Consider the following 56,920-nt stretch of genomic DNA (forward strand, 5'->3'; position numbering starts at 1 on the left):
GCCTGTTCGAAGCCGCGCGTCAGATCGTCGAAGACGGCCCTGACGCTGCGTTCGCTGTTCATCCGGCCGACGATCTGGCCGACCGGGGTGCCGAGCAGCTCCTGCACCTCGTACTTCTGGATGCGCGAGACGGCCTCGGCGACCAGCAGCCCCTGCAGCGGCATCGGCAGCGGCCCCGGGCCCTGCGGATCGTCCCAGGCGTCGGTCCAGCGCGTACGCAGCTGGCGGGCGGGTTTGCCGGTCAGGGCGCGGGAGCGGACCGTGTCGCCGGAACCGGCGGCGAGCAGTTTGCGGGTGAGGGCGGCCGAGTGGAGGTCGGCCTCCGTCGTGGTGAGCCACAGGGAGCCGAGCCAGACGCCCTGCGCGCCGAGTGCGAGCGCCGCCGCGATCTGCTGTCCGCTGCCGATGCCACCGGCGGCGAGCACCGGCAGCGGCGCCACCGCGTCGACGGCCTCGGGGGTGAGCACCATGGAGGCGATCTCGCCGGTGTGGCCGCCCGCCTCGTACCCCTGGGCCACGACGATGTCGATGCCTGCTTCCGCGTGCTTGCGCGCGTGCCGGGCGCTGCCCGCGAGGGCGGCCACGAGGATGTCGTGGTCGTGGGCGCGCCGGATGACGTCGGCCGGCGGTGAACCGAGTGCGTTGGCGAGGAGTTTGATGGGGTAGTCGAAGGCGACGTCGAGCTGGTTGCGGGCGACCTGCTCCATCCAGCCGGTGATGCGCCAGCCGGACGCCTCGCCCTCCGAGAGCTCGGGTACGCCGTGCTTGGCGAGGGTGTCCCTGACGAACTGCCGGTGCCCCTCCGGGATCATCGCCTCGACGTCGGCCTCCGTGAGCGCGTGCCCGTCCTCGGCCTCGGCCTTCTTCGCGGGCATGACGACATCGAGCCCGTAGGGCTTGCCGTCCACGTGCTCCTGCATCCAGTCGAGGTCTCTGGCCAGTTCGTCGGGCTCGGTGTAGCGGACCGCACCGAGCACCCCGAATCCGCCCGCCCTGCTGATGGCGGCGGCCACCGCGGGGAAGGGCGTGAAGCCGAAAATGGCGTGCTCGACTCCCAGTCTCCTGCTCAACTCCGTCTGCATGGGCGCAGGATGCCGCAGCACACTGCCCGAGGGAAGACCTTTTCTGATGCAGCGTCAGATTTTCGCGCCGCTCCCTTCGCCCTCTCGTCCGAAGGCCCGAAGACCCGCTATACGCCCATGGCGGCCATGGCGGCGTTGTGCCCGGGAATGCCGCTGACACCGCCGCCGCGCACCGCGCCCGCGCCGCACAGCAGGACGTTGGCGTGCCGGGTCTCCACTCCCCACCGCCCGGTGCCCTCCTGCTCGTAGGGGAAGGCGAGGTCGCGGTGGAAGATGTTGCCGCCAGGCAGGCGCAGGTCCCGTTCCAGGTCGAGAGGGGTCTTCGCCTCGATGCAGGGGCGCCCTTCGGCGTCCAGGGCCAGGCAGTCGGCGATCGGCTCGGCGAGGTGCGCATCCAGCTGCGCGAGGGTGGCTTGAAGGAGTTCGGCGCGTACGGCGTCGTTGTCGTGGGCGAACAGCCGCGCCGGTGTGTGCAGCCCGAAGAGGGTGAGCGTGTGGTGGCCGCTCTCGGCGAGCTCGGGCGAGAGGATCGTCGGGTCGGTGAGCGAGTGGCAGTAGATCTCGGAGGGCGGCGCGGCGGGCAGCGCACCGGCGGCGGCCTGGGTGTACGCGGCCGCCAGCGCCTCGTACCCCTCGGCGATGTGGAAGGTCCCGGCGAACGCCTCGCGCGGGTCGACGGACAGGTCGCGCAGCCGCGGCAGCCGCGTGAGCAGCATGTTGACCTTGAGCTGGGCGCCTTCGGCGGGCGGCGGCGGCTCGTCGCCGAGGAGCCCGGCGAGGGCCTGCGGTGATGCGTTGACCAGGACGTGGCGGGCGGCGGCGGTGTGCCGGCCGTCCTCCGTCGCGTACGTGACCTCGGCGCGCCGTCCGTCGGTGGCGATCCCCGTCACCTTGCACCCCGTCCTGAGCACGGCACCCGACATGCGGGCCGAGTCGGCGATGGCGGAGGTGAGGGCTCCCATGCCGCCGACGGGCACGTTCCAGTCACCGGTGCCGCCGCCGATGACGTGGTACAGGAAGCAGCGGTTCTGCCGCAGGGACGGGTCGTGGGCGTCGGCGAACGTGCCGATCAGGGCGTCGGTGAGGACGACACCGCGCACCAAGTCGTCGTCGAAGCGCTCCTCGATCGCCGTGCCGATCGGCTCCTCGAAGAGGGTGCGCCAGGCGGTCTCGTCGTCGACGCGGGCCCGCAGTTCCGCGCGGCCGGGCAGCGGCTCGGTGAGGGTGGGGAAGACCCGGCGGGCGACCTCCCCGGTCATGGCGTAGAAGCCGCGCCAGGCCTGGTACTCGCGGTGGCCGCCGGTGAGCCGGGCGAACGCCTGCCGGGTGCGGGCCTCTCCGCCGCCGACGAGCAGGCCGGTGGGGCGCCCTGCCCGCTCCGCCGGGGTGTAGGAGGAGACGGTGCGGGTGCGCACTCTGAAGTCCAGGTCGAGATCGCGGACGATCTTCTTGGGCAACAGGCTGACCAGGTACGAGTAGCGCGAGAGCCGCGCGTCGACCCCGGCGAAGGGCCTGCTGGAGACGGCGGCTCCGCCGGTCGTGGAGAGCCGCTCGAGGAGCAGCACGGACCGCCCGGCGCGGGCGAGGTAGGCGGCGGCGACGAGGCCGTTGTGGCCGCCGCCGACGATGACTGCGTCGTACACGTCACGATCAGGCATGGCTCTTCCTAGCACGCGCCGGGAGTTGGCGGGGCGTGCCCGTCCCGGCAGGCGTGGCGGTCGCACCAGGCATGGCGGTCACGCCGGGCCTCGGCGCGCAGGCGGGGGTGCAAAGACAGGCTCTCAGTACCCTCCGGTGGCCCACCGCTGGCGCAGCGCCGCCACCCTGCGGTAGAGCTCGGCGGCCTCCGCGCCGCGGCCCAGTTGCTCCAGGCAGTGCGCCTCGTCGTTGCGGCTGGCCAGGGCGTCGGGGTGGTCGGCGCCGAGGACCTGCTCGCGGGCCGCGGCGACCCTGCGGTACTCGGTGAGCGCGTCGGCCCAGCGGCCGAGCCAGCCCAGCCCGACGGCGACCTCGCGGCGGCTCACCAGCGTGTCGGGGTGGTCGGGGCCGAGGACCCGCTCCCGGATGGCGCAGACGTCCCTGGCTTCCGCGAGCGCTTCCTCCCAGCGGTCCTGGCGCCCCAGGTTGACGCCGAGGCCGTGCCGGGCCCGCAGCGTCTCGGGGTCGGCGGGGCCGTTGACGCGCGTGCGGTCGTCGATCAGGTCGCGGTAGAGCTCGAGCGCCTCCCCGCTGCGGCCGAGTCTGCCGAGGCTGATGCCGACCTCGTAGCGGGCGGCGAGCGTGTCGGGGTGGTCGGCGCCGAGGGCCCGCACCCGGGCGTCGGCGACCTCGCGGTAGGTCTCCAGGGCCTCGGGCCAGCGTCCCAACTGGCCAAGGGCGTACGCCACTTCGTACCGTGTGACGAGTGTGTCGGGATGGGCGGGGCCGAGCACCCGGGCGCGGGCCGCCGCGACCGCCTCGGCCAGCCGGTAGGAGTCCTCCAGGCGGCCGAGGCGGCTCAGGTTGTACGCGAGGTTGTGGCGGCAGCGCAGCGTGTCCGGGTGGTCCGGGCCTGCCGTGCGCTCGCGGGCTGCGAGCACCGAGGTGTACGTCTGGTGGGCCTCGAAGTGCCGGCCCAGCTGGCCCAGTACGTACGCCATCTCCTGGCGGGCGGCGAGCGTCTCCGGGTGGTCGGGACCGAGCGTGTGCTCCCTGCCCTGCGCGACGCGGCCGTACTCGCGCAGCGCGTCGGCGGCGCGGCCGGTGCGGGAGAGCGTGAAGCCGACCTCGTACCGGCTGGCGAGCGTGTCGGGGTGGTCCGGGCCCAGCGCGTGCTCGCGCTCGGCGGCGACGGCGCGGTGCACCTCGCCCGCCTCGGCCCAGCGCCCCAGACGCCCCAGGCTGAGGCCCGCGTTGTGCCGGCTGGTGAGGGCGGCGACCACTTCCGGCGGGGGCGCGGGCCGTTCGGGGCTGTGCGGGGCCGCGGCCCGCCGCGCGTCGATGCGCGGGATCCACTCGCCGGTCAGGCCCGCCGCCGCGTCGGGCGGGGTGGTGCGCAGGACGGAAGCGCCGCTCGCCTTGTGCCCGGTGGTCATGCCGCGGGTCCAGGAGGGCAGCCGGGGCCCGTGGGACGGCAGCTGCCCGGAGCGGCGGCCGGGGGGTGTGGCGGCGGCCGGGACGTACGGGAGCGAGGTGCGGCCCGCGGCGATGCGGCGGCCGAGCTCGCGCGCGTCGTCGGGCCGGTCCTCGGGCTCCTTGGCGAGCAGGTCGAGGACGATCCGGTCGAAGTACTCGGGCAGTTCGTCGCGGTGGGTGCGCAGCGGTTCGGGCGCGGTGTCGCGGTGCCCGACCAGGATGGCCCAGGCGTCCTCCAGGTCGAACGGCGGGGCGCCGGTGGCGATCTCGTACAGCACGCACCCGAAGGAGTAGAGGTCGCTGCGGTGGTCGACGGCGTCGCCGCCGATCTGCTCGGGCGACATGTAGTGCGGTGTGCCCATCGCGATGCCGGTGCCGGTCAGGCGCGAGGTGTAGCCGATGTCGGCGCCGAGGCGGGCGATACCGAAGTCGCAGATCTTCACGGTGCCGTCGGCGAGCCGCATGATGTTCGCGGGCTTCAGGTCGCGGTGCACGATGCCCTGTTCATGGGTGTACGCGAGGGCCGCGGCGACCTGGTCGGCTATCTCCACCACCTCGGGGACCGGCAGCGGGTGCTGCTTGTTGTCCTCCAGGAGCTGACTGAGATTGTGGCCTTCGAGGAGCTCCATGACCAGATACAGCACGCCGTCGTACTCGCCGAAGTCGTGAACGACGGTGACGCCGCGGTGCTGCAGCGCCGCCGCGACGCGTGCCTCGCGCCGGAAGCGCTCGCGCAGCACGCGCGTGAAGGACTCCTCGTGCTGGGGTCCCATCGGCTTGAGGCATTTGACGGCGACGTGGCGGCCGAGCGACTCGTCGCGCGCCCGCCACACCTCGCCCATGCCGCCGCGGCCGATGAGATCCAGAAGCCGGTATCGGCCCTGGATCAGCCTGGTGTCCGCCATCTCCTGCTGTCGCCCCCGTTGCCTCGCTGCGCCCTCCCCGGCCCGTCCAGTATGGCGTTGCGTCTGTGGAGTTTGTACGGGGCCGGGCGGCTGCCGGGTCCGAGCCTCGCCACGGCGCGCAGGATGTGCTTCGGCGGAAGTTGCCAGCGCAGACGCGTGGGGATGCGGCGCAGGACGGTGCCGGTGAGGACGAGGCGGCGGGTGACGGTGGTGGGCGGTGGGGCGACCCTGCCGTACAGCTCGTGGGCGTACGGCGGCAGGGAGGCGTACGCCAGAGCGGCCACACGCCGCCACAGCAGGGCGCGCGCCGGGACGAGCAGGGGGTGGGTCGGCGGGCGCCGCAGGAAGTCGTCGACGGCGCGGGCGTCGGCCCCGGCGGCGAGTTCGGGCCGCACCTCCTCGAAGTACGCGGCGAGTTCGGCGCTCGACGCGGGTACGTCGGCGGGGTCGAGGCCCACGAGCCGGGCGCTCTGCCGGTGCTCGTCGACGTACCGGTCGGCCAGCTCGTCGGTGAGGGGGAACCCGGACCGGCGTACGACATGCAGATAGGAGTCGATCTCCGCGCAGTGCACCCAGAGCAGCAGCTCGGGCTCGTCCACGCCGTACCGCTCCCCCGTCGCCGGGTCGGTCGCCCGCAGCATCGTATGGATCTTCCGGACCCGGGCCCCCGCCTTCTCCGCCACCTCGGTGGTGCCGTAGGTGGTGGTGCCCACGAAGTTGGCGGTACGCATGAGGCGTCCCCAGGCGTCCTTCCGGAAGTCGGAGTTCTCCATGACACCGCGGACCGCGCGGGGGTGCAGCGCCTGGAGGTAGAGGGCGCGGATCCCGGCGATCCACATCATCGGGTCGGAGTGGGCCTGCCAGGTCACCGAGGACGGCCCGAAGAGCCCGGGGTCGGGTTCGGGCCCGGGCCTGGGCCCGGCTATGTGCTCGGGCATGGTGCGACCATCTCCTGACGACTGCTCGAAGGACCGGCTGGTGCTCCAAGGACCGGCTGACGCTCGAAGAACCGACTGACGGCTTCCGCCTCTCGGGCATCCAGTGTGACCAGGATGCCTGCCCGGGACCAGCAGCCGCCAAGACCGGAAGGGCAGTCTTGGGGGAAGGATCTAGTCCTCCCTCAGCCGGACGGACGCGCGCCCGGACGACGGGTCGTGCTCGAACACCACATACCGGCCGAGGACGGCGAGGGCGACCAGGCAGCCGCCCATCTCCAGCCCCTCCTCCCCGATCGTTCCGAGCATGAGCACGGTGCTGTGGCCGTTCTCCAGGGCCCAGCCGTTGAACGCCTCGGCCAGCAGCGCCCCGCCCAGATACACCGCGAGCGCGCGCAGCAGCCCGTTGCGCAGGTCACGCGGGAGCCTGCGCGCCCACAGCACGGCACACAGCGTGCCCACCGCCGCGAGCAGGGCGCCGGGCAGCACCCAGGCGTGCGTGGGCAGCGAGCCCCCGGCCCACTTCTTCCACGACCGGCCGACTTCACCGAGGCGCTCGTGCAACGAGACGGTCTCGTCGATGCTGAGCAGTACGGTCGCGGTGGAGAGCCCCAGCCAGGACAGCCGCCCGGGGCGCGTACCCCGCCCGCTGAGCAGCGCGGCGATCAGTGCCAGGCCCGCCACGGCCAGCAGCAGCGTGCTGTTCCACCAGGTGGCCAGGTTGGCCTCGACGTCGACATTGACCAGCTTGCGCACGCTCGGTATGGGGTCGTAGTGGTTGTAGGCGCGCGTGGCGAGGTCGGCGGCGAGCAGGAGCACGGTGGCGCCCGCGGCGACCCATAAGACGCGGCGGGCCGGAGGTCTCGCGAGATCAGTCGCGAGCCGGTCGCGCGTTGAGGATTCGGTCATGCGTACGAAGCCTAGCGGCGCGAAGGGAGGGCTGGACATCCGGGTCCCGACGTGACGCCTCGTCAGCAACGGAGCTGAGCCCGCTCGTTAGTCGGCACGGCCGAGCTTCGGCATCGAAGGTTCCTCGTCCGGCTGTCCGGGCGCGGCCGGCCGATCTTGCGGTGACCTCCCGGACAGTAGCGCCCGACGCGGACCGCTACCGACGCACCCTCGGCATCCCGAGGCCGATCCACGCGATGATCTCGCGCTGGATCTCGTTGTTCCCGCCGCCGAAGGTGAAGATCACGGCGGAGCGGTAGCCGCGTTCCAGGTCGCCGTGGAGGGCCGCGCCCGCCGAGCCCTCCTTCAGGGCGCCGGCCGCGCCGACGATCTCCATGAGCCAGGCGTACGCGTCCCGGCGGACCTCGGAGCCGTAGACCTTGACGGCGGAGGCGTCCTGCGGGGTGAGGGTGCCTTCGTGGACGGCGTTCACCATCTGCCAGTTGAGGAGCTTCATCGCGTCGAGCTTCGTGTGGGCCTGTGCCAGGCGCTTGCGGACCCAGCCGAGGTCGATGACGCGGCGGCCGTCGGTGAGCTTGGTGTCCATGGCCCAGCGCTGGACGTCGTGGAAGGCGCGAATCGCCATGGTGCCGTGCGCGGCGAGCGTCACGCGCTCGTGGTTGAGCTGGTTGGTGATCAGGCGCCAGCCCTTGTTCTCCTCGCCGACGCGGCGGGAGACGGGGACGCGGACGTTCTCGTAGTAGCTGGCGGTGGTGTCGTGCGAGGCGAGGGTGTTGATGACGGTGCAGGAGTAGCCGGGGTCACTCGTCGGGACCAGGAGCATCGTGATGCCCTTGTGCGGCGGGACGCCCTCCTCGACGGCGGTGGTGCGGACGGCGAGCCAGACCCAGTCGGCGGTGTCTCCGTTGGTCGTCCAGATCTTCTGGCCGTCGACCGTGTAGTGCCCGGTCTCCTCGTCGCCTTCCCTGACGGCCTTCGTCCTGAGGGAGGCGAGGTCCGTGCCCGCGTCGGGCTCGCTGTAGCCGATGGCGAAGTCGAGCTCGCCGGAGAGGATACGGGGCAGGAAGTAGGCCTTCTGCTCGTCCGTCCCGAACTGCATGATCGTCGGGCCGACGGTGTTGAGGGCCATCAGCGGCAGGGGGACGCCCGCCTGGGCCGCCTCGTCGAAGAAGATGAACTGCTCCATGGGCGTAAGGCCGCGCCCGCCGTACTCCTTGGGCCAGCCGACCCCGAGCCACCCGTCCGCCCCCAGGCGCCGGACGGTCTCGCGGTAGAACCGCTTCTGTGCGGGCGGTTCGGCGAATCGCGCGTGGGCGTCGTCCGGCACGAGCTCGGCGAAGTACGCGCGCAGCTCGGTGCGCAACTGCTGCTGCTCAGGCGTGTATTCGAGGTGCACGGCCCCTCCAGGCGCTACTGGCTCGGTGCTCGGTCCCGGATATGACACAGGCTCTGACGGCGCACACAGTAGAACCCGTTCCAGAAATTGGGAATGGCGGCGACGCGGGCCTATCGCGGGCGGACGGCCCTGATCAGCAGTGGGGGCAGCAGCGCGCACTGCGCCGCGACCGCCGTCCAGAACAGCCCCGGGTGACCGGAGCGTTCGGCCAGGGCGTAGCCCTCGCCGCCCGCGATGCCGCTGGCGAAGGCGCCGATGCCCGCCGCCAGGCGCTGGCGGCCGAAGACGACGGCCGGTGCGCGGGAGGACCGCGCCAGGGCCTCCAGGTCGTTCTTGAGGAAGAGGACGATCTCGCCGAGGCAGATCAGCAGGGAACCGGCCAGGACGGCGAGCGGGTGGCCGAGGGCGAGCGCGGCCATGCCGGTGGCCAGGGCGGTGAAGCCGATGCGCAGGGCGCGGAGGTAGGGCAGGCGGGCGATCCACTGCGACAGGAGTGGCTGGGTGACGACGAGGAGCACGGCGTAGAGCGCGAGGACCAGGCCGTAGAAGAGGGTCGAGGTCCTGGGTACGACGTAGAGCGCGAGGTAGTGCTGGAAGAACATGAAGACGTAGACGCTCAGGACGGTGATCGCGAAGGGCAGGAGGGGTGGTCCGGCACCGGCTCCTTCGTGCCGACCGGGTCCGGGCGGATCGCCGTCCGCCAGTGGCGGTTCCGGCTGTCGCTCCGGGCCTTCCACCGGGAGCAGCGCGTGGCCCGCCGTGATCGCCGCGAAGAGCCCGGCGACCGCCGTGAAGAGCCCCGTCGAGGCGGTGAGCACGAACGGGGCGGCGGCGATGGGCCCCAGCGCGATGCCCGCGTTGAGAGCCGAACTGCTCGCGGACAGCAGCAGCGGGCGCCGCGCCTGTGCCGCGCCGTGCACCAAGTACGCCTTGTTCGCGGGCAGGTAGAGCGCGGCGCCGCAGGAGACGAGGAACAGCGCGGTGACGGCCACGGCCGGCCGGTCCAGGCCCGGCACGAAGGCCGCGAACCCCGCCGTACGCACCAGCAGGGCGAGCAGCATGGTGCGCCGCAGCCCGATCCGTCCGGCGAGCGCGGCCCCGACGACGCCGCCGGAGAACTGCACGAACGAGGCGACGGCAAGCACCACGCCGACCGTACCGAGCCCGACGCCCAGGCGTTCGTGCAGCAGCACCGACATGAAGGGCAGCACGGCGAAGCTGCCCAGCGGGATCAGGAAGGAACCGGCCAGCAGGAAGTACTGCGCACCGGTGAGCTCGCTGAGCTCATGGAGGCCTGTGGTGCGGCGCGGTACGGACCGCTTCCCCGCCGTCGTCATTCCCGGTCGTCGTCGGCCACGACGACGGGCCGGATGCTCCCGGCGGCGCTGAGCGCCCGGTGCAGGGCCAGTTCGGCGGTGGCCGCCTCGGCCAGCACGATGCCGGTGCAGCTCCGCTGGTCGTTCAGGTGCTCCACGCGGCGGCCCGGGACCGCTGTGGGGTACCACTCGGGCGATCCGGGGAAGTCCGGGAGACCGTCGAGGCCGGTCCAGCCGGTGAGCGTGCCGGGGCGCTCGGGGTACACGAGCACGAAGCCGGTGGCGGGGCCGCGCGCCGTGCCGGGGTCGGCGACGGCGTCCAGGAGCGCAGGCCTGCGACCGAGCGCCGTCTCTATCAGGGCGTCGTAGACGTTCGTGCGCAGGAAACGGCACAGCGCCTCGCCGACGAGCGCGCCGCCGATACGGCGGTTGATCTCCACCAGTTCCGGACCGTCCTTGGTGAGGACGAACTCCACGTGGGCGAAGCCGTCGGCGTGACCGGCGGCGGCCAGCACGCGCGCCACCCAGTCCTGGACGAGGGCGAGTTCGGAGTCGGGAAGAGCGACCGGGAAGGCGGCGGCCTCCTCGCGCACCGACGGCTCGGGCGACAGCTGGCGGCTCAGGATGCCGAGCAGCCGTGTCTCGCCCTGCCAGCTCAGGGTCTCCGCGCTGTAGACGGGGCCGGAGAAGAAGCGCTCCGCGAACAGCCGCCCCTTGAAGGCGCGTCGGGAGGCTTCCGTGAGCGCCGCGTGGAGCTGCTGCTCGTCGCGGACCGGCCAGACGTTGCGCGAGGAGGTGCCGGAGGAATCCTTCAGGACGGCGGGAAGGCCGATCTCACGGAGGATGTCCGCGGCGGCCGAGGCGTCGGCGGGGACGGCCAGGGCGCCGCTGCCGCTCAGGCCCCGCTCATGGAGGAGGGCGCGCACCCGGCTCTTGTCCCGCAGCTGCCTGACCGTGCTCGGGTCGGGCCCCGGCAGACCGAACTTCGCGGCGAGATCGGCCCCGGGAACGCTCCAGGTGTCGGTCGAGTTGATGAGCCCGCACAGGTCGGGCAGGGCGGCGAGAGCGGCGGCGCAGACCGCTTCGTCGGTGGTGTCGATGTCGACGACGTCGATCGTGGCGAGGGCGTCGGGGGTGAGGTGGGCGAGTTCGTGGCGGTAGACGTCACGGTCGCCGGTGAGCAGGCACAGCCGGTGCCCGGCCCGGTCGGCCGCCTCGACGAGGCGTCCGAGGCCGAAGGTGAGTGCTTCCAGAGCGGCGATGGTCACGGTGCCTGGTTCTCCTGTGTCGGTGCTTCGAACGGGGCGTCGGCTTGCGCGGGTACGGCGGGTCGGCTGCCCTCGGCCGGGTGGCGTACGTCGTACCGCCGCCGGTTCCACTCCATCGCCGACCAGGGCGGGGCGAGGTCGGCGAGGCCGGTGATCTGATGCGGCTTCAGGGTGCGGGGGTCGAGGGCCTCGTGGTGACGGGCGAAGACGCGTTCGGTGTAGCGGTGTCCGGTGTCGGCGCCGATGACCAGGTGCGTGCGGTCGGGGTTGCGGGCGGCCTCCCAGCCGGCGACGAGGTGGGCAGCGCCCGTGGACAGGCCCGCGAACACGGCGTGGTCCCGCAGCAGGCCGACGGCCCCGGCCATGGCGTGCCGGAAGTCGAGCCAGTGAAGGGTGTCGTAGAGGTCGTGGCGGACGTTGTCGAACGGAATGGAGCTGCCGATCCCTGCGATGATCGCCTCGGGGTCGCTGAACCCCTCGCTGCCGAAGGTGACGCTGCCGAAGGGCTGCACGCCGAGCAGGCGTACGGCACGGCCGCTCCCGCGCAGCGCCTGGACGAGGCCGCCGCTGGAGGACCCGGTGCCCACGGCGCCCACCACGGTCAGCGGCACGCCGGGCAGCGCGCGGCCGACGAGGGCGGCGAACTCGCGGTAGCCGGTGTAGTGGACGGCGTCGTGGTACTGGCGCATCCAGTGCATGCCGGGCCGCTGTGCGAGCAGTTCGCGGACCCGGCGGACCCTGCCCTCCTGGTCGAGCCGCAGGTCCTTCGATGGCGGCATCTGGTCCACCGTGGCGCCGAGCACCTCCAGTTGGGCGCGCATCGTGGCGTCGACGGTGGTGGAGGCGACGATGTGGCAGTTGAGTCCGTAGCGGTGGCAGGCCATGGCCAGAGCAAGTGCGTAGATGCCGCTGGAGCTGTCGATCAGGGTCTGGCCGGGTTGCACGGTCCCGCGTTCCAGCAGCGTGCGGACCGCGCCGAGGGCGGCGTAGACCTTCAGCGTCTCGAAGCGGGCCAGCACGACGTTGTCGGAGAGTCGCAGCAGGTCGGGGGCCTTGATCGCGTCGGTGATGTGCTCGTGGACGGGGGCGGCGGAGACGTGCTCGTGGGCGGGCGCGTGCTCATGGGCCGGGGCGGTGGGCGTGCGCTCTGTGTGCGTCGAGGTCACGGTCGCCGTCACCGCCCGACCGAGCGCAGGTAGCGGCCGAGCTTCTCGGCCCCCGCGATATTGCGCGGCCCGCTGACGACATCGCCGTACGACAGGACGAGGAACCGCTTGTCCCGCACCGCCGGTACCGACTTCAGAGCGGGCTTCGACGTCAGGTAGGCGATCTTTTCCTTGGCGGGCTGGTCGGCGTAGTCGACGATCACGATGACGTCGGGCCTTGCCTTGATGACGGGCTCCCAGCCCACCGTGGTCCAGCCCTTGTCGAGGTTCCCGAAGACGTTCCTGCCACCGGCGGCGCCGATGATGTCGTCCGGCGCGGCGTGCCGGCCTGCCGTGAACGGCTGGTCGGTGCCCGAGTCGTAGACGAACACCTTGGCGGGGTCGCCCTCGCGGGGCCAGGTCTTCTTGAGGGCGGCCACGCGGCCCTTGAGGTCGGCGACGAGGGCGCGGGCCCGCTTCTCGACGCCGAAGATCTTGCCGAGGTTGCCCAGGTCCGTGTAGAGCGCATCCAGGGGCGGCACGTCGACGCTCTTGTCGCCGTAGTCCCAGCAGGTCTCGGTGTGCAGGTAGCTGGCGATGCCCACCTTGTCCAGGAGGGCGGGCGTGACGCCGCGCTCCTCGCTGAAGCCGGAGTTCCAGCCCGCGAGGACCCAGTCGGCGTCGGCGTCGACGACGATCTCCCGGGTGATGCGCTCGGTACCGAGGCGTTCCACCCGGGCGTAGTCCTCGCGCCAGGGCGAGCCCTTGATGGCGGGGTCGCCGAGCTTGTTCATGACGTAGCCGCGCATCCGGCCGGCCAGTCCCAGGGCGAACATCTTCTCCGCGCCGCTCACGTCGTAGGCGACCGCCCGCTCGGGACGCTTGTACGTGACGTCCTTGCCGCAGTTGGAGACGGTGACGGTGGCGGGCTTGCTGTCCGCGGTCCGCTCGACCTCGGCGCCGCAGCCGGTGGTGAGCAGGATCCCGGTGGCCAGCAGCCCTGCGAGGGCTCGGGGGAACGAGGGTCGGGTCACGCGTGTGGTCCTTCCGGCGATGCGTCGGTTGCTGTGTTCGTGGGGAGTGGGGCCTCGGCCGGCGGTGAGGCCGGGGCGAGGTCGTAGAGCAGTTGTGGGATGCCGCTGCGCGGGTGCGGCACGACCGCCGCGTCGACGCCGAACACCTTGCGGACCAGCTCGGGCGTCAGCACCTCGGCGGGGGCACCGGACGCGACGAGGCAGCCTCCACCCAGCACGGCGATGCGGTCGCAGACCTGCGCGGCGAGGTTGAGGTCGTGCAGGGCCGTGAGCACGGTCAGGCCGGAGTCGCGCAGGAAGGAGAGCAGCTCCACCTGGTGCCGTACGTCGAGGTGGTTGGTGGGTTCGTCGAGGACCAGGAGGCGGGGTTCCTGGACGAGGGCCCGCGCGACCAGCACGCGCTGCCGCTCGCCGCCGGAGAGGCTCAGCACGCTGCGGTCCGCGAGGTGGGCCACGTCGAGCCGGTCCATGGCCTGCCCGCACAGCTCCCGTTCGCGGGCGGTCAGGGGATGGTTGCCGTGGGCGTGCGGGGTGCGGCCCAGTGCGACCACCTCCTCGACGGTGAAGTCGAGTTCGGTGTGGCTCTCCTGGGTCAGCGCGGCGATCGAGCGGGCGCTGTCGCGCAGTTTCAGCGACGTCACGTCGGTGCCGTCGAGCAGCACGGCGCCGGACGTCGGACGCATCGCCCGGTAGACACAGCGCAGGGCGGTCGACTTGCCGCTGCCGTTGGGGCCGACCAGCCCCACGACGGAGCCCGCGGCCACCTCGATGTCCAGCCGGTCGACGAGCGCGCGCCCGGCCGCCTCGACCGTCAGGTCACGCAGGGAGAGGACCATCTACCGGCCTCCGAAGAGATAGCCGCGGCGGCGCATCAGCACGATGAACACCGGAACCCCGATGAGCGCGGTGATCACGCCGAGCGGCAGTTCCTCGGGGGCGAAGGCGGTACGGGCCACGAGATCGACCCAGACCATGAAGCAGGCGCCGGCCAGGGGTGCGACCGCGAGTACCCGCCGGTGCGTGGAGCCGACCCAGATCCGCACCACGTGGGGCAGGACCAGGCCGACGAAGCCGACGGCGCCGCTGACCGCGACGATCAGCCCGGTGACGGCGGCGGTGAGCACGAAGAGGCCGCGCCGCAGCGCGTCCGCGTCCACCCCGAGGCTGGCCGCCGTCTCGTCGCCGAGCGAGAGCACGTCCAGCGAGCGGCTGTGCCGCAGCAGCACGACGACCGCGACGAGGACCGCCGCCGTCACCAGGGGCAGGGACTCCCAGGACGCCGACCCGAGGCTGCCGAGCAGCCAGAACAGCACGGTCCGGGCGGCCTGCCCGTTCGGGGCGAGGAAGACCAGGACGCTCATGAGCGCCTGGAAGCCGTACGCGAGCGCCACTCCGGTCAGCACCAGGCGCAGCGGCGTCAGGCCCAGCGGGCCGCGCGCCGCCAGATACACGAGGACCGTCGCGCCCAGGGCGCCGAGGAACGCGGCGGCCGACAGCGCGTACACGCCGAGCCCGGCGAAGACCCCGAACACCACGACGGCGGTCGCCCCCACGGAGGCACCCGAGGAGATGCCGAGCACGAACGGGTCCGCGAGGGCGTTGCGCACCAGCGCCTGGATGGCGACGCCCACGACGGAGAGCCCGGCCCCCACGACCGCGGCGAGCAGCACCCGCGGGGTGCGCACGTGCCAGACGATGGAGTACCCCGTCACCTCGTCCGCGCCGATGGTGCCCCCGGTGAGCGCCGCGTACACGAAGTGCACGACGTCGCCCGGCGGTACGACGGTCGGTCCCAGCGCGATGCCCGCCAGGATCGAGACGACCAGCGTGCCGGAGAGCACCACGAGTGTCGTCGCCAGCCTGCCGCGGCCCGCGGGCCGGTCCTCGGAGCCGTCGCGCGGTGCGCCGGGCGGGCGGGCGGCGCGGCGTGGGAAAGTGCCCGCGTGTCCGCGGACCTGTGCGACGCGGGTCACGGCCGGGTCCCGCTCACGATCAGCCGCTTGGAGTGGTGGTCGTAGGGGCCGCCGTCGAAGCCGCCGTAGCACCGCACGTCGGTGAAGCCGGCCGCCTCGAAGAGCGCGCGCAGTTCGGCCGCGCTGTAGAGGAAGGAGGTGAGGGACGCCTCGCGCGCCTCACCGTCGCGCACCAGCGTCCAGTCGGTGCGCAGCCGCGTCCAGCTGTCCAGGACGGTGTCGCGCTGCACGACGTACGCGCCGCCGTCGAGTTCGACGACCTGCGGACGGCCGATCCAGCCCGCGAGGACCTCCTTGCCCATCACGTCGATGAGGAGGCGTCCGCCCGGCACGAGCGAGTCGTGGGCGTTGCGCAGCACGCGCTCGTTGTCGAGCGGGTCGTCGAAGTAGCCGAAGGAGGTGAAGAGGTTGAGCACCACGTCGTACGACTCCTGCTCGACGTGCGTCAGCATGTCGGCCCGCACCAGCCGGACGTCGGCCCCGGCCGCCTCGCACGCGGCCTCCGCGCGCTTCAGCATGGCGGGGCTGAGGTCCACGCCGGTCACCGCGCAGCCGCGCCGGGCCAGCGGTACGAGGTAGAGGCCGGGCCCGCAGCACAGGTCGAGGACGCGGCTGCCTGCCCGGAGTTGGAGCAGCGGCGACTCGCTGACCAGGCTCTCCGCCTCCGTGCGCCTGCGCTCGGAGAACATGGTCTCGGAGAAGTCGGACCAGAATGCGTCGTCCTCGTACCAGTGCATGCAGCTGCTACCTCGTTCCAGTGCCGGTCACGCCGTGCGGGGTCTGCTGCAGTGGTCGTACACGGAGGCGGTCTGGTTCCCGCGTCCTCGTGTCCGGATGTGACAGGGAATCGTCATTGCGGCCATGTGCCGCGGCGATGAGGATGAGTGCATGCCCCTTGCACACCGGGTGGTCATCGCGGTCTTCCCCGATGTCGACCTCCTCGACGTGACCGGCCCCGCCGAGGTCTTCGCGCTCGCCAACCGCGAGACCGCGGGCCGCGCCGGGTACCAGGTCCGCCTCGCCGGGCCCGCCGCAGGGCCGGTCCGGACGTCGGCCGGGGTGCGGCTGCTCGCCGACCTCTCCTTCGACGAGGTCGGCGCGGAGGTGGACACCCTGCTGGTGCCGGGCGCGGTGGACATGGCGGAGGACGGACCGCGGGCCCGCGTCGATCCGGATGTCGTGGCGTGGGTGAAGGCCACCGCCCCGCACGCCCGGCGCGTGGCTTCGGTGTGCGTGGGCGCGCATCTCCTTGCCGCGGCGGGGCTGTTGGACGGGAAGACGGCGACCACCCACTGGTCGACCGCCGCCCAGCTCGCGGCCGACCACCCCGGCGTCACGGTCGACCCGGACCCCATCTTCGTACGCACCGACCGCGGCCGGCTGTGGACCGGCGCCGGGATCAGCGCCTGCCTGGACCTGGCGCTGGCCCTGGTCGCCGAGGACCTGGGCGAGCAGGCCGCACTGACGGTGGCCCGGCAACTGGTGCTCTACCTCAAACGGCAGGGCGGCCAGAGCCAGTTCTCGGTCCCACTGGGCCGCGCCGCCACCACCCGTCGCGACATCGACGAACTGCGGCTGTGGATCGCCGACCACCTCGACGACGACCTGTCCGCCGGGGCCCTGGCCGCCCGGATGTGTCTCAGCGAGCGGCATTTCGCGCGGGTCTTCACCCAGGAGACGGGGACGAGCCCCGCCGCGTACGTCGAGGCCGCCCGCATCGAGGTGGCCCGACGGCTCCTGGAGACGACCGACCGGCCGCTCGACCAGGTCGCGTCGGCCGCCGGGATCGGCTCGGTCGAGACGCTGCACCGGGCGTTCCGGCGGCAGCTGGCGACCACGCCGGTGGCCTACCGGCGCCGCTTCCGCACCCAGACCCCCTGACCTGTCGGCACTGGGCATCCGCTGCCCGACTCGCCGACCGACCCGAACCACACGGCTGAGTGCCTGTCTTCGAACTCGGCCCCGCACACCGGCCCAACGGCCGGACGATCTCCGTCCCGCAGGCGAGGCACCCCGCTTCGCCATGCCCAAACGCCCGACGAAAGGCACCCGATGAGCGAGAACACCCCGTCCAAGTCCCTGCGTGACGTCTTCAGCCTGGACAACCGGCCGCCCCGCCTCGCCGACTCCGCCCTGGTCCTGATCGACTTCCAGAACACCTACCGCACCGGCGTGATGGAACTGGAGGGCGCCGACGAGGCACTCGCGGCAGGGGCCCGGCTCCTGGCGCGGGCCCGCGCCGCGGGCATCCCCGTCGTCCACGTCATCAACGACAGCGGCGAGGGCACCCCTTACGACATCCGTGCCCACATCGGCGCGATCAGCGACGAGGTCGCCCCGCTGGACGGCGAACCGGTCGTCGTCAAGGCGTTCCCCGACTCCTTCCACGCCACCGACCTGGAGAAGACCCTCATCGACCTGGGCTTCGCCCCCGGCGCCGACAAGGACCTCGTCCTGGCCGGATTCATGACCCACATGTGCGTCGCCTTCACGGCGCAGGGCGCGGTCAACCACGGCTACCGTCCCACCGTCGTCGCCGAGGCCACGGCCACCCGGTCCCTCGCCGCCCCGGACGGCACCGTCCTGTCCGCCGACGCCGTGCGGGCCGCCGCCCTGACCACGATCACCGACCGGTTCGGCCCCGTGGTCCGCACCGTGGACGCCCTGCCCGCCTGAGGCCCCTGAGTCACGAGGGCGTCGCGCCGCCGACATGCGGGCGCGGCGCCCCTGAGCGATGTTGAAGAGGTGCCGATCGGGGCACCCGACGATGACGACAGCTCAGGGAGGCAAGGATGGCGCTGCGTCATCGACTGATCAGAGTGAGTCCTGCGACGGTATGGACCGTTCTCTCCGACGGCGGCAAATACGCCGAATGGGTGGTGGGCACCGCGTCCTCGCGGCCCCTGCGCGGCCAGTGGCCGGCCGTCGGGGCGGCGATCGAGTACGAAGTGCGCCTGGGCCCGATCAGGGCCACCAACGAAACGGTCGTCCGCCGCTGCGAGGAGGGCACCGTGCTGGAGCTGGAGGCGAAGGCGGGCCCCCTCGGCACGGCCCGGATCGCGATCGACGTACGCCCGTGGGGCGAGGACACCCTGGTCAAGGTGGACGAGCACCCCCTGCACGGAGCGGCGGGCGCCCTGCACAACACCGGTGTCGAGGCCCTGATCCAGCTGCGCCACCGCGCGATGCTCGCCCGGCTCGCCCGCGTGTGCGAGGCGGAGGCGGGCCGTCAGGAGTCCGGCCGCGAGGCGCGGGCCGGGAAGGGCGCCTCCCGCGGCGAGGGGGGCGGAGAGGCCTATGCCTGACGCGGTGGTGATCGGGGCCGGTCCCAACGGTCTGGTCGCGGCCAACGTGCTGGCGGACGCCGGGTGGAGCGTGACGGTCCTGGAGGAGCAGCCGGAGCCCGGTGGCGCGGTGCGGCACGACCGGGAGGTGCACCCCGACTTCGTCAACGACCTCTTCAGCTCCTTCTACCCCCTCGCCGCGGCGTCCCCGATCCTGAACGGGCTGCGCCTGCACGAGTACGGGCTGCGCTGGAGCCACGCCCCCCAAGTCCTCGCCCACCCCCTCACCGACGGCCGTTGCGCCGTCCTCGATCGAAGCGTCGAGGCCACGGCTGCCTCCCTGGAGGCCTTCGCACCGGGTGACGGCGATTCCTGGCGGCGCGTGCACGAGGTGTGGGACGGCATCAGGTCCGACCTGCTGAGCGCCTTGTTCACGCCGTTTCCGCCGATCCGGGCCACCGCGCGGATGGCGTACCGGCTCAGGGTGTCGGGCGCGCTCCGGCTGGCCCGCTCGCTGGTGCTGCCGGTGCGGCGGCTCGGCGAGGAGGAGTTCGCGGGTGAGGGCGGACGGCTGCTGCTCGCGGGCAACGCGCTGCACGCCGACCTCGCGCCCGAGGCGGCGGGCAGCGGCGGATTCGGGTGGCTCATGGCGATGCTGGGCCAGACCTACGGCTTCCCGGTACCGGTCGGCGGCTCCGGCCAACTCATCAAGGCGCTGGCCGACCGGCTGACGGCGCGCGGAGGCAGCGTGCAGTGCGGGCGGCGGGTCGAGCAGATCGTCGTCCGCGACAGGCGCGCGGTCGCGGTGCGCACCTCGGACGGCGATACGGTGAGCGCCGCGCGCGCCGTTCTCGCCGATGTGTCGGTGCCCGCGCTGTACGGCGAACTCATCGCGCCGGAACATCTGCCGGGGCAGCTCCTGACGGACCTGCGGCGCTTCCAGTGGGACTTCAGCACGTTCAAGGTGGACTGGGCGCTCGACGGCCCCGTGCCCTGGCAGGCGGAGGGAGTGGCCGGAGCGGGCACCGTCCACCTCGCCGACGGCGTGGACGAGCTCACCCGGTTCGCCGCGCAGCTCGCCATGCGCCAGGTGCCCGACCGGCCGTTCCTGCTCTTCGGCCAGATGACGACCTCGGACGCCACCCGCTCGCCCCAGGGCACCGAATCCGCCTGGGCCTACACCCACGTACCGCAGGACATCCGGGAGGACGCCGGTGGCGCGGGCATCTGTGGGGCGTGGCGCAAGGAGGACCAGGAGGCGATGGCCGACCGGATCGAGCAGCAGGTCGAGCGCTTCGCCCCGGGTTTCCGCGGCCTGATCCGCGCCCGTCGCCTCCTGGCGCCGACGACCTTGCAGTCCATGGACCGCAATCTGCACGGCGGCGCGATCAACGGCGGCACCACGTCGCTGCACCAGCAGCTCTTCTTCCGGCCGGTCCCCGGCACCGGCCGCCCGGAGACGCCCGTGGACGGCCTGTTCCTCGCGTCGGCCGGTGCCCACCCCGGCGGCGGCGTGCACGGAGCTCCGGGTGCCAACGCGGCCAGGGCCGCCCTGCGGCGCCGCCTGCCGGTTCCGCTCGCCGGGGCGCAGCGCCTGCTCACGGCTCGCACCCGCCTGCGCGCCGGCGAGCAACGCGGAGGGTGATGACCACGCGGAACAGTCCGTTGGCGGGCCGCACCGTCGTGGTGACCGGGGCGGCGCGCGGTCTGGGTGCGGCCCTCGCCCGGGAACTGGCCCGCCGCCACGCCGACATCGCGCTGCTCGGCCATGAGCGGGCCGCCTTGGAGGACGTCGCCGCCGCCCTGCCCACCTCCACGCTCGCCCTTGAGGTGGACATCACCGACGAGGCGTCCCTCCGGGCCGCGGCGCGCACGGTGCGGGCGCGCCTCGGACGGCCCTCCGTGGTCGTGGCCAACGCGGGCATCGCCGAGGCCGGTCCCTTCGCCACGGCGGACTTCTCGTCATGGCGCCGGGTGATCGAAGTGAACCTCACCGGCAGCGCGCTCACCGCCCAAACCTTCCTGCCCGACCTGGTGCACACCCGCGGCTACCACCTGCAGATCGCGTCCCTGGCGGCGCTCGGCGCCGTGCCGATGATGAGCGCCTACTGCGCCTCCAAGGCGGGGGTCGAGGCCTTCACGCACTCCCTGCGCGCCGAAACGGCCCACCGCGGCGTCGCGGTGGGCCTCGCCTACCTCAACTGGGTCGACACCGACATGATCGGCCATGTGGACGGCGAACCGGCGCTCAGGCAACCGCGCGGTCTCCTTCCCCGGCCCGCCCGACGCGTCACCTCGGCGGACGAGGTCGCCGTCCGGCTCGCCCACGCCGTGGAGCACCGTCGTACCGCCGTCTACGTCCCCGCCTGGGCGCGCCTGGCACAGACCGGACGCGTCCTGCTTCCACCCGTCGTCACCCGGCTCTCCCGCGCCCGGCTGCGGCGATCACAGGCGGACCGGTCCATCGGGCAGACGGGACCGCTGGGACCGGGCGGCCGGGCGGACCGGGCCGCCCGAGGCGACGGCGCGTAGCACTCCCGTCTCACCGAAGCCATGGACCGAACCCGCGGTCCGGGCCTCGGCGGTGCGCCGTTGTACCCCTGCTCGCACAGCGGGCCCCGCCGCGACGGGGGAGACACGGCGGGACCCAACAAAGCGAGTGCCCGCTGAGGAGACGCTCACACCCCCGTCTTGTACTTGATTACGGGTTCGCCGGTGAGCGGCCGGCGCCGGGCCGCCGCAGCGGTGCCTCCGCGGCCCGCACACGATCACTCACTGGCCGTCCTTCAGCTTGATGATGTTCCCGTCCTTGTCGAGCGTGTGGTCGTTCCAGTACTTGTCCCACTTGTCCCCGACGTGCTCGGGGACCTTGCCCTCCGGGTAGCGGGCGTACCCCTTGGGCGGCTCCTCGCCGTCGGGCTGGCACGCGGAGCCGCTGCTGCCCACCCGCAGGACGGGGTACTCGCCGCCGCCGCAGGTCGCGTCCTCCGTGGAGCAGCCGGTGAGCACCGCGGCCGCGACGCCCGCCAGGGCGAGTCCCACGGCGGCCCGCGCCGGACGGCTGCCGATCACGCGGGAGACCGGACGAACTCGGATGTTGCTGGCCACTGTTGACTCCTTCACGTGTGCTTGTTCGGCCAGCATGCGCGAGTCGTGGGCCCGCGATCATGAGTACGGGTACTCAAACCGGCCGTACGGCCTACCTGAGGAGACGCCCTGCCCGAGGGGGCGGCGGACCACTCCGAGGTTCAGGAGAGCGTGCCGACCACGTCCCGCACCCGGCCGGCGACGGATTCCGGAAGCGGCGCGTGGTGCAGCCCGGACAGTTCCTTCTGCCCCGCCTCGCTCGCCGTGTAGGTCAGGAACGACTTGAGCGCGGGCAGCGTCTCCCTGCGGTTGCCCTTGTCGCAGACGATCTCGTAGGTCACCTGGACGATGGGGTACGCGCCCGGGGTCGAGGCGCCGTAGCGGAACTTCAGCGTCATGTCCTGGCCCTCGCCCGCGACGCGGGCCTGCGCGATACCGGCCGACGCCGTCGCGGGCGTCGGTGGAACCGGGGCGGGCGCGCCCGTGTCGATGCTCACGGTCTCGATCCCGCGGTCCCGCGCGAAGGACAGCTCGAAGTAGCCGATGGCGCCGACCCCCGCGGTCACCTCCGACGCGACGCCGCTCGACCCGCTCGCGGACGCCCCTCCCCTGCCCTGCCAGGCCTTGCCGACCGGATGGGCCCAGGCCCCGGGGGCCGCGCCCGCGAGGTAGGCCTGGAAGTTCTGCGTGGTGCCGGAGTCGTCGGAGCGGTGCACGGGGCGGACGGGCATGGACGGCAGCTCGGCGTCCGGGTTCAGGCGCTGGACAGCCGGGTCGTCCCAGGTGGTGATCTTGCGGTCGAAGATCTTCGCGAGCGTCGGTGCGTCCAGTACGAGGTCCGCCACGCCCGGCACGTCGTAACCGATCGCGATGGGCCCGCCGACCATGGGCAGGTCGATGGCGCGGCCGCCCCGGCACACGTCCTTCGAGCGCTCGACCTCATCGGGCTTCAACGCGCCGTCGGAGCCGCCAAAGGCGGTGGCACCTCGCAGGAACTGCGCGCTGCCCGCCCCCGATCCGATCGGGTTGTACGCGATCCGCACGCCCGGGCACGCGCCTTGGTACTGCTTGATCCAGTACTTCATCGCGTTCTGCTGGGCGCTCGACCCGGTCCCCGGCACCCTCCCCGACTCGGCACAGTCGATCCCCGCGACGGAGGAGGGCCGGGCGGCGGCGCCCTCCCCGTCCTCGTCGTCTCCCCCTATGCCCGCGACACCGCATCCCGCGAGGGCCAGCGGGAGCAGGGCCGTGAGGCAGACCGCCGTGCGCGCCCTGCCTCCTCGATACGTACGTCCTGGACGTGGGCGTTGCAACGTTGTCCCCTCGGGGTACCGCGACATGGATCTCCGCCGGCCTGCGGACCTGACCTGCGGACCTGACCTGCAGGCTGGGCCTCTCGACCGGACCTCAGATGCTCGCCCATCCAGGGCGACGGCGGGTGACGCGCAGGCGAACATCGCGCGACGTGCCGCGGTACGGAGATCGAGTGGTAGGCGGGACGGGACGCAGGGTGACCGGCGCAAGGCGCCCTCGCCGGGCGTGCCTTCGCCCCTTCGTGCCTCCCCACCTTCGCCCCCCCCGTGCCTCTGAGGGCGTGTCCTACACTCCGGCCATGAAGATCACTCCCGCCGCGGTCGTCGAAGACCTGGCCCCGTCCGGCGTGCTGCGCGCCTCCATCAACCTGGGCAACCCGGTGCTGGCCCAGGGCACTTCGACCGCGCCGGCCGGCGTCACCGTCGACATCGCGCGAGAGGTCGGCACCCGGCTCGGCGTCCCCGTGGAGTTCCGCTGCTTCGACGCGGCCCGCGCGTCGTACGAGGCCATGGTGGAGGGCCGCGCCGACCTATGCTTCCTGGCGGTCGACCCGGCCCGCGAGGCCGAGGTCGCCTTCACCGCGCCGTACGTCGTGATCGAGGGCGTGTACGCCGTGCCCCGTGAGGCGCCCTTCACCGGCGCCGCCGACGTCGACCGCGCCGGTGTGCGCATCGGCGTGAAGCGCGGCTCCGCCTACGACCTGTTCCTCTCCCGCACGCTGCGCCACGCGAGCGTCGTACGCGGCGACGAGGGAGTCGACGTCTTCCGCTCCGAGGGCCTGGAGGTCGCGGCGGGCATCCGGCAGCCGCTGACCGCATACGTGGCTTCCCACCCCGAACTGCGCCTGCTCCAGGGCCGCTTCATGCAGATCCGGCAGGCGGTGGGCACGACGAAGACCCGCGCACCCGAGACGGTCGCGTTCCTGCGCGACGTCATCGAGGAGCTCAAGGCCACGGGGTTCGTCGCCGCCTCCCTGCGGCGCTCGCAACAAAGCGACACGCTGGTCGCCCCGCTCGTGTAGCCTTCCGCACGGCACACGGCCCTACGAGGAGTTGAGATGCCCGGTCGTCCCGGCACGCGCTGACGTACAGGTCGTCCGACCCGTCATCGCGTGCCGCCCACACCTCCGGCACCGCCGGGACCGCGGCACAGCGAGCCCTTCCTGACTCTCTCGGCTTCCTGGGCTTCCCAGGCCTCCTCAAGGGGTTCTTGTGCCGTCCCTTCCGCGTGCCTCCGGCACCGTTCTCGGCGACCGTGACTTCCGCCTGCTCTGGGCGGGGCAGACCGCCTCGCAGTTCGGGGCGCAGACCGGGCAGGTCGTCCTGCCTCTCGTCGCCGTAAGCACCCTCGACGCCTCCACCGGCCTGCTCGGCGCGCTGCGCGCGGTGGAACAGGCGCCGATCCTGCTCTTCTCCCTGTTCGCCGGCGCGTGGGTGGACCGTCGGCGCGCCCGCGACGTCATGGTCCTTTCCGACGTCGGACGCCTGCTGGCGCTGTCCGCCGTCGCCCTCGCGTATCCGCTGGGGGTGTTGGGCCTGCCGGTGCTCTTCGCCGTCGCGTTCATGGTCGGGGTGCTCGGTGTGTTCTTCGACGTGGCGTATCAGGCGTGTCTGGTGCGGCTGGTGGAGCGCGAGCAGCTGGCGCGGGGCAACAGCGTCCTTGAGGGCAGCAGGTCCGCCGCGCAGACCGGCGGGCCCGCGCTGGGCGGCGCGCTGCTGTCGTTCCTCACGCCGCCGTTCGCCACGTTGGCGAGCGCCTTCTTCTTCGCGCTGTCCGCCCTGTGGATCGCCCGCATCCGCCGCGGCGACTCGGACGCGCCGCCCACACCGCCCGAGCGGGCCCCGGGCATCTGGCGCCGGATACACGAAGGCCTCGGCTTCGTCGTCGGCCACCGCGTGCTGCGGGCCGTGGGAGTGGCCTCCGCCGTGTTCCCGTTCTCCTTCGCGGCGCTGATGACCGTGTACCTGCTGTTCCTGCCCCGCGGCCTGCACCTCTCCGGCGCTGCCGTGGGGGCGGCCCTCGCGGCCACAGGGCCGGGCGCCGTCGCGTGGGCTCGCTGCTCGCCGCCCGGCTCCACGGGGGACTCGGTCACGGCCGGGTGCTCGTGACCGCCGCGGTGCTGGCCGACGGGGTACTGCTGTGCGTCCCCGCACAGCACGGCGCCACCCCCATGACGGTGTGTCTGCTCATGGCCGTGAACTTCGCCTTCGGTGCCTTCGGCCAGCTGGTGAACGTCACGCTCATGGCGGTGCGCCAGGCCGTGACGCCCCTCCTCCTCCAGGGCCGGGTCGTCGCCACGATCAACTTCGCCGGCATGGGACTGACCCCGCTCGGCTCGTTGCTCGGCGGCTTCCTGGCCGGTGCGCTGGGGCTGCGTCACGGGCTGCTGGTGACAGCCGTCGGCCTGGCGCTGTCACCGGTATGCATGGTGTTGTCGCCGTTGGGGCGCCTGGGTCGACAGTTGCCGGGGTGACTGTTCGCGAGGGGAATGACCTGGCTGTGGAGCCTCACAATGGCCCGGACCCGAGGAGCTGGCCGCCGTCGACGACGAGTGTTTCGCCGGTGATCCAGCGCGCGCCGTCGCCGGCGAGGAACGCGACGGCCTCGCCGAGATCCTCGGGCTCGCCGATGCGACCCAGCGGAGTGGCCCCGGCGACCCGCGCCTCGTTCTCCTGCCACAGCGCCTGGGCCAGCCTGGTGCGGACGACACCGGGGGCGATGGCGTTCACGCGGACCTTCGGGCCGAGTTCCAGGGCGAGTTGCTTGGTGAGGTGGATGAGCGCGGCCTTCGAGACGTGGTAGATCCCGACGTCCTTGGCGACCGAAAGCCCGCCGATCGAGGCGGTGTTGACCACGGACCCGCCGTGCTCCCCCATCCACGCCTTCACCGCGAGCGACGTCCACAGGATCGGCGCCCACAGATTGACGTCCATCGTCTTGGCGAACCGCCCGTGGTCCTGGTCGATGACCGGCCCGTACGCCGGGTTCGTACCGGCGTTGTTGACGAGGATGTCCAGACGGCCGTACGTCGTTACGGTGTGGTCGACGCAGGCGCGCGCGGCGCCTTCGTCGGTGGCGTGGGCGCCGAACCCGGCGACGGATCCACCGAGTTCACGTGCCGCGTCCTTGGCGCGCTCCTCGCTGCGCGAGGTGATCACGACCTGTGCGCCTTGGTCGCGCAGGGCCGCGGCCGCCGCGAGGCCGATCCCCCGCGACGCGCCCGTGACGAGGGCGACCCGTCCGTCGAGCGGCCCGCTCATCGCGCGCTCCGCTCGGCCTCGCGGCGCCTCAGTTCCCGCATGGCGATGGTGCGCTTGTGCACCTCGTCGGGCCCGTCGGCGAGGCGCAGCGTGCGCAGGTGGGCGTACATACTGGCGAGCGGGAAGTCGTCGCTGACGCCCGCGCCGCCGTGCACCTGGATCGCGCGGTCGACGACCTTGAGGGCGGCCTCGGGCGCGGCGACCTTGATCGCGGCGATCTCCGTACGGGCTTCCTTGTTGCCGACGGTGTCCATCAGGTGTGCGGCCTTGAGAGTGAGCAGGCGGGCCATGTCGATCTCGATGCGGGACTCGGCGATCCAGTCCTGGATGTTGGCCCGGTCGGCGAGGGGCGCCCCGAACGTCGTACGGGACTGGGCGCGGTCGATCATCAGGTCCAGGGCGCGTTCCGCCATGCCGATCGTGCGCATGCAGTGGTGGATGCGGCCGGGGCCGAGCCGGGCCTGGCTGATCATGAAGCCGTCGCCCTCGCCCGCGAGCAGGGCGGTGCTCGGAACGCGTACGTCCTCGAAGAGCACCTCCGCGTGGCCCTCACGGTCCTGGTAACCGAAGACGGGCAGGCCGCGCAGCACCGTGACCCCTGGCGTGTCGAGCGGGACGACCATCATGCTCTGCTGGCGGTGGCTCGGCCCTTCCGGGTCGGTCTTGCCCATGACGATCAGCACCTTGCAGTTGCTGTGCAGGGCGTTCGAGGTCCACCACTTGCGGCCGTTGAGGACGTAGTCGTCGCCGTCGCGGACCATCCGCAGCTCGATGTTGCGGGCGTCGGAGCTGGCGACCGCGGGCTCGGTCATGGCGAACGCGGAGGCGATCTCGCCTGCGAGCAGGGGCTTCAGCCACTTCTCCTTGTGCTCTTCGGTGCCGAAGAGCGTGAGGACCTCCATGTTGCCGGTGTCCGGCGCGTTGCAGTTGGTGGCCTCGGGTGCGAGGTGCGCGCTGCGGCCCATGATCTCGGCGAGTGTCGCGTACTCCAGGTTGGTCAGGCCCGGTCCCCACTCCGGGTGCGGGTGGAAGAGGTTCCACAACCCTTGCCGCCTCGCTTCGGCCTTGAGCTCCTCGATGACCGGGGGCTGGAAGTGCGGATCGCCGGACTCCGCCATCTGGGCCTCGTACACCGCCTCGGCGGGGTAGATGTGCTCGTCCATGAAGGCGAGCAGCCGCTCCTGGTACTCCTTGGCCCTGTCGGTCACATCGAACACGGGTCCTCCAACGGTCACGGATGCTTCAACGGTGACGGATGCTTCAACGGTCATGGGCGGGATCCGAGTATGTGTGTGCGTGGTGCGGCGCTCTCCGACTTCGGCGGGGTGCTCACCACCGTGTCGTCACCGCCTGGGCGACGAGCCCCACAGATCGTCGCCCACCCGCAGCACCGCACTTCCACTCGACTCGGGTGCCGCCAACGTACTTGAATCCGGATTCAGGTTCAATGGTGCGCCCGCGGGGCTCCGTGGCCCGCCGCCACCGGTCGCCGGTCGAGCTCAGCCGCTCCGGTTCAACCGCTTCGGTTCAACTGGATCAGGTCCCAGCGGTTGCCGTACAGATCCCGGAAGACAGCAACCACACCGTAGGCCTCGGTCCGCGGCGCCTCCTCGAAGACCACCCCGGCCGCACGCATCCGCTCGTGGTCACGGTCGAACGTGTCGGTGTTCAGGAACCAGCCGACCCGGCCGCCGGTCTGGTCACCGACCCGGGCCGCCTGCTCCCCGGCCGCGGCTCTGGCCAGGAGCACCGCCGTCTCCCGCGAGCCGGGCGGAGCGACGACCACCCACCGCTTGTCGTCGTCGATCCGGGTGTCCTCCAAGAGCTCGAATCCGACGACGTCCCGATAGAAGACGATCGCCTCGTCATAGTCACGCACGACCACGGTCACCAGTCCTAGATGAGGCATCCGACGATGTTGCCCGCCGGCGCACCGCGCGCGCCACCCCGCACGATCACCGCCACCCAGTAGGCACTGCGCCCGCCCTGTACATTCGAACCCAACGTCAAGTTCAATACTTCCTGCGGCCCACAGGAGATCTGCGCATGAGGACACACATCCCGATCGCCGATTGGGAGCGCGTCGCGACGCGCCGGGTGACCGTCGGCGACGTCACCCTCCGGGTCTACGACCACGGGGGCGCCCGGCCCGGCAAGCCCCCGGTGCTGCTGTGCCACGGCTTTCCCGAGCTCGCGTTCTCCTGGCGTCATCAGCTCTTCGCGCTGGCGGAGGCGGGGCACCGCGTCCTGGTCCCCGACATGCGGGGCTACGGCGGGAGTTCGCGGCCCGCCGACCCCGACGCGTACGGCATCCTGACGCTCTGCGGCGATCTGATCGCGATCCTCGACGACGTGGGCGCGGGCGACGCGGTCCTCGTGGGGCACGACTGGGGCGCCAACGTGGTGTGGCAGACGGCCCTCGCGCATCCGGAGCGAGTGCGCGCGGTCGCCGGAATGAGCGTGCCCGTGACCCCGCGGGCACCGGCACCGCCCCTGTCGATCCTGCGCAAGCGACTCGGTGACGACTTCTACATGGTGTGGTTCCAGGAGCCGGGCACCGCGGACGCGGCCCTGCGCAGGAACGTGCGCAGGACCCTCGTATCGAAGGAGATGTACTCCGCCCAGTGGGCGGAGCGCCCCGACATGACGGAGGCCGAGCTGCCGCCCCCACCCTGGCTCGACGAGGCCGAACTCGCCTACTACATCGAGACGTTCGAGCGGACCGGCTTCACCGGCGGCCTCAACTACTACCGCAATCTGGACCGCAACTGGGCCCTCACCGAGCACCTGGCCGACCGCCGCGTCACCCAGCCCTCGCTCTTCCTCACCGGCTCCAGGGACCCCGTGGCGCAGTTCATGCCGGCGAAGGGCCTCGACCGGATGCTGACCGACCGGCGCGGCACCGTCGTGCTCGACGGCGCGGGCCACTGGGTCCAGCAGCAGCGGCCCGATGAGGTGAATGCCGCTCTCCTGGAGTTCCTCTCCGAGGTCGGCTGATAGCATCCGCTGCCACCGATACGTACAGATTCGACCGACAGTGAATGGATCGCAGTGGCTGCCCAGGCCGCGGCCGCGGACGGCGGCCAGAAGCAACCGATCACGCCCCGCAGCGCCCGCGGCGTCCGGACGCGCAACGCCCTGATCGTCGCCGCCCGCCAGGTCTTCGAGCGCGACGGGTACCTGGACGCCCGCATCACGGACATCTCCAAGGCGGCGCATGTCGCCTCCGGGTCGTTCTACACGTACTTCAACAGCAAGGAAGAGATCTTCCAGGCACTCGTCGAGCAGGTGCAGGAGGAGATGCTCCACCCGCATCTGCGCGAGCGCACCGGAATCACCGACCCCCGCGAGCTCATCGACGCCTCGAACCGCGAGTACCTGCGCGCGTACAGAAAGAACGCGCGCCTGATGGCGCTGTTCGAGCAGGTCGCCCAGGTGGACGAGAAGTTCATGGCGCTGCGCATCGAACGCGGCAACGCCTTCGCCCGGCGCAACGCCAAGCTGATCCGGTCCCTCCAGGAGAACGGCCAGGCCGACGCCGGCCTCGATCCGCTGATCACCGCGCACGCCCTGTCCGTGATGGTGAGCCGCATGGCGTACCTGGTGTTCGTGCTCGGGCAGCGCATTCCGTACGAGCGGCTCGTCACGACGCTCAACACCATTTGGGCGAACGGCCTGCGGCTGACGGACGCGGCGGCCAAGGAGTGAGCGCCGGGCGGCCGAGGTCGGGCCGCCCGCCCCCTCAGCTGCCTCTCAGAGCCTGTCTTTGAACCCCCGCCTGCGCAGGCGGGGGTTCAAAGACAGGCTCTCAAGCCACGAGCGGGCGCACCCTGTCCGTGACGAAGCGGATGAACCCCTCCGGGTCCGGTTCGTCGGCGGTGGGTTGCAGGACGACTGTGTCGGCCCCCGCGTCGGCGAGCCGCCGGACGGCTTTCACCACGTCCTCCGCGTCCCCGGCGACTCCGATGCCAGGACCGCCGTCCCGGCCCTCGCGCCGGAGCTCGGCGCGCAACCGGGCCTCCCCGTCGGGTCCCGGGGCGGCGAGCAGATACACCACGACGGGGTGCGGCCCCTCCCGGCCCGTCGACTCCCGCCCCTCGGCGATGAGTTGGCGTGCGCGGCGCACTCCTTCCGGTGGCGTGCCGGCGTCCAGGATCGTGCCGTCGGCGGCCTCGCCGGTGAGCCGCAGTGAGCGGGGGCCGCGGGCGCCCGCGTAGACCGGGGGCGCCGACGCGGGCGGCCAGTCCAGCGCGACACCGTCGAGCCGGACGTACCGCCCCCGGGTCGTGACCCGCTCGCCCGCCAACAGGGCCCGCATCACGTCCAGATGCTCGCGCAGCAGGGTCATCGGCGACTCGGCCCGGGCCCCCACCTGCCCCATCCAGTCCTGCACGCCGTGCCCGACGCCGACCATCACGCGGCCGGGGAACAGCCGGTGCAGGGTGGCCGTCTCCATCGTGGTGAGAGCCACGTTCCGCAGCGGCACCGGCAGCAGTCCGACGCCCACCCGCAGCCGCTCGGACCATGCCAGGGCGGCTGCCGCGGCGGCGATGCCGCTCTCCAGGAAGCAGTCCTCCCAGAGCCACAGCTCCGCGAGCCCCGCCTCGTCGGCGGTGCGCACCATCGCGCGCAGGCGCTCAGGGGGAAGTTGGGGACGGAACACCACGCCGAGAGTCGTCATGATGCCCTTCCTACCTCGCTCCACGCGCGCGATCAACGGGACGGGCAGGGGCATGACTGTAAGGGTTGTGGCGTACAAGTGCCTTACATGAGCCTGATCGTCATGAGACAGCCCACGGCACAACCCGCCATCGCCCGCACCGACGTTCGCCAAGCGGTGGCGGCCGACATCCCCGAACTCGTCCGCCTGCGCACGCTGCTCTTCGAGACCCTCGGCGGGGAGTACTTCAACCCCTCGCCGGAGGAGGACGGATGGCGCCGCAACCTCGCCTCGGTCCTGCGCGAGCAGCTGACGGCCGACGCCGCCCGCATCCTCGTCGTGGACGGTGACCACGGCCTCGCCGCCTGCGGCATCGGCACCGTCGAGCAATGGTTCCCCGGTCCGCACAACCCCAGCGGCCGTGTCGGCCATGTGATCGGCGTGGTCACCGACCCGGCGTACCGGCGGCGCGGCCACAGCCGGGCGGTCATGCGGGCGCTGCTCGACTGGTTCCGCGCCCAAGGCGCCTCGCGCGTGGATCTGTACGCCTCCCCCGAAGGCGAACCGCTCTACCGGGACCTGGGCTTCGTCGACCACCCCGACCCCGCGCTCTACTGGCGTCCATGAGCCCTCAGCCCGTGTGCGTAGACGACCCGGGCCTTCGGTGAAAGTGAAAGGGATTCCGGGCGCCGCCTGCCCGCAGCATGATGAAGGGAGGCGAAACGGGGGTGTCGTCATGGCTTTTCGCTTCGGTTCGCGTGCCCTTCGGGTGCCGACGTGGGCCTTTGCCGTCGTTGGTTTCGTGCTGGTGGTGGGGCTGTTCTTCGGGATACGAGGAGTGGCGTCACCCGGCGGCGGGGCGCGGGGTGGTGGAGGCGGCTCGGGCTCGCCGGACGGCGGCACGGGTACGGGGTCGGGGACGGCGACCGGCGGAAGTGGCAGCGGCGACTCCGGGGGCGCCACGACGGACGGGTCGTCGGGCGGGTCGTCGGGCGGTACGTCGGACGGGGCGTGGCAGACAGGTGGCGGAGACGCCGGCGGGGGTAGTGGTGGCAGCGGGAGCGGCGGTGGCGGAAGTGGCGGCGGAGGCGGCGGAGGGAAGGCGCCCGCCTGGCTGCCGTGGGGACCCAAGTCGCCCAACACGGATGAGGCGTTCGAGCCCGACAGCCTGTACGACCTGCTGCAGAAGGGCGAGTGCCGGCAGGCGTACAACAGCGCGGTCGACCCCAACAAGCGGGTCGACAACTCGGCGACCCGGCAGGCCTGGAAGGTCATCGAAGGGCTCGCCGGCGTCTGCGAGGCCGCACAGGGTGATCCCGGCGGAATGGCCGTCGCGGTCAAGGCGGAAGCGGGGCTGCGTGCGGCCGGGTACTCGGCCGGGAACACCGGGTACCTGTGCAAGGACGGGGACGCCTTCGCGGTCCTGCAGCGCTTCGTCGCCTACTACCGGCGGCATCCCGGTGAACGAGTGGCGCTGCGGTCCGCTCCCGCGGGCACCATGGCCTGCGACAGCATGATCGCCGCCACGGACGGCAGCTACGCGCCGGGCACGACCGCCTACTTCCAAGGCACCTGGCCGGACGCGCCGGACACCGTCGAACTGCGCGCGCCGGAACTGCCGGACCCGATCACCCTGAAGCCCTTCGGCGACGAAAACGACAAGGCGCGGTGCTGCAAGGACGCGTCGATCTCCGTGGACCTGCCGGGACCCGACGGCTTCGGCGGCCGACGACCGACGGTGATCGACGTGACGCTGGTGACGAAGAACGGAGCCAGGGTCGTCAAACAGGCGGCGTTCACCGTCAACTGGAGCGATATCGGGCAGCCGCCCTCGCGGTCGTCCTCACCACCACCCGTTGCGTCCCCCGCGTCGCAGTCACCCCGCTCCTCCGTTTCAGCCGGTTCACCCGGTTCACCCGGCCCGGCGAGCGCACTTACACGATGAGCGAGCCCCCGGAAGCCGAACCGGAACCTGAACCGGAGCCGGAGCCGGAGCCGGAACCGGAGCCACAACCGGAACCCGAACCGGAACCCGCCCCAGAGCCCCCACCAGCCCCACCTCCACCGCCGCTCCCTCCCCCTCCCCCACCCTCCCCCGAACCCGGCATCGGCTGGGTGGAGATCGTCGGAGCCATCGGCTCCCTCGTCACCCTCCTGACCTCCGTGCTCTTCTACTTCGGCTGGGCGAGCACCGACGCCGAGACCAGGGCGCTCGGGCTGCGCGACACCGTCTTCCACTTCTCCACCAGCGACTACCTGCTGCGCAGCGTCGGCGCTCTCTACCTCCCCGCCTGGCTGGCCGCGGGCCTCGCGCTCGGCACGCTCGGGCTGCTGCGCCGGGCCGCGAGCGAACCGGAACGGCTCGCCCGCGCCGTGCGGGTGCTGCGGTTCGCCTGGGCGGTGCCCGTCGCGCTCGTACCGCTGTATCCGCTCAGCCCCTGGCTGTCCGACCTGCTGCTGCCGCTCGCCGCGATCGGCGGCTTCTCCCTCAGCGCGTACGCCCGCACCCGGGAACGTCGTGACCTGCGGCTCTGGGGGCTCACACTGTTCATCTGCGTCCTGTCACTGTTCTGGGCCGTGTCGTCGTACGCGGCGATCGCCGGCCGGGGCCGTGCGGAGCTGACCGAGCGGACCCTGCGCGATGAGTTCCCCGCGGTCGTCGTCTTCAGTGCGAAGGACCTGATGATCCGGGGCGGCGGCAGTTGCTACCGTCGCGTCACCGACAAGGGGAGCCAGTACGCGTACGAGTACGCCGGTTTGCGCCTGTTCCACGTCTCCGGGGACCGGATCTTCCTCGTCCCCCGCGACTGGTCCCCCGGGGACGGCACCCTCTACGTCCTCAAGGAGGGGGCGGGTCAGCGCGTCGATCTGCTCAGCGGGGCCGGTCGCCGGGCGCGGGAGTGCCGGGCGCAGCCGGAGGCCGGTGCTCAATAGGCGAAGCCGAACGGCGGTCGCGCGGCGGGCGAGGCGTGTTCGGTGAACCGGCCGCAGGAGCGGAACCCCAGGCGGCGGTAGACCGGTTCGCCGTCGGTGGATGCCTGGAGGACGGCGTGGACGTACTCCTGGTCGCGGGCGGTGTGCAGGGCGGCGAGGGTGACTGCGCCGCCGTATCCGCGGCCGCGGTGGGCGGCCAGGGTGCAGATGTTGTAGATCCCGGCGACGCCCGCGTGCAGGAAGACCTCGGCGCAGCAGACCGCGCGGCCTCCCGCGTAGCCGACCAGGAAGCGGGCCGGGCAGTCCGGGTCGAGTACCTGGCGCGCGGCCCGGTCGTAGAAGTCGCGCACGGTGGTGGCGGGCGGGGTCCAGTTCGCGGCGAGGATCGTGGCGCAGTCGGCGAGTTGAGCGGTCGTGGTCACGTGCCGGATGTCGAGGCCGGGCGCGGAGGGGCGCGGCAGGGTGGGGGCGAGCTCCGCCCACATGGCCGTCTCGTCGTCCGTGGCAGGCAGGCCGGCGGCGGTGAGGCGGTCGGTCAGGTCGGGCGGTGTCGTCGCGGGGCCGACCCACCAGGAGAAGGGGCGGCCCGTTCCGGCCAGCGCCCGAGTGGTCTCGGCTACGCGGGCCGGTGCGGTCTCGGAGGTGAAGCGGGCCGCGGCGACGATGTTGAACGTGTCGTCATCGAGGCCGCTGTCGGCGATCAGCAGGTCGTCGGTCTCCGTGACGCTCGCACCCGGCATGCGCCGGTGCAGGTGGCAGGCGTGTTCCGCCAGGTTCCGTTCCATCCGGTCGCGCAGATCGGCCTCGTCGAAAGGGGTGTCGGTCACGTGTGCAGCTTGCCAAAGGGCGCGCGCGGGCAGGCGCGACAAGGAGTCGCGCGGCCGAACATCGCCGTCGCTTTCCCGCCCGCCGCGCCGGCGAAGCGTCCACGGCACGTGTTCCTCCTCACCGTCCGAATGCCGAGGGCGACCCGGAACAGCGGTCGACGGCCCCGTATGGTGATCGGTGCAGCTGGTTCGCCCCGTCCGCCAGACGGGAGCGTCGCAAGAGGGAACCCGGTGTGAATCCGGGACTGCCCCGCAGCGGTGAGCGGGAACGACCGCCGTCACACGCACTGGAACCGCGAGACCGGTTCTGGGAAGCGACGGCCAGTAGGTGTCCGCCCGCCTTCTTCCGAAGGCGGTGGACGAGGCCCGCGAGTCCGAAGACCTGCCCGCTGTCCACGCCCGAACCATTCGTGCGCGGATATCCCGGTGACCTCGTGGGCGGGTCGGCGTGCATACCAGACGGGCGACCGCGCCGACCGCGCGCTCCCGGCCCGTCCGGTCCGTCGCCCTTCGCGCTCTCGTCCCGTCTCCGGGATCTCAGGGATTCATCTCGCGAAGGAGATCTCCGTGACCACCAAGCCCGCAGCCGCGGCAGCACGGGCCACCGTGTACGGCTACCCCCGTCAGGGTCGTGACCGCGAACTCAAGAAGGCGATCGAGGGCTACTGGAAGGGCCGCGTCACCGCGGACGCCCTCGCGGCCACCGCCGCCGGGCTTCGCCGCTCGAACTGGCGCGAACTCGCCGACGCCGGCATCGACGAAGTCCCGACCGGCGACTTCTCGTACTACGACCACGTCCTTGACACCACCGTCATGGTCGGCGCCGTCCCCGAGCGTCACCGCACCGCGGTCGAGAGGGACGCGCTCGACGGCTACTTCGCGATGGCGCGCGGCACCCAGGACGTGGCGCCGCTGGAGATGACGAAGTGGTTCGACACCAACTACCACTACCTGGTGCCGGAGTTGGGGCCCGGCACCGTCTTCCGCGCCGACTCCACCAAGCAGGTCACCGAGTTCGGGGAGGCCCATGCGCTGGGCCTCTCGGCGCGCCCCGTCCTCGTCGGCCCCGTCACCTACCTGCTGCTCGCCAAGCCCGCACCCGGGGTGGCCGCCGACTTCGACCCGCTGACCCTCCTCGACCGTCTCCTGCCGGTGTACGCCGAGGTGCTCGCCGACCTCCGCGCCGCGGGCGCCGAGTGGGTCCAGCTCGACGAGCCCGCGCTCGTCCAGGACCGTACGCGGGCCGAACTGAACACGGCCGAGCGCGCCTACCGCGACCTCGGCGCCCTCACCGACCGGCCCAAGCTCCTCATCGCCTCGTACTTCGACCGGCTCGGCGACGCCCTTCCCCTGCTCGCCAAGGTCCCGGTCGAGGGCCTCGCCCTCGACTTCACCGATGCGGCGGCCGCCAACCTCGACGCGCTCGCCGCCGCCGGCGGGCTGCCCGGCAAACGGCTGGTCGCGGGGGTCGTCAACGGCCGCAACATCTGGGTCGACGACCTGGAGAAGTCCCTGGCCACCCTCGGCACCCTGCTCGGCCTGGCCGACCGGGTCGACGTGGCCGCCTCCTGCTCCCTCCTCCACGTCCCCGTCGACGCCACCCTGGAACGGGACATCGAGCCGCAGATCCTGCGCTGGCTGGCCTTCGCCCGCCAGAAGACCACCGAGATCGTGACGCTCGCCCGGGGCCTGGCCCGGGGCACCGACACGATCTCCACCCAACTCGCCGCCAACCGCGCCGATCTGGCGTCCCGGGCAGGCTCCCCCATCACCCGCGACCCGGCCGTCCGCGCCCGCGCCGGCGCCGTCACGGAGGCCGACGCCCGCCGCTCCCAGCCCTACCCCGAGCGCGCGGCGGCCCAGCGCGCCGCCCTCGGCCTCCCACTGCTGCCGACCACCACCATCGGCTCCTTCCCGCAGACCACCGAACTGCGCACGGCCCGCGCCGATGTGCGGGCGGGACGGATCGACGCCGCCGGGTACGAGGAGCGCGTCAGGGCCGAGATCCAGGAGGTGATCTCCTTCCAGGAGAAGACGGGCCTCGACGTCCTGGTGCACGGCGAGCCCGAACGCAACGACATGGTGCAGTACTTCGCCGAGCAGCTCACCGGCTACCTCGCCACGCAGCACGGCTGGGTCCAGTCGTACGGCACCCGCTATGTGCGTCCGCCGGTCCTCGCCGGTGACATCTCGCGACCGGAGCCGATGACGGTGCGCTGGACGACGTACGCCCAGTCCCTGACGGAGCGCCCCGTCAAGGGCATGCTCACGGGCCCCGTCACCATGCTCGCCTGGTCCTTCGTCCGCGACGACCAGCCGCTCGCCGACACCGCCCGCCAGGTCGCCCTCGCACTGCGCGACGAGGTGACCGACCTGGAGGCGGCCGGGACGTCCGTCATCCAGGTCGACGAGCCCGCCCTGCGCGAGACGCTGCCCCTGCGCGCCGCCGACCACCCCGCCTACCTCGCCTGGGCCACCGAGGCGTTCCGCCTCACCACGAGCGGGGTGCGGCCCGACACGCAGATCCACACGCACATGTGCTACGCCGAGTTCGGCGACATCGTCCAGGCCATCGACGACCTCGACGCCGACGTCATCAGCCTGGAAGCGGCCCGCTCCCACATGCAGGTCGCCCGCGAACTCGCCGCCCACGGCTACCCGCGCGAGGCAGGCCCCGGCGTCTACGACATCCACTCCCCGCGCGTGCCCGACGCCGAGGAGGCAGCGGCCCTGCTGCGCAAGGGGCTTGAGGCGATCCCCGCGGAACGGCTGTGGGTCAATCCGGACTGCGGCCTGAAGACGCGCGGCTGGCCCGAGACCCGCGCGTCCCTGGAGAACCTGGTCGTGGCGGCCAGGACGGTCCGAGAGGAGTTGTCCGCCTCCTGACGGCTGGTCAGGCCCGCTGATCCGGCCCCGCGCGTACGAGGGCAGGGACCGGATCGGCGCACCCAACCCCCTTGCACCGCTCGGCAGTCCGCGCCCCCTATTGTGCTCGGCACCGGCACCGGCATTGCGGGAAAGCAGCGCCGCGGCCGCCGGGCCATCGACGCTGAGGAGCCTGTGGGACATGCGGTCACGGTTGCCGTTCGGGGAGAAGCTGAGAGCCGGGCTGGGTGTGCCGGGCCGGGCCCGCGAACTGGCCAGCAGCCCCCGGTCACGGGTGTGGCGCGCCGAGTTGTCCGGCACGCCCGTGGTGATCAAGCAGCTCGTGGAGGGGCCGGACGCCGACGACAGGTACGCGCGCGAGGTCGGCGCGCTGCGGCTCGCTTCCCGGGTCGATCCACCGGTGGTGCCGGTACTCCTCGGCACCGACCCCGACGACCGGGTCCTGGTCCTGGAGCACCTGGAGGAACGGCCGCCCCGCGAGGACTGGGTGGTCGAGTACGCCGCCGCACTGGCCCGGCTCCACGCGGCCGCCGACACGGACACCGCGAGCACTCTGCCCACCTGGCCGGGCCCGGACCACGACGACATCGACTCCTTCCTCGCGCTGGCCCGAAGACTCGGTGTCGAGGTGCCCCGCTCCGTCCCGGCCGCGCTGGACGCCCTGGTGAACCGCCTGTCCTGCACGCCGCACCGCTCGCTCCTGCACGGTGACCCCTGCCCCGGCAACGACCTGCACACCGCCGACGGCGTCAGGTTCATCGATTTCGAGCAGGCCTCGCTGGGCAACGGACTCGTCGAGCTCGCCTACCTCCGCATCGGCTTTCCGACCTGCTGGTGCTCGACCGCCCCGGCGCCGCCGCTCCTTGCGGCGGCCGAGACCGCGTACCGCACGGCTTGGCGCGAGGCCACGGGCGCCGACACCGGCGCCGACACGGAGTGCGACCTCGCGGACGCGTGCGCGGGCTGGGTGCTGCGGGGCGACGCGCTGGTCCAGCGGGCGCAGCGCGGCACCACGGACCACCTGGCCGAGCTGTCGGAACGGGACTGGCACTGGGGCACGGCGACGGCCCGGCAGCGCCTGGCACACCGCCTCGGAGTCGTCGGCCGCCTCACCGCCGGGGGTGGCGAGCTGGCCGACCTGGGCCGCCTCGCGACGGCGATGCGCACCGCCATACTGGCCCAGTGGCCCACGCTGCGTCCGCTGCCGTCCCGGCGGCCGTAGCGACAATGCCCCGGCGCCAGGTGTATCGCCCCTGCGGCTCAATACACCCGGACACCTAGTTGACCGTCAGCTCGGCGATGCCCGGATGCTTCTTCGCCTTCGCGTCACCGCGCACCGTCACCCGCACATAGCGTGCGAGTCGTCCCTCGCCCGTGTCCGCGCTCGCGCGGTGCCAGTGCCTGCCGTCGAGGGAGAGCTCGATGGTGTGGGCCGCGGGCTTGGTGTCGCTCCAGGTCGGGGTGACCCTTTTGACGTGGACGGGCCGGGCGAGGTGCGTGGTCAGCCGGCCGCGTGCGCCGTCCGGGACCCAGGCCGTGGCCGTGTTGCCGTCGACGGCTGCGCCCGCGTACATGCCGGGCTGCTGGGAGGTGGCCGTGGCACTGGTGCAGCGGGCCGCGTTCGTGGTGGGCTTGAGGTCGGGGCGGCGGGTCTTGAGGACGGCCGGGGCGCCCTTGCTGACGACCTGCTCGCCCTGCGGGGTGTCGAGCGTCATCGGCTCGCCGCCGGTGAGGCGCACGGTGGTGTGGTGGGCGCCGAGGTCGATGTCGTACGTCCTGCCCTGCCAGGTCAGACCGTGCAGGTTGACGCCGCGGTCGAGCTGCGGGGGCAGCATCGGGTCGAGGTGGAGTCGGTTCTCCCGCATCCGCAGGCCGGTCAGGCCGTTGGTGAAGACCTGCAGGAAGCCTCCCTTGCCGGTGAGGAAGTCGTGCGCGGGCGAGCCCGACAGCGGGTCCTCGGCGCCCGCCTTCTCGCCGCGGGCCTCCGAGAACTGGGCGAAGGGACCGCGTACGAACGGCTTGATGGAGCGCTCCAGATAGGTGTACGTGGAGCAGCCGGCCTCGCCGATCCCGGCGGCGTCGATGGCGTGCACCGAGTCCGTCATGGCCGGACCGTCGGGGTCGGTGCGCTGGGCGTAGTAGTCGAGGGTTCCTGCGGCGGCGCCCTCGGGCATCGGCCATTCCAGCGGGTACATCAGCAGGACGGTGTCGGCCTGCTTGATGGTGCTGCCCTTGTAGCCGTCGTACTGCTGGAAGACCTTGCGCTTCTTGTCGTACGGAATCCGGATGCGGTCGGCGATCGACTTCCACCTGGCAGGGGCCTGCCGGCCGAGCAGTTCGGCGGCGCGGGTGGCGTGGCGCAGGGCGGTGACGGCGCCGGCGTTGGTGAAGACCGCGTCGTCGACGCCGTTGCTGTACTCGTCGGGCCCGGCCGTGTCCTTGATCGAGTAGCTGCCGTCCGCGTTGCGGCTGACGCGGTCCGCCCAGAACTCGGCGATGCCCTTCAGCACGGGCCAGCCGCGCTCGCGCAGCCAGCGGGCGTCCTTGGTGGCGAGGTAGTACTGCCAGGTGGCGAGGGAGATGTCGGACTGGAGGTGGATCTGGGTGCGGCAGTGCGGCGGGTCGACGCTGTGGCACTCCTTGGCCAGGTTGCCCGAACTCCCGCTGTTCCAGGGGTAGAAGAGGCCGCCGTAGCCGAGCTTGCGGGCGTTCTCCCGCGCGCCCGCACGGGTGCGGTAGCGGTAGTCGACCACGGACTTGGCGAGTTCGGGGCGGGTGGCGAGCAGCCCCGGGTACATCCAGGTCTCCGCGTCCCAGAAGACGAGACCCGCGTAGTTGTCGCTGCTCAGCCCCGCAGGAGCGATGCTGTTCGCCGCGCCATCGCGGGTGCTGGAGAACAGTCCGTACTGCGCGGAACGCACCCACGTCTGCATGTCCCGCTGCCCGGGCACCTCGATGTCGCTGCGCCACAGCCGCGACCAAGCGGCGGTGTGTGAGCGGAGAAGTGCCTGCCAGCCGCGGTCGGCGGCGCGCCGCGAGGTCGCGGTCGCGGCGCGGCGCGGCGCGCGGGACGTCAGGGCGGTGTCGACGCCCACGTACTTGGTGAAGCCGTACGAGCGACCGCGACGGACGGGCAGCGACAGCGACTGGCGTGCCGTCAGTTTCGGTGCCTCGGCGGCGCGTTCGGGGCGCGCCCCCTGTGCGCCGTCTTCGGCGCGGAGTGTGGAGGCGACGGCACCGTCCACGTTCGTGCCGTCCGTACGGAAGGCCACGTCCATGCTCGGGGCGGGGGCCCGGCCGTGTTCTCGGTGCCCGTCGGTCCGGTCGCCGCCACCGGTCTGCCGGATGCGCCGGGCGCCGCGGCCGTCCAACAGGTCGGTCACGGTCGCCCGGCCGCTCCAGTGCGGCGTCATGCTCATGCGTACGGCGCCCGCGTGCGGGTCGGCGCGGTCGGCGAGCACCTCGTACACGAGGTCGGTCCTGCGGCCGTCGGCGGCGGTCCACGTCAACGAGGTCCGCACCACGCCGCAGTGGAGGAACAGCGACTGGCGGTAGTGGGAGATCCGGCCGGTGGGCGTCGAAGAGTTGAAGGTATCGCCCTGTGTTCCGCCGGTGCTGACGTTGAGCGCGGACCACGTGGGGAGGGCGGCGGCGGCCTGCCTGTCCCCCGCGGTCTGCTTGTTGTGCGCGTACAGGCCGGACACGAAGGAGCCGTCGTAGCGCGGGGTGAACAGCGGCCAGCCCGTCTTGACGTCACTGTCGGCGTATCCGGCACCGTTGGGCGGTACGCGCTGGCCCAGGTAGCCGTTGCCCACGTAGGCGTGGTGCGTGTCCTGTGTGTCGGGGCGGGTGGTGCCGAGCGTCCAGCCGTCGTCCTTGCGGCACTGCGCGGCCGTGGCGGGAGGAGTGGCGGAAGCAGCCGTGGCGTTGTCCCGCGCCGTCTGCGAGGCCGCGGGCGGCACCGAGGCGACAAGCGCTCCGGCCAGGAACACCGCGGTCAGTCGGGCGGCGCGCGGCCGTACACCGAGGGAGTACGTCATTGTTCTCCGTCACTCTGGTTCGCCTTCGAGGGTTCAGGGACCATAAATTTCCTGAACAAGCCGCGTCAATAGATGTGCCACAACGGTCAATTCTCGAACGCGAGCGCGACGGTTCGTGTCGTACGAGAGGTGCGGGGCACACATAAGGGAGGGAACACTCGCTGCGAGTGTTCCCTCCCTCTGCGGTCTGCCTCTGTCTCCGCCTCCGCCCTCAGCCGTCCCCGGCCGGGGAGCTGCGAGAGGCGTCAGTGGCGCGGGCCCTGCTTCCGCTCGCGCCAGTTCTCGCCCTTGGCGTCACCACGACCGCGCTCACCCTTGGCCTGGTCGTACTCGATCTGCTCCTTGCGCACCTGGTCGGAGACCTCGCGGTTCTCGGTGACCTTCTCCGTCTCCAGACGGACCCGCTCGACGGGCACGGATTCCTTGCTGACCACCGGCCTCTCGGCGTGCAGGGTCACCTCGGCCTCCTCCTCGCCGATCTTCGCGCGCGTGCCGTCTCCCTCACGGATGGGCTCGCGGACGACACGGACCTCCTCGTGCGAAAGGGGTACGGACGTCGTCACGTCCTCGGTGACGACCACCTTGCGCAGGCGGGCCCGGCCGACCGTCTCCTCCTCCTTGCCGACGTGCAGCCGCTCCTCGGAGCGGATCATCTCGTCACCCTTGCGGTCGCGGTCCGCTCCGGCGCGGGTCGCGAACTCACGACCGCCTCCCGCACCCGCTCCGGCCAGGTCGCCGCGGCCGGCGGCGCCGGGCCGCATGCCACCGCCCGCCACGCCGCCTGCCATGCCGCCGGCGGTGGCCTCGGGCCGCGCGAGCCCGTAGTGCCGGTAGAGCTCGTGCTCCTCCTCCGGCTCAAGGTGCTGGTCGGCGTCCACGCGCGGGGCCTCCTTGACGGCCTCCTTCGTGGTCGCCACATGCAGCTGGTCCTCCTGGCGACGGGCGCCGGCGAGCGGGACGAAGCTCTGCTTCATCCCGAAGAGACCGGTCTTCACGGTCACCCACTCGGGGCGGCCGGTACGGTCGTCGAGGTAGACCTGCTCGACGCTGCCGATCTTCTCGCCGGTCTGGTCATAGGCCGTCAGGCCCGCAAGCCCGTCGGGGTTGGTGAAGGCCTCGCCCTGCGTCATGGGTGATCACTCCCTTGGAGCGCGCGACGGGCAGAATCGACTCTCGCCACGGACGACGCACGCCTCCCCTCCACTCCGCTCCGTACCGCTTCCTCCCGCAACCAGGAGAGTCACGCAGCGTGCACGGATCGCGAGACAAAGGGCCTGCTGAGGCACGGTTGCGGCGATCGGACCGGTCTGATGCGGCCTGCGCCTGATTAGCCCATTCGTGTGACGCCTTTCGAACCCCGCTGCGGTTCCCGGCCGCGCGAGGAGCAGATTGCGCAGCCACCGGTACGGGGAGACGTACGGGAGGACTCTGCCGCCCGCCATGATCGCAAGCTAGGTTGAGCCGCATGAGCAACCTTGACCGTCAGGCGGTTCCCTCGCTGTGCGGCGGGCGCGGGTTCGTCGTCGCCGAACCCGTCCGTGAGCTGCTGAGCCCGCGCCGGGTACGGCTCGGCGCGTCGACCGAGGTCCGCAGGCTGCTGCCGAACCTCGGGCGCCGCATGATCGGGGCGTGGGCCTTCGTCGACCACTACGGCCCCGACGACATCGCCGACGAACCCGGCATGCAGGTGCCGCCCCACCCGCACATGGGCCTGCAGACCGTGAGCTGGCTGCACGAAGGCGAGGTGCTGCACCGCGACTCGACCGGCAGCCTGCAGACCATCCGCCCGCGCGAGCTCGGCCTCATGACGTCGGGCCGGGCCATCTCGCATTCGGAGGAGTCACCGAAGCCGCACGCCCGCCTCCTGCACGGAGCGCAGCTGTGGGTGGCGCTGCCGGACGCGCACCGGCACACCGACCCTGAGTTCGAGCACCACGCCGAGCTGCCGACGGTCACCGCGCCCGGCCTGCGAGCGACGGTGATCCTCGGCGCCCTGGACGGCGCCACGTCCCCCGGCACCACGTACACACCGATCGTCGGCGCCGACCTCACCCTGACCTCCGGCACCGAGGCCCGCCTGCCGCTCGACCCCGACTTCGAGTACGGGGTCCTGTCGATGGCGGGCGAGGTGCACGTCGACGGCGTACCAGTCCTGCCGGGCTCGATGCTCTACCTGGGCTGCGGACGCAGCGAGCTGCCCCTGCGGGCCGCGTCGGACGCGGAGTTCATGCTGCTCGGCGGCGAGCCCTTCGACGAGGAACTGATCATGTGGTGGAACTTCGTCGCCCGCACACAGGAGGAGGTCGAGCGTGCGCGCGAGGACTGGATGGAAGGGACCCGATTCGGCGAAGTGCACGGGTACGACGGAGCACCACTGCGGGCACCGGAGCTTCCGGACTTGCCTCTGAAGCCGCGATCACGTCCACGCTGACCTGCGAGAACACACTATGGCCGGCCAAATCCCACGGCGTCCCCCTCAGGGGCCGAGGCACTCCTCCAGGAAACCGCGGCTGGCCGTGTGCTGGGGCTCGGTGTCGAAGACCTGGCCGCCGACGACGGCCAGCATGTGCCGCATGGCGTCGTACGGGTTCTCGTAGTCCTTGCCCCGCGTGGCGGCGCGGGTCTCTGCGGCCAGGTCCTTGGCTACGTCCTCGGCGTGTTTGTCCCAGTCGGCGAACAGATAGCGCTGCCAGGCCGACCCGTTGGGGGGCCGTGCCCAGAAGGCGGTGTAGTCGCCGCCCGGCAGCAGTGTGACGTCGGCCTTCGCGCGGGTCAGCTCCTCGAGCAGGGAGTGGGGAACGGGTCCGGTGTATGGGGACTTCACCACGAACACCCGCAGACGCCGCCCCGCGCGTGCCGCCGCGGCGGCGGCACGGAGCAAGCCGTCGCGGCGGCGGTTGATCCGGCCGTCGTCGACCGAGATCACCCGGGCGAGGCTCTCGCCGTTGTTCTCCACGGTCCTGGTGACGGCGTCCCCGCCACGGCTGTAGCCCGCGATCCAGAGCAGTGGGTCCAGCCGCAGCGGCGCGGAGGAGCCGCCGTGGAACGCGATGGGGGCGAGTCCGCGCACGGACAGCGGCTGGCCGCGCCCGCCGAGCGCCCCGGTCGACCAGAGCAGCGCCACTGCCTGGGCGATGTGCGGGGCGAGTCCCGCGCGCATCGTGTGGTCGTAGGCGCCGTCGACGCCGCCCGCGGCGGGCCAGGGCATCAGCAGCACCCGCTGCTCGGGGTTGTCCGCCTCCTTCAGCAGAGTGGCGGAGCGCGCCAACTGGTGCTCCAGGGCGATGGGCAGGTTCAGGATGTGCTTGCTCGGCCAGGTCTGCGGTCCGTCCTCTTCCTCCTCTTCCTCGGACCTGCGGAAGTGATCCAGGAGCCAGGTGTCGTACGGGGAGTAATAGCCGATGCCCGGGGCCTGTGACCGGTTGCGTCCCTGGAGCAGATAGCGGGCGAGCTGTTCCATGCCCAGCAGGCTGTGCACGGGGGAGGTCAGACCCTTCTCGCGGTCCGACGGGTAGGGGTAGGCGCTGAACACGGGGCGGTAGAAGACCGCGCCGCCGATCCGGGTCTGTGCGGGGAGCGGGCCCATCGCGGTGGGCGGCAGGGCCGCGAACCAGACCAGTGGCACGCCCCAGGTGCTGGCCAGCACGCGCAGCCGGGTGGGCTGCCCGGCGCATTCCGGATCGAGGTACCAGGAGTTGAAGTGCCACTGGCGGTAGGCGGCCGGGGAGCCCGGCACTCCCTTGCGGAGCGTCGGCTTGTGGTGCAGCTCCCACCACAGGCCGGTGATGTCGAGGAAGTCGGCGGCGACGCGCAGCGAGGCGGCGCGGGGGCCCGTGGTGAGAAGCGGGTGGGGCCCGGTGAAGACCTGCGCGGGGCCGCCCTCCGGGAGCACGACGGGCTTCTGCCCCGGTACGACGTCCTGGCCGGGGTGGGTCTTGTGCATGGCCACGACTGTGCGGTTGATGGCGTGCCCGTCGTAGATGGGCACGCCTTGTTCGGTGAGCCGGAGCAACTGGACGACTTCCAGGCCAACGGGGCCGGCGCGGCCTCCGGCCGAGGGGGTGACCCGCACGTCGAGTCGCATCGGCGTCTTGGCAGGGACGTCGAAGACCGCGCCGGTGTCGTCCTGCGAGAGCGGTGCCACGGTCCGGCCCGTGCCGCTCTGCCACCAGTCGGGGAAGGGCGGGTCCAGGTGGATCTCCGCCACCGCCCTCTTGAGCAGGAAGTGCGGTCGGTCGGCCCAGGAGATATGCAGCCTCACCGCTGCTGTCCGGTCTTGGGGTCGTACTGGACCTCGACCGCGACCACCTGGTCGGTGGGCAGCACCTCCACCCACTGGTCGAAGACCTTGTACGGCTCGGCGGGCCGGAAGCCGCCGTCGAGCGGGTCGAAGCCGGTCTCGAAGACCTTCTCGGCGCGCAGCGTGTTGGCGATGTCGGTGTTCTTCTCCTGGAGTTCACGGGCGCGCAGCTCCAGGACCTGGCCGATGGTCTTGTCCCGGTAGGTGTCCGGGTCGCCCGTCTGCCAGGGGTAGGGCTTGGCGAGCGCGGCCTCGCCCTCGACGTGTGCGCCCATCAGCCAGCCGAGGGCCTCGACCTCGTGTCCCGCCCGGATGGGCAGGACGGCGGTGACCCAGGCGGAGTTGAGGAACTCGTTGCGGCGTTCGTCGCCGTCGGTCTGGATCAGCCAGCCCAGGGAGCTGCCCATCGGCGCGGCCTGCGCGTTCTCGGTGAGCGGGTAGTTGATGCGCCATTCGGGCTTGCCCAGGTTCACCGGGTGTGCGGCCTCCGGCGGGTTGTTGGCGCTGGTGTGCGCGTAGTGGCTGGGCACGGTCGCGCCGGCGAGCGGATCGCCCTCGGTGAGGTCCCAGTCGTGCGTCGGGACGGGGACCCGGCCCTGGGAGTGCTCGCCGGCGGCGGAGGCGGCGCCGGGCCGCCAGAAGTCCGGGGCGACGAAGTAGAGCATGCGGTCGACGTCGAACATCTGCCGGATCAGCTCGGAGCCGAGATGGGGGCGGCGTCCGTGGAAGAGGTCGAGCTGGGTGATCAGGTTGGCGAAGACCGACTGCCGCTCTTCCTTGCGCAGTTCCTCCGGCGGGCGCCTGCGCACCTTGCTGACCAGCTCCGCCCGTTCCCGTACGGCGCGGGCGTACGCGGCACGCTGGAGCTTGGCCACCTCTTTGCGGTACTCGGCCAGATCGCGTTCGTAGGCCGCCTGCGCGGGGTTCACGTCCGGCGGGTCCCAGAAGATGATGAGGGTGAGGCTGACGTAGTTGCTGTTGGCGAAGTTGACGAGCTTGCAGTTGACGCGGAACTGGCCCGAGTCACGGTCGATGATCTCGTAGTCGGCGAGGAACTTGGTGCCGCTGCCGTTGCCCGCCTTCGCCTCCTTCAGCCGGATCGGCTTGTCGACCTTGGCGCTGAGCCTGTATCCGGGGCCGGGGGAGACGGGGGTGAAGTCGAAGTGCGCGATCAGGTACTCGTTGGAGTGGCCGTGCCAGAGCCGGTCGAACCCCTGCTGAGGAGTCCAGTCCTCGGCCAGATGGGGCCCGTTGTCGCTGGTGGGGTGCTGCTGGGCGGGGAAGATGTCGGTGTAGCTGGTCTGGGTGAGGCCCAGCGGGTCCGGCGGCACCGGCTTCTTCAGCGAGGTCAGGTCAGGGGCCTCGACCACGTGGAGCAGCTCGCCGAGGCCCAGGCCGCGCCCCGGGTCGCCGACGAAGACCTGCCAGCTCATCTGGGTGCCGATGTGCTGGAGCTGGATGCCGACCTTGCGCATCTTGCGGCGCAGCTCGTAGTTGACGAGCCGGTCGGTGGTGTTCTGGACGACGTAGCGGCGGCTGGAGGTGTCGGTGGTCTCCGTCACCGTCTTGAAGGTGGTCTTGAAGTTGCGGTGGATCTCACTGCTGACCTTGGAGCTCTGGGTCCTGCTGTGCTTGTGCGTCACCTCCGAGGACCTGTTGGTGGTGTTCTTGGTGCTGTAGCTGGTGCTGACGTCGGCGTGGGCGATGCCGACGTAGTTCGCGCCCGCGTTGGCGGTGACGCCGAGGGAGGTCTCGCTGGCGTTGTCCTCCTTGACCGCGTCGGCGACATCGGTCTGGTCGGTCAGGGACTCCTCCGTGCGTACGACGCTCTCCTCGGACTGCTCGGCGCTGCGCTCGACGAGAGTGCGGCGGGTGGAGGTCTCCACCACCTCCACAGTGCCGCCGGGGCTGAGCCAGAGGTGACCGACGGGGGCGCCCAGGAAAGTGTCGAACTCGAAGAAGTATTCGCGGAAGAGGTCCACCAGGCCCACCGGGCTGAGGATGCCCTCGGTGGGCGGCTGCGGCAGCGCGAGCGCGGAGTCCCCGGCGCCGTCGGGCGTCCAGAGAAGGGGGCCGAGGCCAGGGACGTCGAGGTCACGTGCTGCCTCGCCGCTGAACAGCTCGCGCGCCGGACGCTCGCCGCCGCCCGCCTCGGCCAGACGACTACTGCTGGAATAGCCGAGCCATCCGGGCAGCGGCTGGTAGACGCCGAAGAGTTCGCTGGCGTATGGCAGGGTCCCGGCGAAGTCGGTGACCGGGCGGCCGTTGGGGGCCCTGGGGGTCGGGGCGGGAGCGGGGAGCACCTGGGTGTTCCCCACGTCCTCGCCCTGCGCCTTGGCGAAGGGCGTCACCGTCCACGGGGTGGAGCCGGTGCGTGTCACCAGGAACAGCTCGCGCTCCTGCTGGGCGGGCGGGGCGACGAACGCTAGGGTCTGCGTGCCCGGCGTAGTGATCACCCGCCCGGTATAGGTGCGGCTCAGGCCGCCGTCGGGTTCGACGAACATGCCCTCCAGAGCGGCCACGCCGGGGAACAGCCGGGGGTCGCGCACATCGGCGTCCGCCGGGACGGCCAGAGCGATGCGCTGGCCGATGCGCAGGTCGGCCCCGATGCCGGGTTGTACGGAGTAGGACCAGATCTGGTGCGGCAGGCCACCGCCCGCCGTGCCCAGTGGTGTCCTGCCGGTGAATGTCACGATCAGCGCCACGAGTTCACTCCACGTCTCATACGGTCGCGAGGCTGCGCCATCTCGTTCGGAGGATGCCGCACCGCGCCCGCGCCCCGTCCCGGTGCGGTCGTGGGCCGGTGGGCGTGCGGGACCCGTGCGGCTAGGTGTTGTGAAGAGGACGGTCGGGTCCCGGGCCGGGCGGTGCGCGGGCGGCCCGGAGGGGCAATCCGCGCCCGCGACCCCCTGTTTCCGGTGTGTCTGGCGAGGTGCGGTTGGCAGGGTGGCTGCCTGCTCAGGGTGGTCATGCTGGCACGGGATGGGGCTGAGTGGCGCGTACGTGCGCCCGCACGCCCCCCTTTCGCTCCTGTGCGCCCCTGAGGCGACGGTCCGCCGGTAGCGGCTGGTCTCCTCGCTGGGTGAGGGGGCGGGTACCGGCCCGGGAGATCTCCTGGGAGCGTACAGGCCGCGACGAGCGGCCCGTGACCCACGAGATCCTCGACGAACTGCCCCCGGGCAAGGCGCTGGCTCACCTGCGCAATGTCCTCGTCGCGACCGGCGCCTTCCCGCCCCGCGATGAACGGCTCATCGCTCTGGAGAAATGGACCACCAGCACGGTCCAGGCCCGTACCGATCTCACCGAGCGCCGGATCCTGCACGGCTACGCGGTCTGGCACCACCTGCGCCGATTCCGGCGCCGCCTCGGCGAAGACCACACCATCCGGCTCCAGTACCTGAACGTGCGCTGCCACGTCACCGCGGCGAACTACTTCCTCGACTGGCTCACCACAAGGACTCACACTGGGGACCTGCACCCATCCGGACCTGGACCGCGTCGCGGGGCTGCTGCTGATCCTCTACGCACAGGAGATCGCCACCACCAGCCAACTCTCTGTCGATGACGACCACTTGGGCGGCAACACTGTCCCCATTACGTCCGGCACCTCGCCGATCGTCCTGCCCGCGCCGTTGGCCGGCCTCGTCCGCGAGCTCGCCGCAACCCGCTGCGGCAAGGCCAAGAGGCGCCCACGGATCGGGCAGTTCGCTCGCCTCCGTGCGAAGGCGCTGCCACTCCTCTTCCGCCTGGCGGGCGTACTCAGCGTCGGGATGTATCGGCATGACGCCTGAGTCTGCCGTATCCAGTGTCAACTGTGGTGCTCAAGTGCCACCTGAAGTACACACCTGCTCCGCCACCAAGGGCTGTCCCGCAGCTGCTGCGGTGCTGGCGGACGAGCCGGCGACCAGCTGCTGTCTGCCCCAGCACCGAGCGTTCCTGCGATGGCGCGCCGCCGACTCCGAGGCCGGACTGAGAGCCGCGGCGGACACAGTCCTTGCAGACCCGGCCACGGTCTGGGAGCAGTGCGGCACTTGGGCCTCGGACGGCCCGGCGGTGCTCATGGACTCCGCCGAAGCAGGTGCCGACCTGGGCATCGAGTACCCCGATGGTGGGATGCCCGCTGAGGCGCCGGTCCTACTGCCCGCCGGCCGCTGGAGGGTCCGCGCCACGCAGACCGGGGTGGACGAGGAGAACGGGGTCGGCCTGGTCCAGCTCCTGCCCGCCGAATCCTGAACCGACAGTGCTTCAGGCTGGGTGCGGTCAGCCGCGCCGCGAAACGGCCCCACCGTCACCATCACCATCGCCTTTCAGGCCGCTACCCGCGGTTCGTCGACATGACCCAGACGTAATCCGGCGATTTGCCGGTTCCCGTATTTCGTGTCGGTCTCACGGCCGATGTCGGCTGGATGTCGGATACGACGCGGCGTGCGGACTTGCGGGTGCACGGCGCCGGCCGGCAGCCGGTGCCACGCTCACGGGATGTCGAGAAGGACCTTTCCGACGACCCCCTTCTCGAGCGCGGCGTGGGCGTCAGCGACGCGCTCCAGCACGAAGCGGTGCAGCGGCAGTCCGGCTTCCTCGCCCACGCGCAGCGCCCCCGCGTCCACGGCCGCCGCGACGTCGGTGAGCGCCTGCCGCTTCGCCGCAGGCGGCACGGTGTAGACGAAGACGCTCTGCCAGCGCAGGTTCGCCGGCAGTGAGGTGAGTACCGGGACGGACAGCCGCTCCCCCTCGCCACCCGAGTAGTAGGCCACCACGGCCCCCGGGGCGGCCACCACGATGTCGAGAGAGGTGTTGGCGCCCGGTGCGACCTCCACGACGATATCGACGCCTTCGGGGGCGAAGTCCAGGATTTCCGCGGCCGCGTCCTGCGTGCGGTAGTCGACCACCCGGTGGGCGCCGGCTGCGCGCGCCAGCGCGGCCTTGGCGGGGCTGCTGACCGTGGTGACTACACGCGCTCCGGCCCAGCGGGCGAGTTGAACGGCCGCGTTGCCGACAGCGCCGGCGCCGCCCGCCACCAGCACGGTGGTACCCCGCAGGGTGCCGGGCGCGATACGCCCCGGTCCGCCGTCATGAACGGTCAGCGCGCGGTGGGCGGTCAGGGCCGGGACGCCCAGGGCGGCGCCGAGTTCGAACGGGGCGTGGTCGGGCAGGGCGACGGCATGCCGGTCAGGGACGAGTGTGTATTGCTGTGCCGTTCCCCAGGGCCTCTCCCACGCGGCCTCCCAGATCCACACCCGCTGTCCGATCCGCTCCGGGTCGACCTGCGCACCGACGGCGTCGATCACCCCGGCTCCGTCCTGGTGGGGCACCTGTTCGTTCATGCCCTGTGGCAGTGCGCGTCTGCGGCTGCGCCAGTCGGTGGGGTTGACGCCTGAGACGTGCACACGAACCCGTACCTCACCAGGGCCGGGCTCGGGCACCGGACGCTCGACGAGTTGGAGGACCTCGGGCCCGCCGGCAGCCGTCCGGATGACGGACTTCATGTCTCACCCTTCCTTCGTTCACCCCTGGGGAACAGGCGGTCGGCACCCGGGGAGGACGCCGCTCTGTATGGGGCTGTTCCCTCTGAACTCTTTTACGGAGCGGGGTATTCCGAGAGTTTCGGTGAACTCTGCGGGTACGTACCTGGCGTTGAGAAGGCCGGGATCGACGAGGTGAGGAAGCCAGCCTGCCTGCGCTGCGGGCGCGTACGCATGCTGCAAGCGGGCTGTACCCGGCGGGCGGGTCCGCCGGGGTCGCGAAGGCATCCTCGCCGCCCACGCCGATTGCGGCGACCGCGCCCGCGCCGCCCGCGCCTACGCCCGCCGCACCACGACGGGCTGACGACGCCGCATCGTCGGCTCGGCACGACACGCCCCCGGCACAGCCAGGCCTGCGCACCTCGCCGCACCTACGTTGCGGCGGCGTACGCGCTAGGGATCGGAGGCCGCGCCTGGACCGGTCCCATCGCCGACGGGGCCGTCAAACAGGCGGCCTGCAGGACCGGTTGCCCCTGCGCCCGTCACGACCCGGCTCCAGCTACTCCCCGCGAACGCCTCGGGGCGAGCAGGTCCGCGTCGCCGAGGAAGTCCTGACGCCGGCCACCTACGCGAGTTGCGCACCGCCCCGGGGACTTTACGTCCGACAGCAGGGCGCGGATGGCCGTGACGCGGCATCACCGGAATGTCATTCGACTCCGGGTCCTTGCTCAGCTCTCAGGGCCGGTAGATGTACTCCGCCAGCGTCGTGTGCTTCTTCCAGCCCAGCGTCTCGTACAGCGCACGCCCGGCGTCCGTCGCGCCGAGAACGCCGAGGACCGCGCCCTCCCCCACGGCGTGGTCGGCGAGCGTACGCATCACGAGGCCGCCCAGCCCGCGCCGTCGATGGGCCTCCTCCGTCATCACCCGGTCCACGACCACGGCTTCCCCGAGCGACGCCATCTGCCCCTTGGCCGCCTGATGACCCGTCGCGTCCAGTACGCGCACAGTGGTAACGGCTCGCACGGTCTCCACGGCCACGGTGTACCCCTCGGGCACGCCCGGGCGCGTGGTCATCAGGTCGACGGCCATCAGGTGGCCGTCCTCCTCCCGCGCCCACCCCTGAGGCAGCCAGGACTCGGCCTCCTCCGATTCCGCGGGCATCTTCATCCAGGTGCGCGGCATGGACACCGAGGCGGCGGCACCGCGGACCAGCGTCTCCTCGGCCCGGGGCAGGACATGGCGTCCCGCTTCATCGGGGCTGTCGGCCACCTCTATGTAGAGCCCCCAGGGCGTCTTGACCGGCGGGGGCGTCCGCCGGGACACCGCCCAGCCCGCCACCCAGGTCCTGACCAAGTCCTCAACCATCAAGCCCCTCCGAAGTCGCGACCGCGCCAACGGCCAGGTAATAGGCCGTAGTCGACATCACACATTACATTGTCGTGGAGTCCTGGCAGCTGATTTTCGGGGCAGGAGGCAGGTCTTGACGTCGGTGTCATGCAGTCGGAGTGCGGAGTGCGAGGTCATGCCGGCCTCAGCCGGTTGCCACCGGCTTTGACTTCGCCATGCCGCCGCGGTGACAGCGCCATGCCGATCAGCCGAGGGAGGGCGGCTGCCCCCAGGGCGCCTCCAGCGCCGCCCGCAAGGCATCGGCCGCCTTCCGGCCGATCCGCTCGGCGAGCTGGTCCTCCAGCCGTTCGAGGGTGCGGACAGCCCGGCGGTGTGCGCGTTCCCCCTCTTCCGTGCGCCGGATCAGCCGCTGCCGGGCGGAGCCGGGGTCCGGGACCTGTTCGAGCAGCCCGGCGGCGATCAGACCGTGCACGGCCTGGTGCGCGGTCTGCCGGGTGACACCCATGCGCCGGGCCAACTCCGACACGGTCGTGCCCCCGCCGTCCAGGACGGCGAAGAGCTGTGTCTGCGTCGGGGACACCGGCGTGACGCCGTCCGCTTCCACGGCGGCCAGCAGCCCTTCCTCGAACCAGCGGCGGGCCTCACCGAGCAGTTGGGGGAGATTGCGGCGGGTGTCTTGCATCTGTTCCTCACGACGACGGACGGCGGGGCCGGATAGCTGTACGGCTTGCCCACCGACATGGAATTGTGTCAGGCTGCCTGACATTCACAGTCGGCAGGCGATCCAAGGAGACCGCATGACCATCGAGTACGCCACCCGCTACCGCCGCGCCTCCCACATCCCCCCGGAGCCGGGCAAGCCCTACTTCATCGAGAAGGGCGAGGGCGACCGCGCGCACCTCTTCGGCGACCTCATCACCGTCTACGCGGGCGGCGAGCAGACCGAGAACACCTTCAACTTCTTCACCGTCGAGGGCCCCAAGGGCGACGTCATACCGGCCCATCTGCACGCCGACACCCACGAGGTCTTCTACGTCACCCAGGGCGCGGTCCGTCTCTTCGTCGAGGACACCGAAGGCATCCAGCAGGAGAAGCTGCTCACCCCCGGCGACTTCGGCTTCGTACCGAAGAACTGCACGCACGCCTACCGCATGGAGCGCCACCACAGCCAGGTCGTCGGCGTCGCCGCGGGGCCCGGCGGCACGTTCGAGCGGTTCTTCGAGAACCTCGGCGCCCCCGCCGAACAGTTCGGCCTGCCGCACCAGCCCGTCATCCCGGAAGCCGGGAAGTTCGAGACGGTCCCGCAGCATTACGACGTACGCTTCCTGCCCGATCACCAGTGGCGTACCCGGTGACGGCGCGCGAGCCCTCGCTGCGAGAACTCATCGCCGCGCCCCACCCCGACCGCGCTGCCCTGCCACCCGCGGCGATGAGCGCGCCCGGGGTTCGGGAACTGCGCGGAGTGCCCTACCAAGAGATCGACGGCAGCCGCCCGCTGGAACTCGACCTCTGGCTGCCCGAGGCCGACGAGGCGGCGCGCCGCGCCCCGCTGGTGCTGTTCGTGCACGGCGGCGCCTGGCATAGGGGGCGGCGCGACGACATGGGGCTGCGTACCCGCCACTGGTCGCCCCGGCCCCTCGCGCGCATCGCAGCCGCGGGTTTCGCCGTCGCCTGCGCCGACTACCGGCTCAGCGGCGAGGCCACCTTCCCCGCCCCGCTGGACGATCTGCGCTCCGCCTTGCGCTGGCTCACCCTGCGCTCGGCGGAACTCGGCATCGACAGCGGGCGGACGGTGGTGTGGGGCGAGTCCGCCGGCGGACACCTCGCCTCACTCCTCGCCCTGACCGAGGCTGCCCCTGTGAACGCTGACCCTGTGAACAGGGAATACGTACAGCCGGTCGGCGCCGTGATCTGGTACGCGCCGAGCGACCTGACCACCGCCCGTGGCTGCTTCGACCCCGAAGACCCCGCGACCCCCGAGGCGCGCCTGCTCGGAGCGGCCCCGGCCAACGTCCCGGAACGCGCCCGCACGGCCAGTCCCCTCGCTCACGTCCGGCCCGGCGCGCCACCGTTCCTCCTGGTCCATGGAGACCAGGACACCTTGGTCGACTGCTCACACAGCCGGTCCCTGGCCGCAGCACTGGAGCAGGCCGGCGCGGCGGTTGAGTTGTGGACGGTGCCGGGCGCCGATCACGGTTGGCACGGCCTGCCCGACACCGAAGTGGAGGAACTTTTCTCCCACTCCTTGGCCTTCGCCCGCAGCCTTGGCGTTTAGCGATTCCCCGGGGGGCAGGTCGGTACCCCATGCAGTTGTCCGCCCGCACCCCGCGGTCAGGCGACGAACCGGCAGTTCACGCCCTCCGTCGCTCCCCCAGCCGCGTCCGGGCAGCGTGTCCTTGGGGTGCGTACGTCCGGCCCCGCACGCAGGCTGAACCGTGTGGGCCGCGCCCCGGCGGCATCGCGATCCGCATCTGGCGCCGCCTCACCCTCGATGGCGACGGCACTGACACCGCTGTGGTGTGGCCGTATCTCCGTCGGTCACGCCGGGACCGCATCAATCTGCAGGTCGTGCTCAGACCAGGGTGGAGATGCAGAACGGGTGGCCTGCCGGGTCCAGCAGGACCCGCCACCGGTCGGGGTCCGGCTGGAATTCGGGCCTGACGGCTCCCAGGGCGAGGAGCCGGGCCTGGGCGGCATCCAAGTCGTCTACGCCCAGTTCGATGTGGGCCTGCTTCTCCTGGGCCGGATCCGGCCAGGTGGGACGGCGGTAGTCGGACAGCCGGTTGAATCCCAGTCCGGCCGATCCCTCCTGGCCGAGGAGGACGAAGTCCTCGGTGGAGAAGACGACAGGCAGACCGAGGGCCTCGCCGTAGAAGCGGGCCATTTCGGCGGGGTCCGGGCAGTCGAAGGTGACCGCCGAGTAGCGGAATGTGGGTGCGGAAGTATTTCCCGTGCTCATGCTCATGCTCATGGCGAAGACGCTACGTCGGGACCAGGACAGATTCGGTCCTGGTCATGTGGAACACTTCAGCATGTGATCAGCGCATCCGCCCGCCTGCTGCGACTGGTCTCCTTGTTGGCCGCCCGTCCGTCGTGGACCTGCGGTGAGCTGGCCGCCCGGATGGCGGTCACGGAACGCACGGTGCGGCGGGACATCGCCAAGCTCCGTGAACTCGGCTACGCCATCGAGTCCGATCCCGGTCCATGGGGCGGATATCGCCTGCGCGCCGGGACTCGGGTCCCGCCGCTGATCCTCGATGACGAAGAAGCACTCGCCGTGGCTGTCGGGTTGCGCGAGGCGGCGCTGAGCGGCGCTCTGGGCGGCGACCAGGCCGCGCTGTCGGCGCTGCTGAAACTGCGGCAGGTCCTGCCGCGGCGGATCGCGGACCGGCTGGGTGAGATAGATGCCGCCGTCTTGCACACTCCCAGACCCGACGAGCCGCAGATCACGTCCGGCATGCTGCTGGAGCTGGCCGCCGCGTGCCGCCGGGGCGAGCGCGCCCGCCTGTCGTACCACGACTGGGAAGGAAAGGCCACGGTCCGGGACATCGACCCGTACCGCCTCGTCCACACAGGCCGCCGGTGGTACTTCGTCGCTCGGGACGTGGCGCTCGGCCAATGGCGTACCTTCCGGGCGGACAGGGTCGACCGACTGCAGACAACCGGGCACCCGGTGGAACTCATCGACCCACCCGACCCCGCGTTGCTCGTCTCCCGCTCCGTCGCGACCGGCCCCTACCCGCTCACTGCGACGATCCACCTCCCGGTGTCCATGGACCAAGCGCTGCGGCTGATCCCGTCGACAGTCGGTTCCCACCGTCCCGACGGGCCCGACGCCACGATCGTCGACATCGGCGGTCCCGACGCGGAGGGGCTCGCCAGGTATCTCCTCGGCCTGGCCACACCCCTGCGAGTCCTGTCACCGGAGGCCGTACGACAGGCCCTGCTGCGCCGTGCCCAGGAACTCTTCGAGGACAACGCGAACGGTCGGTCCGGGTCGCCCGGCGGCTGTGCTCGGAGCGTCAGTCGTCAGCTGCGACGAGGAGGTTGAGTGTCGCTGCCGGGCGGTCGATGAGGACGAGTTCGTGGTAGTCGATGTGGATCGGGCCGTAGTCGTGGAAGGCGTCCTCGGAGAGCCGTCCCAGCAGGTATCTGCTGGTTGCCTCACGGATCGGGTTGTAGATCTCCTGCTGCAGGCGCGATGCGAGTGATTCCGGGATGTCTCCGTGCTGGTTGGCCCAGGAGTGGATGACAGCGACCGCCATCGCGGCATCGACGGACTCGTAGGCGTCAGGGGCGATGCGGTCGAGCCACCACCGGCCATGCCGTGGCCAGTCTTGAACGCCGGCTCCGTCGTACGTGTCCCGAAATTGCGGATGCGCTATCAAGGCAGCCAGCACGTCTCGGTCGTCCAGCCTCTCGGACGACAACTGGAAACGCTT

General features: G+C 71.8%; 48 protein-coding genes, 1 pseudogene and 1 riboswitch (2 of these 50 cut by a window edge). Of the genes and pseudogenes, 20 read left to right on the forward strand and 29 right to left on the reverse strand.

Translation table 11 applies throughout. The features are described from left to right. From AC07DI_RS08130 to AC07DI_RS08190, 13 genes are all read right to left on the reverse strand, one after another. Positions 1-1,082: the 5' portion of an NAD(P)H-dependent flavin oxidoreductase gene (locus tag AC07DI_RS08130; protein WP_384256327.1), read on the reverse strand. 46 nt of this gene lie to the left of the window's left edge; only the first 1,082 of its 1,128 coding nucleotides appear in the window; it begins with the start codon at positions 1,080-1,082; its stop codon lies beyond the left edge, outside the window. A 107-nt stretch (positions 1,083-1,189) separates the two neighbouring features. Next, positions 1,190-2,740 carry a phytoene desaturase family protein gene (locus tag AC07DI_RS08135; RefSeq protein ID WP_478902998.1) on the reverse strand — a complete coding sequence of 517 codons (1,551 nt, stop codon included), beginning with the start codon at positions 2,738-2,740 and terminating at the stop codon, positions 1,190-1,192. Positions 2,741-2,863: 123 nt separating this feature from the next. Further along, complete coding sequence (locus AC07DI_RS08140) at positions 2,864-5,101, reverse strand: serine/threonine-protein kinase (RefSeq protein ID WP_478902999.1); 2,238 nt, start codon at positions 5,099-5,101, stop codon at positions 2,864-2,866. After that, positions 5,083-6,039 (reverse strand): oxygenase MpaB family protein, encoded by a 957-nt coding sequence (locus AC07DI_RS08145; RefSeq protein WP_478903001.1) that lies wholly within the window; start codon positions 6,037-6,039, stop codon positions 5,083-5,085. Before AC07DI_RS08145 ends, AC07DI_RS08140 begins: the two co-directional genes overlap by 19 nt. A gap of 171 nt (positions 6,040-6,210) precedes the next feature. Then, a complete protein-coding gene (locus tag AC07DI_RS08150; RefSeq protein ID WP_478903002.1) occupies positions 6,211-6,945 on the reverse strand; it encodes a hypothetical protein in 735 nt (244 codons plus the stop codon). Positions 6,946-7,141: 196 nt separating this feature from the next. After that, on the reverse strand, positions 7,142-8,341 hold the full coding sequence (locus AC07DI_RS08155; protein ID WP_478903004.1) for an acyl-CoA dehydrogenase family protein: 1,200 nt from the start codon (positions 8,339-8,341) through the stop codon (positions 7,142-7,144). A gap of 110 nt (positions 8,342-8,451) precedes the next feature. Next, the gene (locus AC07DI_RS08160; RefSeq protein ID WP_478903006.1) at positions 8,452-9,678 is read right to left on the reverse strand and encodes an MFS transporter; all 1,227 of its coding nucleotides are present in this window, start codon (positions 9,676-9,678) and stop codon (positions 8,452-8,454) included. Continuing rightward, the gene (locus tag AC07DI_RS08165; RefSeq protein WP_478903008.1) at positions 9,675-10,925 is read right to left on the reverse strand and encodes an ATP-grasp domain-containing protein; all 1,251 of its coding nucleotides are present in this window, start codon (positions 10,923-10,925) and stop codon (positions 9,675-9,677) included. The genes AC07DI_RS08160 and AC07DI_RS08165 overlap by 4 nt, the downstream gene beginning before the upstream one ends. Beyond that, entirely contained in the window at positions 10,922-11,995 is a 1,074-nt protein-coding gene (locus tag AC07DI_RS08170; protein WP_384256377.1) for a pyridoxal-phosphate dependent enzyme, read from the reverse strand. Before AC07DI_RS08170 ends, AC07DI_RS08165 begins: the two co-directional genes overlap by 4 nt. Before the next feature lie 104 nt (positions 11,996-12,099). Continuing rightward, positions 12,100-13,104: an ABC transporter substrate-binding protein gene (locus tag AC07DI_RS08175; RefSeq protein WP_478903009.1), complete on the reverse strand. Its 1,005-nt coding sequence runs from the start codon at positions 13,102-13,104 to the stop codon at positions 12,100-12,102. Then, complete coding sequence (locus AC07DI_RS08180; protein ID WP_478903010.1) at positions 13,101-13,940, reverse strand: ABC transporter ATP-binding protein; 840 nt, start codon at positions 13,938-13,940, stop codon at positions 13,101-13,103. The genes AC07DI_RS08175 and AC07DI_RS08180 overlap by 4 nt, the downstream gene beginning before the upstream one ends. Continuing rightward, positions 13,941-14,963: a FecCD family ABC transporter permease gene (locus AC07DI_RS08185; RefSeq protein WP_478903444.1), complete on the reverse strand. Its 1,023-nt coding sequence runs from the start codon at positions 14,961-14,963 to the stop codon at positions 13,941-13,943. It abuts the gene before it with no gap. 110 nt (positions 14,964-15,073) lie between these two features. Then, a complete protein-coding gene (locus AC07DI_RS08190; RefSeq protein WP_478903011.1) occupies positions 15,074-15,814 on the reverse strand; it encodes a class I SAM-dependent methyltransferase in 741 nt (246 codons plus the stop codon). A gap of 151 nt (positions 15,815-15,965) precedes the next feature. On the opposite strand from AC07DI_RS08190, the gene AC07DI_RS08195 reads away from it, so the two are divergent. The 5 genes from AC07DI_RS08195 to AC07DI_RS08215 all read left to right on the forward strand — a co-directional run bounded on the left by AC07DI_RS08195 (position 15,966) and on the right by AC07DI_RS08215 (position 20,893). Further along, positions 15,966-16,958, forward strand: a complete 993-nt coding sequence (locus AC07DI_RS08195; protein WP_384256300.1) for a GlxA family transcriptional regulator — start codon at positions 15,966-15,968, stop codon at positions 16,956-16,958. A 171-nt stretch (positions 16,959-17,129) separates the two neighbouring features. Further along, positions 17,130-17,753 carry an isochorismatase family protein gene (locus tag AC07DI_RS08200; RefSeq protein WP_478903013.1) on the forward strand — a complete coding sequence of 208 codons (624 nt, stop codon included), beginning with the start codon at positions 17,130-17,132 and terminating at the stop codon, positions 17,751-17,753. A gap of 116 nt (positions 17,754-17,869) precedes the next feature. Further along, positions 17,870-18,382, forward strand: a complete 513-nt coding sequence (locus tag AC07DI_RS08205; protein ID WP_384256295.1) for an SRPBCC family protein — start codon at positions 17,870-17,872, stop codon at positions 18,380-18,382. After that, a complete protein-coding gene (locus AC07DI_RS08210; protein ID WP_478903014.1) occupies positions 18,375-20,006 on the forward strand; it encodes a phytoene desaturase family protein in 1,632 nt (543 codons plus the stop codon). Before AC07DI_RS08205 ends, AC07DI_RS08210 begins: the two co-directional genes overlap by 8 nt. Then, complete coding sequence (locus AC07DI_RS08215; protein WP_478903016.1) at positions 20,006-20,893, forward strand: short-chain dehydrogenase/reductase; 888 nt, start codon at positions 20,006-20,008, stop codon at positions 20,891-20,893. Before AC07DI_RS08210 ends, AC07DI_RS08215 begins: the two co-directional genes overlap by 1 nt. A 240-nt stretch (positions 20,894-21,133) precedes the next feature. On the opposite strand, the gene AC07DI_RS08220 is transcribed toward AC07DI_RS08215, so the two are convergent. After that, a complete protein-coding gene (locus AC07DI_RS08220; RefSeq protein ID WP_384256372.1) occupies positions 21,134-21,433 on the reverse strand; it encodes an SCO0607 family lipoprotein in 300 nt (99 codons plus the stop codon). Positions 21,434-21,609: 176 nt separating this feature from the next. After that, positions 21,610-22,761 carry a phosphate ABC transporter substrate-binding protein PstS gene (gene pstS / locus AC07DI_RS08225; RefSeq protein ID WP_478903018.1) on the reverse strand — a complete coding sequence of 384 codons (1,152 nt, stop codon included), beginning with the start codon at positions 22,759-22,761 and terminating at the stop codon, positions 21,610-21,612. A 299-nt stretch (positions 22,762-23,060) separates the two neighbouring features. On the opposite strand from pstS, the gene AC07DI_RS08230 reads away from it, so the two are divergent. Both AC07DI_RS08230 and AC07DI_RS08235 read left to right on the forward strand, forming a co-directional pair. Then, positions 23,061-23,783, forward strand: coding sequence for a transporter substrate-binding domain-containing protein (locus AC07DI_RS08230; RefSeq protein WP_478903019.1), 723 nt, complete (start codon positions 23,061-23,063; stop codon positions 23,781-23,783). A 190-nt stretch (positions 23,784-23,973) separates the two neighbouring features. Further along, positions 23,974-25,235 (forward strand): annotated as a pseudogene (locus AC07DI_RS08235) (MFS transporter). Between the two features lie 34 nt (positions 25,236-25,269). On the opposite strand, the gene AC07DI_RS08240 reads toward AC07DI_RS08235, so the two are convergent. The 3 genes from AC07DI_RS08240 to AC07DI_RS08250 all read right to left on the reverse strand — a co-directional run bounded on the left by AC07DI_RS08240 (position 25,270) and on the right by AC07DI_RS08250 (position 27,931). Further along, complete coding sequence (locus tag AC07DI_RS08240) at positions 25,270-26,022, reverse strand: SDR family oxidoreductase (protein WP_478903020.1); 753 nt, start codon at positions 26,020-26,022, stop codon at positions 25,270-25,272. After that, entirely contained in the window at positions 26,019-27,239 is a 1,221-nt protein-coding gene (locus tag AC07DI_RS08245; protein ID WP_478903021.1) for an acyl-CoA dehydrogenase family protein, read from the reverse strand. The genes AC07DI_RS08240 and AC07DI_RS08245 overlap by 4 nt, the downstream gene beginning before the upstream one ends. Positions 27,240-27,535: 296 nt before the next feature. Further along, a complete protein-coding gene (locus AC07DI_RS08250; protein WP_478903023.1) occupies positions 27,536-27,931 on the reverse strand; it encodes a VOC family protein in 396 nt (131 codons plus the stop codon). A gap of 137 nt (positions 27,932-28,068) precedes the next feature. Here AC07DI_RS08250 and AC07DI_RS08255 point away from each other — a divergent pair, with 137 nt between their 5' ends. Together AC07DI_RS08255 and AC07DI_RS08260 are read left to right on the forward strand one after the other, a co-directional pair. Then, the gene (locus AC07DI_RS08255) at positions 28,069-29,019 is read left to right on the forward strand and encodes an alpha/beta fold hydrolase (protein ID WP_478903025.1); all 951 of its coding nucleotides are present in this window, start codon (positions 28,069-28,071) and stop codon (positions 29,017-29,019) included. A gap of 54 nt (positions 29,020-29,073) precedes the next feature. Continuing rightward, positions 29,074-29,730, forward strand: coding sequence for a TetR/AcrR family transcriptional regulator (locus AC07DI_RS08260; RefSeq protein WP_478903026.1), 657 nt, complete (start codon positions 29,074-29,076; stop codon positions 29,728-29,730). Positions 29,731-29,830: 100 nt separating this feature from the next. Here AC07DI_RS08260 and AC07DI_RS08265 read toward each other — a convergent pair whose 3' ends face one another. Continuing rightward, complete coding sequence (locus AC07DI_RS08265) at positions 29,831-30,703, reverse strand: LLM class flavin-dependent oxidoreductase (RefSeq protein WP_478903028.1); 873 nt, start codon at positions 30,701-30,703, stop codon at positions 29,831-29,833. Between the two features lie 102 nt (positions 30,704-30,805). Between AC07DI_RS08265 and AC07DI_RS08270 the strand changes: the two genes are divergently transcribed. The 3 genes from AC07DI_RS08270 (at position 30,806) to AC07DI_RS08280 (ending at position 33,616) form a co-directional block, all read left to right on the forward strand. Beyond that, positions 30,806-31,309 carry a GNAT family N-acetyltransferase gene (locus AC07DI_RS08270; RefSeq protein WP_478903030.1) on the forward strand — a complete coding sequence of 168 codons (504 nt, stop codon included), beginning with the start codon at positions 30,806-30,808 and terminating at the stop codon, positions 31,307-31,309. A gap of 109 nt (positions 31,310-31,418) precedes the next feature. Beyond that, complete coding sequence (locus AC07DI_RS08275; protein WP_478903032.1) at positions 31,419-32,627, forward strand: hypothetical protein; 1,209 nt, start codon at positions 31,419-31,421, stop codon at positions 32,625-32,627. 170 nt (positions 32,628-32,797) lie between these two features. Further along, positions 32,798-33,616 carry a hypothetical protein gene (locus AC07DI_RS08280; protein WP_478903034.1) on the forward strand — a complete coding sequence of 273 codons (819 nt, stop codon included), beginning with the start codon at positions 32,798-32,800 and terminating at the stop codon, positions 33,614-33,616. On the opposite strand, the gene AC07DI_RS08285 is transcribed toward AC07DI_RS08280, so the two are convergent. Beyond that, the gene (locus tag AC07DI_RS08285) at positions 33,610-34,401 is read right to left on the reverse strand and encodes a GNAT family N-acetyltransferase (RefSeq protein WP_478903446.1); all 792 of its coding nucleotides are present in this window, start codon (positions 34,399-34,401) and stop codon (positions 33,610-33,612) included. The genes AC07DI_RS08280 and AC07DI_RS08285 overlap by 7 nt on opposite strands. 210 nt (positions 34,402-34,611) lie before the next feature. Next, positions 34,612-34,847: riboswitch (cobalamin riboswitch) on the forward strand. Between the two features lie 163 nt (positions 34,848-35,010). Here AC07DI_RS08285 and metE point away from each other — a divergent pair. Continuing rightward, positions 35,011-37,329, forward strand: coding sequence for a 5-methyltetrahydropteroyltriglutamate--homocysteine S-methyltransferase (gene metE, locus AC07DI_RS08290; protein ID WP_478903035.1), 2,319 nt, complete (start codon positions 35,011-35,013; stop codon positions 37,327-37,329). A 181-nt stretch (positions 37,330-37,510) separates the two neighbouring features. Then, positions 37,511-38,551, forward strand: coding sequence for a phosphotransferase (locus tag AC07DI_RS08295; RefSeq protein ID WP_478903036.1), 1,041 nt, complete (start codon positions 37,511-37,513; stop codon positions 38,549-38,551). Positions 38,552-38,606: 55 nt separating this feature from the next. Here the strand turns inward: AC07DI_RS08295 and AC07DI_RS08300 are convergent, their stop codons facing one another. Together AC07DI_RS08300 and AC07DI_RS08305 are read right to left on the reverse strand one after the other, a co-directional pair. Continuing rightward, positions 38,607-41,369, reverse strand: coding sequence for a glycosyl hydrolase family 65 domain-containing protein (locus AC07DI_RS08300; protein ID WP_478903037.1), 2,763 nt, complete (start codon positions 41,367-41,369; stop codon positions 38,607-38,609). A gap of 245 nt (positions 41,370-41,614) precedes the next feature. Then, on the reverse strand, positions 41,615-42,499 hold the full coding sequence (locus tag AC07DI_RS08305; protein ID WP_478903039.1) for a DUF2382 domain-containing protein: 885 nt from the start codon (positions 42,497-42,499) through the stop codon (positions 41,615-41,617). Positions 42,500-42,834: 335 nt separating this feature from the next. On the opposite strand from AC07DI_RS08305, the gene AC07DI_RS08310 reads away from it, so the two are divergent. After that, positions 42,835-43,800 (forward strand): pirin family protein, encoded by a 966-nt coding sequence (locus AC07DI_RS08310; protein WP_478903040.1) that lies wholly within the window; start codon positions 42,835-42,837, stop codon positions 43,798-43,800. 45 nt (positions 43,801-43,845) lie between these two features. Here the strand turns inward: AC07DI_RS08310 and AC07DI_RS08315 are convergent, their stop codons facing one another. After that, complete coding sequence (locus tag AC07DI_RS08315) at positions 43,846-45,630, reverse strand: hypothetical protein (protein ID WP_478903042.1); 1,785 nt, start codon at positions 45,628-45,630, stop codon at positions 43,846-43,848. Beyond that, positions 45,627-48,374, reverse strand: coding sequence for an ATP synthase subunit B family protein (locus AC07DI_RS08320; protein ID WP_478903044.1), 2,748 nt, complete (start codon positions 48,372-48,374; stop codon positions 45,627-45,629). Before AC07DI_RS08320 ends, AC07DI_RS08315 begins: the two co-directional genes overlap by 4 nt. Positions 48,375-48,814: 440 nt before the next feature. Between AC07DI_RS08320 and AC07DI_RS08325 the strand changes: the two genes are divergently transcribed. Both AC07DI_RS08325 and AC07DI_RS08330 read left to right on the forward strand, forming a co-directional pair. Beyond that, positions 48,815-49,234, forward strand: coding sequence for a hypothetical protein (locus AC07DI_RS08325; protein WP_478903046.1), 420 nt, complete (start codon positions 48,815-48,817; stop codon positions 49,232-49,234). 260 nt (positions 49,235-49,494) lie between these two features. Further along, positions 49,495-49,902 carry an Imm21 family immunity protein gene (locus AC07DI_RS08330; RefSeq protein WP_478903048.1) on the forward strand — a complete coding sequence of 136 codons (408 nt, stop codon included), beginning with the start codon at positions 49,495-49,497 and terminating at the stop codon, positions 49,900-49,902. A 239-nt stretch (positions 49,903-50,141) separates the two neighbouring features. Here AC07DI_RS08330 and AC07DI_RS08335 read toward each other — a convergent pair whose 3' ends face one another. From AC07DI_RS08335 to AC07DI_RS08345, 3 genes are all read right to left on the reverse strand, one after another. Continuing rightward, a complete protein-coding gene (locus AC07DI_RS08335; RefSeq protein WP_478903050.1) occupies positions 50,142-51,155 on the reverse strand; it encodes an NADPH:quinone reductase in 1,014 nt (337 codons plus the stop codon). A 711-nt stretch (positions 51,156-51,866) separates the two neighbouring features. Then, positions 51,867-52,496, reverse strand: coding sequence for a GNAT family N-acetyltransferase (locus AC07DI_RS08340; protein ID WP_478903051.1), 630 nt, complete (start codon positions 52,494-52,496; stop codon positions 51,867-51,869). 226 nt (positions 52,497-52,722) lie between these two features. Next, entirely contained in the window at positions 52,723-53,160 is a 438-nt protein-coding gene (locus AC07DI_RS08345; RefSeq protein ID WP_478903053.1) for a MarR family winged helix-turn-helix transcriptional regulator, read from the reverse strand. A 115-nt stretch (positions 53,161-53,275) separates the two neighbouring features. On the opposite strand from AC07DI_RS08345, the gene AC07DI_RS08350 reads away from it, so the two are divergent. Both AC07DI_RS08350 and AC07DI_RS08355 read left to right on the forward strand, forming a co-directional pair. Continuing rightward, positions 53,276-53,833: a quercetin 2,3-dioxygenase gene (locus AC07DI_RS08350; protein WP_478903055.1), complete on the forward strand. Its 558-nt coding sequence runs from the start codon at positions 53,276-53,278 to the stop codon at positions 53,831-53,833. Then, positions 53,830-54,753 carry an alpha/beta hydrolase fold domain-containing protein gene (locus AC07DI_RS08355; RefSeq protein WP_478903057.1) on the forward strand — a complete coding sequence of 308 codons (924 nt, stop codon included), beginning with the start codon at positions 53,830-53,832 and terminating at the stop codon, positions 54,751-54,753. The genes AC07DI_RS08350 and AC07DI_RS08355 overlap by 4 nt, the downstream gene beginning before the upstream one ends. A gap of 297 nt (positions 54,754-55,050) precedes the next feature. On the opposite strand, the gene AC07DI_RS08360 is transcribed toward AC07DI_RS08355, so the two are convergent. Next, the gene (locus AC07DI_RS08360) at positions 55,051-55,437 is read right to left on the reverse strand and encodes a VOC family protein (RefSeq protein ID WP_478903447.1); all 387 of its coding nucleotides are present in this window, start codon (positions 55,435-55,437) and stop codon (positions 55,051-55,053) included. A 75-nt stretch (positions 55,438-55,512) separates the two neighbouring features. Between AC07DI_RS08360 and AC07DI_RS08365 the strand changes: the two genes are divergently transcribed. Further along, a complete protein-coding gene (locus AC07DI_RS08365) occupies positions 55,513-56,529 on the forward strand; it encodes a helix-turn-helix transcriptional regulator (RefSeq protein ID WP_478903059.1) in 1,017 nt (338 codons plus the stop codon). Here the strand turns inward: AC07DI_RS08365 and AC07DI_RS08370 are convergent. Further along, positions 56,501-56,920, reverse strand: the 3' portion of a protein-coding gene (locus AC07DI_RS08370; RefSeq protein ID WP_478903060.1) for a hypothetical protein. It continues 105 nt past the right edge of the window; only the last 420 of its 525 coding nucleotides appear in the window; its start codon lies off the right edge, out of view; the stop codon is at positions 56,501-56,503. The two genes, AC07DI_RS08365 and AC07DI_RS08370, sit on opposite strands and share 29 nt — an antisense overlap.

The organism is Streptomyces sp. NPDC044106, assembly GCF_056433985.1.

Bases quoted from the DNA above. Each gene is read 5' to 3' on its own strand.
- AC07DI_RS08135 (WP_478902998.1), bottom strand. From the start codon at position 2,740: ATGCCTGATCGTGACGTGTACGACGCAGTCATCGTCGGCGGCGGCCAC.
- AC07DI_RS08140 (WP_478902999.1), bottom strand. From the start codon at position 5,101: ATGGCGGACACCAGGCTGATCCAGGGCCGATACCGGCTTCTGGATCTC.
- AC07DI_RS08145 (WP_478903001.1), bottom strand. From the start codon at position 6,039: ATGCCCGAGCACATAGCCGGGCCCAGGCCCGGGCCCGAACCCGACCCC.
- AC07DI_RS08150 (WP_478903002.1), bottom strand. From the start codon at position 6,945: ATGACCGAATCCTCAACGCGCGACCGGCTCGCGACTGATCTCGCGAGA.
- AC07DI_RS08160 (WP_478903006.1), bottom strand. From the start codon at position 9,678: ATGACGACGGCGGGGAAGCGGTCCGTACCGCGCCGCACCACAGGCCTC.
- AC07DI_RS08180 (WP_478903010.1), bottom strand. From the start codon at position 13,940: ATGGTCCTCTCCCTGCGTGACCTGACGGTCGAGGCGGCCGGGCGCGCG.
- AC07DI_RS08190 (WP_478903011.1), bottom strand. From the start codon at position 15,814: ATGCACTGGTACGAGGACGACGCATTCTGGTCCGACTTCTCCGAGACC.
- AC07DI_RS08195 (WP_384256300.1), top strand. From the start codon at position 15,966: ATGCCCCTTGCACACCGGGTGGTCATCGCGGTCTTCCCCGATGTCGAC.
- AC07DI_RS08200 (WP_478903013.1), top strand. From the start codon at position 17,130: ATGAGCGAGAACACCCCGTCCAAGTCCCTGCGTGACGTCTTCAGCCTG.
- AC07DI_RS08205 (WP_384256295.1), top strand. From the start codon at position 17,870: ATGGCGCTGCGTCATCGACTGATCAGAGTGAGTCCTGCGACGGTATGG.
- AC07DI_RS08210 (WP_478903014.1), top strand. From the start codon at position 18,375: ATGCCTGACGCGGTGGTGATCGGGGCCGGTCCCAACGGTCTGGTCGCG.
- AC07DI_RS08215 (WP_478903016.1), top strand. From the start codon at position 20,006: ATGACCACGCGGAACAGTCCGTTGGCGGGCCGCACCGTCGTGGTGACC.
- AC07DI_RS08230 (WP_478903019.1), top strand. From the start codon at position 23,061: ATGAAGATCACTCCCGCCGCGGTCGTCGAAGACCTGGCCCCGTCCGGC.
- AC07DI_RS08240 (WP_478903020.1), bottom strand. From the start codon at position 26,022: ATGAGCGGGCCGCTCGACGGACGGGTCGCCCTCGTCACGGGCGCGTCG.
- AC07DI_RS08250 (WP_478903023.1), bottom strand. From the start codon at position 27,931: ATGCCTCATCTAGGACTGGTGACCGTGGTCGTGCGTGACTATGACGAG.
- AC07DI_RS08255 (WP_478903025.1), top strand. From the start codon at position 28,069: ATGAGGACACACATCCCGATCGCCGATTGGGAGCGCGTCGCGACGCGC.
- AC07DI_RS08265 (WP_478903028.1), bottom strand. From the start codon at position 30,703: ATGACGACTCTCGGCGTGGTGTTCCGTCCCCAACTTCCCCCTGAGCGC.
- AC07DI_RS08270 (WP_478903030.1), top strand. From the start codon at position 30,806: ATGAGACAGCCCACGGCACAACCCGCCATCGCCCGCACCGACGTTCGC.
- AC07DI_RS08275 (WP_478903032.1), top strand. From the start codon at position 31,419: ATGGCTTTTCGCTTCGGTTCGCGTGCCCTTCGGGTGCCGACGTGGGCC.
- AC07DI_RS08285 (WP_478903446.1), bottom strand. From the start codon at position 34,401: ATGGAACGGAACCTGGCGGAACACGCCTGCCACCTGCACCGGCGCATG.
- AC07DI_RS08295 (WP_478903036.1), top strand. From the start codon at position 37,511: ATGCGGTCACGGTTGCCGTTCGGGGAGAAGCTGAGAGCCGGGCTGGGT.
- AC07DI_RS08300 (WP_478903037.1), bottom strand. From the start codon at position 41,369: ATGACGTACTCCCTCGGTGTACGGCCGCGCGCCGCCCGACTGACCGCG.
- AC07DI_RS08305 (WP_478903039.1), bottom strand. From the start codon at position 42,499: ATGACGCAGGGCGAGGCCTTCACCAACCCCGACGGGCTTGCGGGCCTG.
- AC07DI_RS08310 (WP_478903040.1), top strand. From the start codon at position 42,835: ATGAGCAACCTTGACCGTCAGGCGGTTCCCTCGCTGTGCGGCGGGCGC.
- AC07DI_RS08335 (WP_478903050.1), bottom strand. From the start codon at position 51,155: ATGAAGTCCGTCATCCGGACGGCTGCCGGCGGGCCCGAGGTCCTCCAA.
- AC07DI_RS08340 (WP_478903051.1), bottom strand. From the start codon at position 52,496: ATGGTTGAGGACTTGGTCAGGACCTGGGTGGCGGGCTGGGCGGTGTCC.
- AC07DI_RS08345 (WP_478903053.1), bottom strand. From the start codon at position 53,160: ATGCAAGACACCCGCCGCAATCTCCCCCAACTGCTCGGTGAGGCCCGC.
- AC07DI_RS08350 (WP_478903055.1), top strand. From the start codon at position 53,276: ATGACCATCGAGTACGCCACCCGCTACCGCCGCGCCTCCCACATCCCC.
- AC07DI_RS08360 (WP_478903447.1), bottom strand. From the start codon at position 55,437: ATGAGCACGGGAAATACTTCCGCACCCACATTCCGCTACTCGGCGGTC.